We start from the raw sequence: 56827 nt of genomic DNA, 5'->3' as shown, positions 1-56827 counted from the left end.
CCGCGGACATCTGTCGCTTTCGCTGTTCTGACGGTCCGCGGCCTGCGAGATCTGTCGCCTCGGTGGGGTGGGGGCGACGCGTGACGGACTGGAGGCGCGGTGCCAGCTGGTGCCGCGCCTCCAGGCCCGCTACTGGTCGCGCTGGGCGCGACGCAGGGTCAGGACCTCGGGTCCGGCCTCGGTGACCGCCACGGTGTGCTCGACGTGCGCAGCGCGCGAGCCGTCGACGCTGCGCAGGGTCCAGCCGTCGTCGTCCTGGGAGAGCTCGTCGGTCGTCTGCATGAGCCACGGTTCGATGGCGACGACCAGCCCCGGCCGGAGCTTGAGCCCGCGGCCCGGACGGCCGTCGTTCGGCACGTGCGGGTCCCCGTGCATCGTGCGGCCGACGCCGTGCCCGCCGAACTGCAGGTTGACGTCGTGACCGGCCTGGTGCGCGACGTGTCCGATGGCGTGCGAGACGTCGCCGAGCTTGTTGCCGGGGGCGGCCTGGGCGATGCCGGCCGCCAGCGCCCGCTCGACGGTGGCGATCAGGGCCTGGTCCTCGGCACGCGGCGTCCCGACCTGGACGCTGACGGCGGAGTCCGCGACCCAACCGTCGACGCTCGCGGCGAAGTCCAGGCTCACCAGGTCGCCGTCCTGCAGCGCGTAGTCGTGCGGCAGGCCGTGCAGGGCGGCGTCGTTGACCGACGTGCAGAGGTTCTTGCCGAACGGCGACATCCCGAACGACGGGTGGTAGTCGACGTAGCAGCTCTCGGCCCCGCGCTCGGCGATCATCCGGGCCGCGACGCGGTCGAGGTCGAGCAGGTTCACGCCGACGTCGACCGTCTCGAGCAGTTCGTCGAGCACGTCGGCGACGAACCGGCCGGCGACACGCAGGCCGTCCAGCTCGGCGGGGGTGCGGAGTTCGATCATGGGTCCATCCTCGTCGTTTTGCCTCGCGCGCTCTCTGTGGCAGTATTGAACGCTGTGCCCTGGCTGGACTCTGCCACGGGGGAGTCGCCGACACCGGGCACGCACCACCACTTTCCGAACCTTCTATCCGCGGCGACCCGTGTGCGTCCGCAGAGAGTGAAACCCACCATGAGCCAGCTCCTCGACAACGTCGACGCAGCATCGCTGCGGACCGACGTCCCGGACTTCCGTCCCGGCGACACCATCAAGGTGCACGTCAACATCATCGAAGGCACGCGCTCGCGTATCCAGGTCTTCCAGGGTGTCGTCATCGGCCGTCAGGGCCACGGCATCGGCGAGACCTTCAAGGTCCGCAAGGTGAGCTTCCAGGTCGGCGTCGAGCGCTGGTTCCCGGTGCACTCGCCGATCATCGACCACATCGAGATCGTCACCAAGGGTGACGTCCGTCGTGCGAAGCTCTACTACCTGCGCGAGCTCCGCGGCAAGGCGGCTCGCCGCAAGATCAAGGAGAAGCGCGACGCCTGATCGCCTTCACAGTGAACGTCCGCGAGCCGGACGACGCTGCGAGCCCCTCGTCCATGTACGGTTGTGCATCGACGGGGGGCTCTTCCCATTGCGGTAGAGCGAGCGGTTCGAACGAGAGCGGAAATGACGGACACGACAGACGATTCGGGGCGCAGGCCACGTGCCGAGAAGCAACGGAACGGTGTCCTCACATTCCTCCGCGACCTCGTCATCATCTTCATCGCGGCACTCCTCGTGTCGTTCCTGGTGAAGACGTTCCTGATCCGGTCGTTCTACATCCCGTCGGCGTCGATGGAGAACACGCTGCAGATCAACGACCGCGTGATCGTCAACGAGCTCGTTCCCGGAACCGTGGCGCTGAAGCGGGGGGACGTCGTCGTCTTCAAGGACCCGGGCGGATGGCTCACCGGTTCCGACGTGCCGAACGTCACGCCGGACACGCAGCCCGCCAAGGCCATCGACTGGGCCCTGACGCAGGTCGGGCTCGGCACGGGGGACAGCGACGACCACCTCATCAAGCGCGTCATCGGGCTGCCGGGTGACAAGGTGTCGTGCTGCAACGACCTCGGGCAGATGTCCGTCAACGGCGTCCCCATCAAGGAGCCGTACCTGAAGCTGCCCGCCGGTGCCCCGGCCTCGGCGACCGATTTCTCGGTGACCGTGCCGAAGGGCACCATCTGGGTGATGGGCGACAACCGGAACGATTCGAAGGACTCCCGGTACAACGGTGACACCCCGTCGAAGGGCTTCGTCCCGATGTCCGACGTCACCGGCCGCGCGTTCGTCATCTCCTGGCCGGCGAGCCGGTGGACCTGGCTCGACGACCACCCCGAGGTGTTCGCCGGCGTGGAGGAGCGCGACGAGTGACCGCCGTCCGTCCGTCGCTCCGGGTCGAGAAACGGCTGCTGGCCGAGGGCCGCGTGACCGTGATCGGCATGGACGAGGTCGGCCGTGGCGCCATCGCCGGTCCTGTCGGGGTCGGAGTGGCCGCGGTGACGGTCGACATCGGACGTGTGCCCCAGGGGCTCGCCGACTCGAAGCTGCTCTCCGAAGCGCGCCGGACCGACCTGGTGCCCGTCGTGCAGCGTTGGGCGCGGACAGCGGTCGGCATGGCCTCGGCGGAGTTCGTCGACCAGCAGGGCATCGTCCCCGCCCTCGGTGCTGCCGGGGCGCAGGCGCTCGGTTCCCTGGTCGCAGACGGGGTGTCCCTCGACGGCGCAGTGGTCGTGCTCGACGGCTCGTTCGACTGGTTGAGCAGGGCCATCCCCGCATCCCTCCGGCCGGCGACGGAACCGCTCGAGGTCGTCGTGCGGGTCAAGGCCGACCGCGACTGCGCCTCGGTGGCCGCGGCGTCCGTGGTGGCCAAGGTCGCGCGTGACGCCGTCATGATCACGGCGCACGACGACGCTCCGCACTACGGCTGGGTGTCGAACAAGGGGTACGGGTCGACGGCGCACTACGACGCGATCCGGACGGTCGGGGCGCACACCCTGCACCGGAAGTCGTGGCTGCACCAGGCCTCGAGCGTCGCGCTGGACGGGTTCGACGCACTCGACGCCCCCGCGGCCCTGACCGGTCCTCCGCTCGGGCGTCCGTCGCCGTAGACTGTGGGCGCAATGGATGAGGACGAATTCGACGACTACGACCGCGAGGTCGAGCTGGCCCTGTACCGCGAGTACCGAGACGTGGTCTCGCAGTTCCGTTACGTGGTCGAGACGGAGCGCCGTTTCTACTTGGCGAACGAGGTCGAACTCGTGCGCCGTGACACGGAGCACGACTTCTACTTCGAACTGACCATGAACGACGTCTGGGTCTGGGACGTCTACCGTTCCGACCGGTTCGTCAAGGGTGTCCGCGTGCTCACGTTCAAGGACGTGAATGTCGAGGAGCTCACGACGCGGGAACTCGAACTGCCGAAGGAACTCGCACTCGACGAGTGATCGTCGCTTTTCATTCTGCTGCTTTCTCGGTGAATCGCCGGTGATCCGAAGCGCCGTGGAATTGTTCGCGCTATTGTGATGGGGATTTAACCGCCCCACGAACAGGAGCACCCCATGGCACAGAAGGTCACCGTCCAGCTCGTCGACGACCTCGACGATTCCCCCATCACCACCGGTGAAGGCCGGACGGTCGAATTCGCGTTCGACGGCTCGTCGTACGAGATCGACCTGTCGAACGACAACGTCGACAAGTTCCGCGAGGCGATCTCCGATTACATCGCCGCGGCGCGCAAGGTCTCCGGTCGTCGGACCGGTGGCGGTTCCGCCCCGAAGTCCGCACCCAAGCGCGGCAACTCGGAAGAGCTCGGCAAGATCCGCGAGTGGGCCAAGGAGAACGGGTACGAAGTCTCGTCCCGTGGTCGTATCTCGACGCAGGTGCAGGAAGCGTACGCAGCAGCGCACTGACGCTCGCCGCAGCAGGACCCGGGTGATCTCGATCGCCCGGGTCCTTCTTCTTTCCTCCACAGGGGCTATCTGCTCGCACTGATTCCACAGATTCTGCATCGTCACTGATGTGGTTGTTCGTTCCCGAGATCGTTGTCGTGGAGGCAACGACATGGAACAACAGGTGCAACGCCCACCGGGGCGGTCGCTCCGGAACGGACGACTCGGGCGATTCGGTGAAGAACGTGCGGTGGTCTGGCTCGAGGCTCGGGGATTCCGCGTCCTCGAACGGAACTGGCGATGTGCGCGCGGGGAGATCGACATCGTCGCGTGGGATTCCTGCACGCTCGCGTTCATCGAGGTGAAGACCCGGTCCGGTGCGGCGACCGGGCACCCGTTCGAGGCGATCACCGCAGCGAAGCTCACCCGGATGCGTCGGCTCGTCCCCGAGTGGTTCGACGCGCATCCCGAGGTCTCGGCACGTGCGGTCCGCGTGGACGTCGTCGCGGTCCACGTCGACGGACCCCGCATCGTCGTCGAACACCTGGCAGGCGTGCTGTGACCGGCATCGGCCGCGCGGCCGCGGTCGCGCTGCTGGGGGTCACCGGCCGCTGCATCGAAGTCGAAGCCCACCTCACCAGTCAGCTCCCGGCGTTCAGCATCATCGGGCTGCCCGACACCTCGTTGGGCGAGGCGCGGGAACGCGTGCGATCCGCGGCCGCGAACGCGGGGTGCCCCTTGCCCGCCCGTCGGATCACCGTGAACCTGACCCCCGCTGCGATCCCGAAGCGCGGTTCCGGGTTCGACCTGGCCATCGCGATGGCGGTGCTCGCCGGCGCGGGACTCGCGCCGGACGTCTCGGAGCGTGTCGTGTACATCGGCGAGCTCGGCCTCGACGGTCGGGTGCGTCCGGTCCCCGGGGTGATCCCGATGCTCATCGCCGCGCGCGACGCCGGTGTCGACCGCGTGGTGCTGCCCGTCGGCAACCTGACCGAGGCCCGTGTCGTCAGCGGTGTGCGGGTCCGGGGTGTGGACTCGCTGCGGGCGGCGGCCATCGACGCCGGGGCGCTCCTGCCAGAGGTCGAGGTCGACCCGGTGCTGCCGGTCCCGATCCCGTCGGTGCCGCGTCCCGTGGCCGAGCTGTCCGACGTCGTGGGGAACCCGGTCGGGGTCCGTGCCGTGATCGCGGCGGCGGCCGGGGGACACCACGCGCTGCTGCTCGGGCCGCCGGGTGCCGGCAAGACGATGCTCGCCGAGCGGCTGCCCGGGCTGCTGCCGGACCTGGACGACGAGACCGCGCTCGAGGTCGCCGCGGTCCGGTCCGTCGCCGGACTCGGCCCCGCGTCCTGGAGCACGAAGCCACCGTGGGAAGCCCCGCACCACTCCGCCTCGGCTGTCTCGCTCATCGGCGGTGGGTCGGGGGTGCTGCGTCCGGGGGCCGTGTCGCGCGCCACCGGGGGCATCCTGTTCCTCGACGAGGCGCCGGAGTTCCCCCGGGCCGTGCTCGACGCGCTCCGGCAACCGCTCGAGTCCGGTCGGATCACCGTCCACCGGGCGGCGGGCGCCGCCGAGTTCCCCGCACGCTGCCAGGTCGTCCTCGCGGCGAACCCCTGCCCGTGCGGGAACGCCGGTGGTGCCCACGGGCAACCCTGTGAGTGCTCGCCGAGCACCGTTCGCCGGTACCTCGGGCGGATGTCCGGGCCGTTGCTCGACCGCATGGACATCCGCGTGCTCGTGCCCCGGGTGACGACGGGGCGGATGCGCGCCGCGGACGGCAGCACGCCGACCACGGCGGTCGCACGTGCAGCGGTCGCGGCAGCGCGGGCCCGCATGGCGGAGCGGCTGCACGGGACGGGATGGTCCCGCAACGCCGAGGTCACCGGGACCTGGCTCCGCGCCGACGGGCGCATCGAACCCGGGTCGACCGCGGACCTCGACCGTGCACTCGACCTCGGCACCCTGACGATGCGCGGCTGGGACCGCGTGATGCGACTGGCGTGGACGCTCGCCGACCTCGATGCCGTCGACCGGCCCACGGGTGAGCACATCCGGGGTGCCCTGGCCCTGCGGAGCGCGCTGTGATGCCGGCGGGCACGGAGCTCCTCGACACCGTGGCGCGCCTGCTGGGACGCAGCGGCGCCGCGGTCGACCCGGTGCAGGCCGCGGCACGGGTCGCGTGGTCGGCCATCGTCGAACCCGGGGACTCCGTCGCCGGCGAGCTCCTCGCCGGGCTCGGGCCGGAGCGCGCACTCGGTGGGGTGTTGCTCGCCGCGGACGGCGACCACGACGCGCTGCTGGGGGACTGCGTCGAGGCCGAGGTCCCCGGAGCCGAGGACCCCGCGGTGCTGCTCGGGGTGCTGCGGACCGCGGTGGAGCGCTGGCGGCCCCGGCTGGCCAGCGTCGAGGTGGGCGACGTCCTCGCGGCCGCCGGTGCGGTCGGCGCCGGTCTGCTCGTCCCGGAGAGCGACGGGTGGCCCTCGTCGCTGGACGACCTCGGGCCGCACGCCCCGGTGGTCCTGTGGACGCGCAGCCCCGGCGTCCGCCTCGGCGACGGGACGCCGGTGCTCGGGGTCGTGGGGTCCCGGGCGAACACGGTGGCCGGTGCCGAGGCGACCGCGGAGATCACCTCGACGGCGGTGGACGCCGGATTCCGCGTCGTCAGCGGTGGCGCCTACGGCATCGACGCCGTGGCGCACCGCGTGGCCGTCGCTGCCGGAACACCCACGATCGCGGTCCTGGCCGGTGGCATCGACCAGCTCTACCCGGTGGGCAACGCGCAGCTGCTCCACAACGTGGCACGGCAGGGCGCCCTGCTCGCCGAGTCGGCACCGGGGACGCGACCGACGCGGTGGCGTTTCCTCGCTCGGAACCGGCTGATCGCCGCGCTGGCCGACGTCACGGTGGTGGTCGAGGCCGGTGCTCGCTCCGGGGCGCTCAACACCGCTCACCACGCCGCGCAGCTCGGGCGGCCGGTGTTCGCCGTGCCCGGAGCCTTCGCGTCCTCGGCGTCGGTCGGATGCCACCGGCTCATCGCGCAGGGGCGGGCGGAGATCGTCGTGCACCCCGGCGATCCGGTCGCGGCGATCCGTGCGGTGTCCGGGACCGGCGGGGGAGCGGTGCCGGACGAGCCGTTGCTGTCCGGCAGGCAGGACCCCGAGGTGGTCCGGGTCCTCGACGCGCTCGGCCGTCGCGCGCTGCCCGAAGCCGAGATCGCCCGCCGAGCCGGGATGTCGACTGCGGACGTCGCCGACGCGCTCGCGCTGGCGCAGCTGCAGGGGCTCGTCGTCCCGAGCGGCGGCGGGTGGGGGCGGGCATGACGGTCTGCAGCCGTACGCTGACGTCGTGGCTTCGCGGACGGACGATCGACTCGAGGCGGCGGTGCACGCCTTCCTCGGACACGCGCGGCACGCGCGGGGCCTCAGCGAGCAGACCCTCCGCGCGTACGCCAACGACCTCGAGCAGCTCGTCACCTTCGCGGGCGGCCGCAGCGTCGACCGCGTCGCCGACGTCGAGCTGGAGCTCCTGCGTGACTGGCTCTGGGACGCCGACCAGCGGGGGCTGGCCCGGTCGACCATCGCCCGACGGTCCTCGTCCGTGCGGGCGTTCACCCGGTGGGCGAGCGAGACCGGGGTGACCCCGACGGATGCCGGGGTCCGGCTCCGTGCGCCGAAGGGTGGAGCGCACCTGCCCCGAGTGGTGTCCGCCGACCAGGTGCGCACCCTGCTCGACGGGCTCGGCGCCCGGGCCGCGACGGACGACCCGACGGCGCTGCGGGACCTGGCCCTCGTCGAGCTCCTGTACGCGGCGGCGATCCGGGTCAGCGAACTCGTCGGGATCGACGTGACCGACCTGGACCGCGGACGCCTGACCGTGCGGGTCCTCGGCAAGGGCGGCAAGGAACGCGTGGTGCCGTTCGGCGTTCCGGCGCGCGATGCGCTCGAGGCATGGCTGGAGCGCGGACGGCCCGCCCTCGCCGCTCGGAGCGTCGGCCCGGCGAGCACGGCGCTGTTCCTCGGCGACCGTGGCGCCCGACTCGGCGTCCGGAGTGCGTACCGCGTGGTGGCGCGGTTGCTCAGTGATCTGCCGGGCGAGGGCCCGAGCGGCCCGCACACCTTCCGCCACACCGCGGCGACGCACCTGCTCGACGGGGGAGCGGACCTGCGCGCGGTGCAGGAACTCCTCGGGCACGCGAGCCTGGGGACGACGCAGATCTACACCCACGTGTCGTCGGCGCGGCTGCGCGAGGTCTACCGGACGGCGCACCCGCGCGCCTGACGCTGCGCCGACGTCCCTGACGCTCGGTCGCCGGTGGGCTCAGCCGGGCCACGCCGACTCGGGCAGCAGCACCGGCCACTCGGCAGGCGGCAGGTACGGCATCGGGTCGACGTAGCGACCGTCGACCCGCGCACCCAGGTGGAGGCACGGTGCCGTCGCCGGACAGTGCCCGACCGAGACGCGCCCGACTGCATCGCCCTGCACGACCTCGTCACCGGCGGCGACCAGGGGCGTCACCGAGTCGAGCGTGCTGACCAGCCCGCTGCCGTGGTCGATCGTCACGACGGTGCGGCCGCCGACCGCGCCGGCGAACGCCACGGTGCCGTCCGCCACCGCCGACGCGGTCGTCCCCAGGGCCGCGGGGACGTCGATGCCGCGGTGGCCGGCGGCGTAGTCGGAGGACGGCGCCTCCCACGCACGCTCGACCACCCGTGACCCGGTCGGCCAGACCCAGCGGGCCTCGGCTCGGTCCGCGTCGGCCGCAGGAGTCACCGACGGCCCGGCCCCCGACGACGGCGCAGCACCGAACGTCGCCGCCCCGAACACCCCCGCACCGAACGCCGCCGTCAGGCACAGCACCGCCGCGCACACCACGGACAGCAGGACGGGACGGGAGCTCCATCGCATGTCCCCAGCCTCGGCCGTGGAACCGGCCCCGTGGCGGACACGGGGCGATCCGTGGAGGGGGAGTCGCGCCTCCAGGCCTGGGGAGGAACGACGCGACGGCCGATGCGACGGGGTCGACGTCGTCCGACAGCGACACCGTCGTTCCGCGTCGGCACGCCGGCCAGTCGATCCGCGTCGGCACGCCGACCAGTCGTCCCGATCTCGCACCCGGTTATGACCACATCCCGAGCGAGGAGTACAGTCGGGGCCGCTCCGGAACACGCAACGCCGCTCGGACGGCGAACCAGCCGACCGCCGGGGCACCGTGCTGCACACCGGCACGGCGGCAGAACCCAGGAGCATCGTGTCCACCACGACCACCGGGCACGGCGAAGACCGTGCGTTCAAGGGGAAGGTCACCCTGTTCGCCATCGCGGCGGCGGTCGGTGGCTTCCTGTTCGGCTTCGACTCGTCCGTCATCAACGGCGCCGTCGACGCGATCAAGGGTGAGTTCAACCTCTCCGACGCGGCCAGCGGCTTCGCGGTCGCCTCGGCCCTGATCGGCTGCGCGTTCGGCGCCTACTTCGCCGGCCGTCTCGCCGACCGCTACGGCCGCACCCGGATCATGTTCTGGGCCGCCGTGCTGTTCTTCGTCTCGTCGATCGGATCGGCGTTCGCGTTCGCCACGTGGGACCTCGTGGTCTGGCGTCTCGTCGGCGGTCTCGGCATCGGTACCGCCTCGGTCATCGCACCGGCGTACATCTCCGAGGTCTCCCCGAAGGCGATCCGCGGGCGGCTGGCCTCGTTCCAGCAGCTCGCGATCACGCTCGGTATCTTCGCCGCGCTCCTGTCCGACCAGCTCTTCGCCGTGACCGCGGGCAGCGCGTCGGCCGAGGTCTGGGGCCTGGCTGCCTGGCGCTGGATGTTCCTGGTCGGGGTGATCCCCTCGGTCGTCTACGGCGTCCTGGCGATCACGCTGCCGGAGTCCCCGCGGTACCTGCTCACCAAGGGGCGGGACGACGACGCGCGCGTGGTGATGGGCAAGATCGTGCCGCGCGACACCGTGAACACGAGCCTGGAGGAGATCCAGGACGGCATCAAGAAGGAAGCCAGCGAGAAGAAGGGCTCCATCCGGGGCAACCGCTTCGGGCTCCAGCCGATCGTCTGGGTGGGCATCATCCTGGCGGTGCTGCAGCAGTTCGTCGGCATCAACGTGATCTTCTACTACTCGACGACGCTCTGGCAGGCGGTCGGCTTCAAGGAGGAGGACTCGTTCCTCATCTCCACGATCACCTCGGTGGTCAACGTCGCCGTGACCTTCATCGCGATCTTCCTGGTCGACAAGGTCGGCCGCAAGCCGCTGCTGGTCGCGGGTTCCGCGGGCATGTTCGTCTCGCTCACCATGGTCGCCATCGCGTTCTCGCAGGCGACGATCGTCGACGGCAGCCCGAGCCTCCCCGGCTCGTGGGGCGTCATCGCGCTGATCTTCGCGAACCTCTTCGTGGTGTCCTTCGGCGCTACTTGGGGTCCGCTGATGTGGGTCCTGCTCGGTGAGATGTTCCCGAACCGCATCCGTGCCACGGCGCTGGGGATCGGTTCCGCCGCCAACTGGATCGCGAACTTCATCGTGACGATCTCGTTCCCGGTGCTCTCGGGCTTCAACCTCACCGTCACCTACGGCATCTACGCGCTGTTCGCGCTGCTGTCGCTCTTCTTCGTCATCGCGAAGATCCCGGAGACGAAGGGCCGCTCGCTCGAGGAGATGGGCATCTCCGCCGACGGCGACACGGTGGACGCCAAGGCCTGATCAGGACGGCCGGAGCCGCGGAGATCCGCCGGATCGACCGGACAGGAGGCCCGGATCACGTCAGCCGCGAGGCGGGCGTGATCCGGGCCTCCCTTCTGTTAGCATCTATCCAGCAGCGTGCTGATGCGCGCTGACTTCGCGTGTCCACCAGGCCCTCATCGGCTCGGTACCCGATCACCGGTCCCGCTCTCACGAGCGGGCGGTCGCGTGCCAGGACACCAGGGATCACGACCGACGGTCGCGATCGACACAACCGCAACAGGTCCGCAGTGACGTGTGAGAGCACGGCTGCGCGCCGAGAACACAGAAGGAGGACGGCACATGGCCGTCGTCACCATCCGCCAGCTGCTCGACAGCGGCGTCCACTTCGGACACCAGACCCGTCGGTGGAACCCGAAGGTGAAGCGCTTCATCCTCGCCGAGCGCTCGGGCATCCACATCATCGACCTGCAGCAGTCGCTGGCCTTCATCGACCGCGCGTACGACTTCGTCAAGGAGACGGTCGCGCACGGTGGCACGATCCTCTTCGTGGGCACCAAGAAGCAGGCCCAGGGCTCCATCGCCGAGCAGGCGACCCGCGTCGGCCAGCCGTACGTCAACCAGCGTTGGCTCGGCGGTCTGCTCACGAACTTCCAGACGGTCTCCAAGCGCCTCGCGCGCATGAAGGAGCTCGAGGAGATCGACTTCGACGACACGACGAAGGGCTTCACCAAGAAGGAGCTCCTCATCAAGAAGCGCGAGCTGGACAAGCTCCACAAGACCCTCGGTGGTATCCGCAACCTCACGCGGACCCCGAGCGCGCTCTGGATCGTCGACACCAAGAAGGAGCACCTCGCCGTCGACGAGGCGCAGAAGCTCGGTATCCCGATCATCGGCATCCTCGACACCAACTGCGACCCCGACGAGATCACGTACCCGATCCCGGGCAACGACGACGCGATCCGCTCCGTCGGTCTCCTGACCCGCATCGTCGCCGACGCCGCGGCCGAGGGCCTGAAGACCCGCCACAACGGTGGCGACGAGGACGAGGCCAGCGAGCCCCTCGCCGAGTGGGAGCAGGAGCTCCTCGGTGGCGAGACGGCAACCCCGTCCGCCGACGCCGCCCCCGAGGGTGCGACCGTCGAGGAGAACAACGCTGACGCGCAGGTCGCCGCGAAGGAGATCGGCGAGCCGATCGCCGACGAGGCGAAGAACGCGGAGCCGACGGCCGAGGCCGAGGCAGCCGCGGAGACCACCCCCGCCGAGTGAGCCGCCGGGGCGTCGGACCCACCGGGTCCGGCGCCCCGACTGCACTCCACTCTCCACACACGTACAGTCCAGAAAGGACTCCAGTCAATGGCAAACTTCACCGCTGCTGACGTGAAGAAGCTCCGCGAGGACCTCGGCGCCGGCATGATGGACGCGAAGAACGCGCTCGTCGAGGCCGACGGCGACTACGACAAGGCCGTCGAGCTGCTCCGCATCAAGGGTGCCAAGGCCGTCGCCAAGCGCGACGACCGAGCCACCTCCGAAGGCGTCGTCGTCGCGACCTCCGAGAACGGCGCCGCCACGGTCGTCGAGCTCGCGAGCGAGACCGACTTCGTCGCCAAGAACGAGAAGTTCACGACCCTCGCCGACAAGGTGCTGGGTGCGGTCGCCGCTACCGGTGCCGCCGACGTCGCCGCCGCCAACGCTGCACCGCTGGACGGCAAGACCGTCCTCGAGGTCGTCAACGAGTCGGCAGCCGCGCTGGGCGAGAAGCTCGAGGTCCGCACGGTCCGCCGTGTCGAGGGCTCGGCCTTCGAGATCTACCTGCACAAGACCAGCCAGGACCTGCCGCCGCAGATCGCCGTCGTCATCGCGTACGAGGGTGACAACGCCGCCGAGGCGCGTTCGATCGCCCAGCACGTCGCGTTCGCGAACCCGACGTACCTGACCCGCGACGAGGTCCCGGCCGAGGCCATCGAGAAGGAGCGTGCGACCGTCGAGGCGATCACGCGCGAAGAGGGCAAGCCCGAGGCTGCCCTCCCGAAGATCGTCGAGGGTCGGGTGAACGCCTACATCAAGCAGGTGTCGCTCCTCGACCAGGACTACGCGAAGGACAACAAGATCTCCGTCGCGAAGGCCGCCGAGAACGCCGGCATCACGATCCAGGGCTTCGCCCGCGTCAAGGTCGGCGCGTAACGAACCCGTGACGGGGTCAGGAACCAACGAGGTTCCTGGCCCCGTTTTTCGCGCGCACCGACACGACACGCGCGCGACACATCCGCGAGTACATTTCCACGAGACCACGACGAAGGGTGCGGACCAGATGACCGACGAGAAGACCGGACGACGCCGCGTTCTGCTGAAGCTGTCGGGAGAGGCGTTCGGCGCCGGCTCCCTCGGGGTGAACCCCGACGTGATCGGCACCATCGCCAAGGAGATCGCCGTCGCCGCGCGCGAGGTCGAGATCGCGATCGTCGTCGGCGGAGGCAACTTCTTCCGTGGCGCCGAGCTCTCGCAGCGCGGCATGGACCGCGGACGCGCCGACTACATGGGCATGCTCGGCACGGTGATGAACGCGCTCGCGCTGCAGGACTTCCTCGAGCAGGCCGGCGCCGCGACGCGCGTGCAGTCCGCCATTGCGATGACCCAGGTCGCCGAGCCGTACATCCCGCGGCGGGCCGAGCGGCACCTCGAGAAGGGCCGGGTCGTCATCTTCGGTGCCGGCGCCGGTCTGCCGTACTTCTCCACCGACACGGTGGCGGCGCAGCGTGCGCTCGAGATCAAGGCGGACGAGGTCCTCGTCGCCAAGAACGGCGTCGACGGCGTGTACACCGCGGACCCGAAGAAGGACGCCTCGGCCGAGAAGCTGCACCACGTGACCTACCAGGACGCACTGCTCAAGGGCCTCAAGGTCGTCGACGCCACCGCGTTCTCGCTCTGCATGGACAACGGCATGCCGATGCACGTCTTCGGCATGGAGGGCGACGGCAACGTCCAGGCCGCCATCCGTGGCGAGCGCATCGGCACCGTCGTCAGCAACTGACCCCCGGCGCTGACTAGACTCGACGCCAGTACCGAAGGAGTAACACCGTGATCAGTGATGTCCTGACCGAAGCCACCGAGAAGATGGCGAAGGCTGTCGAGGTCGCCAAGGACGACTTCTCGACCGTCCGCACCGGCCGCATCAACGCGGCGCTCTTCCAGAAGATCCCGGTCGAGTACTACGGCACCCCGACGCCGCTCGCGCAGCTCGCGTCGCTGCAGACGCCCGAGGCCCGAACGCTCATCGTCACGCCGTACGACAAGTCGGCGCTCAAGGAGATCGAGCGCGCCATCGCGACGTTCCCGAACCTCGGTGCCAGCCCGACGAACGACGGCGACATCGTCCGCGTGACGATCCCCGAGCTCACCAAGGACCGCCGCAAGGAGTTCGTCAAGCTCGTGCGGACGAAGGGCGAGGACCACAAGGTCGTCATCCGCAACATCCGCCGCAAGGCCAAGGACGACCTCGACGCGCTCAAGGGTGAGATCTCCGACGACGAGATCTCGCGTGGCGACAAGGACCTCGAGGGCCTGACGAAGAAGCACGTCGACCAGATCGACGACGCGCTGAAGAAGAAGGAAGCCGAACTCCTCGAGGTCTGATGCGTCGCTCCGACCAGGGCGATGACCGCCCCACAGCAGAGCACGGGCCCGCGACGAGCGGGCCTGTGAAGAAGGGGCTCCGCCAGGACTTCGATGCGCGCGCACGTGCGGCGCGCACCGACTTCGAGGCGCAGCTCCGCCAGCGCAAGGCCGACTTCGGTGCGCGGAACGAAGCACTGACGGCGCGGACCGGGCGCAACCTGCCGGCGGCGATCGGCATCGCGCTCGCGTTCGCGGTCGTCATGCTCGGCACGCTGCTCCTGTTCACGCCGTCCTTCATGGTGGTCGCGGCGTTCCTGCTGGGCGTCGGCGTCTACGAGCTGACGAGCGCGATGCGCTTCGCCGGCCGCGACGTCCCGCGGATCCCGAGCGTCGCCGTCGCGATCGCGGTGGTGCCGGCGGCGTTCCTGTACGGGCAGGCCCCGGCGCTGTTCACGCTGCTCGGCGGCATCGTCCTGATCAGCGTCTGGCGCCTGGTCGAGGTCGCCCTCGCCCGGCAGAAGCCCCCGGCCGCCAACGTCGTCCGTGACCTGACGAACGGGCTGTTCGTCCAGGCGTACATCTCGTTGCTTGGTGCCTGCGTCGTGCTGCTCTCCGCCCAGCGGGACGGCAACCTCTGGGTGATCGGCTTCATCCTCGTGGTCGTCGCGGTCGACACCGGTGCGTACGCGACCGGCCTGAACCTCGGCAAGCACCCGATGGCACCCCGCATCAGCCCCAAGAAGACGTGGGAGGGTTTCGCCGGGTCCGTGGCGGCGAGCATCGTCGTCGGCATCCTGGTGGCCGTGTTCATGCTCGGGCTGCCCTGGTGGACCGGTGTCGTGCTGGGTGTGCTCATCTCCGGGTCGGCCACGCTCGGCGACCTGACCGAGTCGATGATCAAGCGTGACCTCGGCATCAAGGACATCTCGTCGTTCCTGCCCGGGCACGGTGGACTGCTCGACCGCATCGACAGCATCCTGCCGTCGGCCGCGGTCGCCTACGTGCTGTACCTGGTCGTCAACCACTGACCCGCCCCCGGGCCGGGCTGTACGTGGCACTCAGCGCGTCCAGGTTGTGCCACGGGTCGGGACTGGCAGAATGACGCCGTGGCCACCACCTTCCCGACCGCAGCCCGTTCCGCCCTCGGTTACGACGTCGACGAAGTCGAGCGTTTCCTCGAGGACGCCCGGCGCGCGTACTCCGCCGACGACAGTGCCCCCGGCATCGAGGCTGCGAAGATCCGTGCCACGGCGTTCTCGATGCGCAAGGGCGGCTACTCCACCTCGCACGTCGACGCCGCTCTCGAGCGGCTGGAGGACGCCTTCGCGGCGCGCGAGCGTGAGCGGGAGATGAGCGAGGTCGGCAAGAAGGCCTGGTACGCCGAGGCGCGGACGAAGGCGTCGGACGTCGTGGCACGCCTCGAGCGGCCCGACGGCCAGCGGTTCAGCCGGGTGAGCGTCCTCGGCACCGGCTACCACCCGAAGGACGTCGATGCCTTCGCCGCCCGACTCGCGGGGTACTTCCGCGAAGGCAAGCCGCTCAGTCTCACCGAGGTGCGCTCGATCGTGTTCCGCCCGAAGCACGGCGGGTACCGCGAGGCGCAGGTCGACGCGGTGCTCGACGCCGTCGTCGAAGTGATGCTCGCTGTCCGATGACGACGCGCTGTCCCCAGGTGCTTCGCTTTCCGTGATCGTTCCGTTACCCTGGTCCTACTCATGGGCAGGCACACGGCAGATTCAAGCTCCGACCGCGATACCCGCGAGCACCTCAGCCTCCAGGCTTCCGGTGAGCGCCGCGCGGCAATGCAGCGAACCCGCACGACGGAGACGTCGGCGTTCGGGGTGACCCCGCAGGCAGCGGCGACGGGGCCGGTGGCCACGCCGAAGTCGGTCGCGGCGAACCGCGTCTCGGACGAGCGTGTGGCGTCCTTCGCCCACGACGCGCTCGTCGCCGAGCAGCGTTCCCCGAAGCAGCGCACCGCGACGGTCCAGCGCCGTACGACGCCGAAGCTGGCCGAGCCAGCCCGTGTCGCGTCGGTCAACGCCGTGGCCCGCAAGCGCGCGACGGCCCCGATGCTGTCGTTCGTCGGCGTGTTCCTGTTCGTCGGCGGGTCGCTGTTCAACCCGCTGCAGGCCGACGTGGCACAGGCCGCCGTCGACACCCCGGTGCTCGTGAAGGCCCCGGCACCCCAGCAGTACACCGCACACGGCACCTACGGCGAGGCCGCTGCCGACCGCGACGGCTACGGCGTGACGGTGCCGGCCCCGAAGGTCGTGAAGCCCGTCGTCGAAGACGACGACGCCGATGCCACCGACGACGCCGCGGATGCCGCAGCCCCCGATTCCGAGCCGGTCTCGGCCGCCAACACGCTCGCGGCCACCGCCGCGACCCCCGACCCCGGCAGCGCGCAGGCGATCGCCCTGCAGCAGGTCACGGCCCGCGGCTGGGGCACTGACCAGTACAACTGCCTGGTCTCGCTCTGGAACAAGGAGTCCGGCTGGCGGGTGAACGCCTACAACCCGAGCGGTGCGTACGGCATCCCGCAGGCCCTGCCCGGCAGCAAGATGGCCACGGCCGGCGCCGACTGGCAGACGAACCCGGCGACGCAGATCACCTGGGGTCTCAACTACATCGCCGGCGTGTACGGCACCCCCTGTGGTGCGTGGGGTCACAGCCAGGCCAACAACTGGTACTGATCGGCTGCTCGGGTGCCGCGCAGCAATCGGCCGCGGCGTCCCCGTGGTCGCGACGTCGAGCCTGACGAGGAGTCCACCCTCGATCGGCTGATGAGTTCGTGGAAGCGCACCGAGGTCCGCCACGGTCGCGAGTACCAGGTGCAGCCGATCTCCGCCGCGTCGGCGCAGAAGGAGTACATCTGCCCGGGCTGCGGTGGCACCGTGTCGCCCGGCACCGCCCACGTGGTGGTCTGGCGCGCGGACGGCGTCCTGGGTGACGCCGCCGACCTGGCGTCCCGTCGGCACTGGCACAACCACTGCTGGAGCATCGCATGACCGAGCGCGACGTGACGCACGACACCGAGATCCGCTCCGCGACCGAGCTGCCCGCCCGACGCACCGAGGTCGAGCTGGTCACGGACGACCACCTGACGCTCGTCGGGGAACTGGCCGAGCCCGCCGACGCGCCTGCCCGCGGCACCATCGTCACGCTCCACCCCCTGCCGACCGCACACGGCTTCATGGACTCCCACGTGCTCAAGAAGGCCGCTGCCCGGTTGCCGGCCCTGGCCGACATCGCGGTGCTGCGGTTCAACTTCCGATCCGTCACGTCGCCGCGCGGCACGTCCGAGGGGGGCTTCGGCGACGGCGTCTCCGAGGGCTTCGACCTGCGTGCCGCTGTCGCCGAGGTCGTCGACCGCGGGCTGCCGACGCCGTGGCTGGTGGGGTGGTCGTTCGGCACCGAGGTCATCCTCAAGCACGCACTCGAACACGTCGAGGCCGGCACCGTCGCCGGGGTCGTCCTGCTGTCACCGCCGCTGCACCGCACGTCGGACGCCGAGCTCGCCCGCTGGGCCGCCGTCGACGTCCCGGTCGTGGCGCTCGTGCCGGAGCACGACGACTTCCTGCAGCCCGAAGCTGCGGCCGCGCGGTTCGCGCTCGCTCCCAACGTCCGGGTGGTGCCCGTCGCGGGCGCGAAGCACCTGTGGGTGGGGGAGCGGTACGTGCGGATCGTGCTCGACGCGATCGCCGACCTCGTCGTCCCGGGCAGCGCACCGCTGCCGACCCACTGGCCGGTCTGAGCAACGCCCACGGCACGCCGTGCGCCCCGCCACCTGCTGCAGGTGGGATGGCCTGGAGGCGCGTGTCGGGCCTCCGGGCCGGTGACCGTCAGCGCTCGGTCGCCTCCACGTCGTCGCGCTCGTCCGCAGCGGACGCTGCGGTTGGCGCCGTGCCGAGCAGGCCGGTCGCGTTCGTGAGGACCCCGCGGAGGTTCTCGAGGTAGCCCGCGACGGCCTCGCGCTCGGTGCGGATCGCCGCCAGGCGGTCCTCGGCCTCGGCGATGACACCGGCGGTGCGCTCCTCGGCGTCGGCGACCATCCGGTGCACCCGGTCTTGAGCGTCGGCGACGATGGTGCGTGCGTGCTCCTGCGCCTCGGCCGTGCTGGTGCGCTCGAGGTCGTCGGCTTCCTGCTGCAGACGCTCGGCTCGCTCACGGGCCTCGGTGGCGCGGCGCGTGGCCTCGGCGAGCTGCAGGTTCGCCTCGTCCAGGTACTTCTGCGTCTCGGTCACGGTCTCGTGGTGCTTCTGCAGGTAGTCCTGCTCGGCGTCGTCGCGGCGGGCCGCGAGTTCCGACTCGAGGGTCGTGCGGGCTTCGTCGCGTGCCCGGGCGATCTCGGCACGGACCTCGTCGCGTTCCTTCACGAGGGCGGCGCGGGCGGTGTCGATCTCCTGCTGCAGGGCGGTGCGCTCGGCTTCGAGCACCCCGAGCTCGGCGGTCCGGCGGTCGGCGATCTCGGCGTCGACCTCGGCGTGCTCGCGTTCGCGGCGGGCGGCGATGGCGTTCTCGTGCTCGCGGACGGCACGCTCGGCTGCTGCGTCGGCTTCGGCCCGCTCCTGCGCGATCCGGGCGTCGTGCTGCTCGAGTTCGCGGGCGATCCGGTCGGCGGTCTCCTGCACCAGGCGCGCGTTCTCGACGCGGGTCTGTTCCTCGTCGACGCGCAGCTGGGCGCGGGCTGCTTCGATCTCCTGCTCGAGGTCGGTGCGGGCCACGGCGAGTTCGCGCTCCCACTCGGCGCGGGCGGCCGCGAGTTCCTCGTCCAGTTCGCGGCGGCGGTCACCGATCTCGCTGTCGAGCTCGGCCCGCCGACGCGCGACCTCGGACTCGAGTTCGGCGCGACCGGTCTCGAGGGCCAGCGCGTGTGCCTGCTGCTCCTCGTCCCGTTCGCGGTGCCAGGCGGCGCGGCCCTCGGTGACCTCGCGCTCGAGGGCCTCGCGCCGGCTCGTCTCCTCGCGGTCGAGGTCCTCGGTACGGCGGGTGTGGTCGGCTTCGAAGACCGAACGGCGGTGCTCGGTCTCACGGTCGAGCTCGGCTGCGGCGGTGCGGGCGTCGGCGGACTCGCGCTGGGCGATCTCACGCAGCTCCGCGACCTCGTGCTCGACCTGGGCGCGCAGTGCGTTCGTCTCGCGGATGGCGACGGAGCGGACCTCGGCGGCCTCGGTCACCGCGGCACCGCGGATGGCGGCTGCCTCGTTGCGGGCGTCCTGCGTGAGCAGACCGGCCTCGGCGCGGGAGCGCTCGACGGTGTCGGCGGCTTCGGCGCGGGCACGGGTCAGCTCGTTGGTGGCGCGGGTGCGGGCGTCCTCGAGGGCGTCGCGCGCTTCTTCCTGCGCTTCGCGGACGGTGCGCTCAGCTTCGGCGCGGCTCGAGGCTCGGAGCCGCTGGGCGTCGATGTCGGCCTGGCTGATGAGCCGGGTCGACTGTTCCTCGGCAACACGCAGCGTGGACTCGAGGCGGGTGCCCAGACCGCTGTACGTGGGGGTGCCGGCTTCGTCCAGCTCGCCCTGCAGCTCGGACACGCGGGCCTGCAGGAGACGGATCTCCTTCGCGGCGTCGGCGCGGTCGTTGTTCGACTTGATGAGCTCGCGGCGCAGGTCGTTCAGTGAACGCTCCACCTCGTCGCGGCGGTACCCGCGCAGCTCGGTTCCGAACTCGGCCTCGTCGTTCGCCACGTGTCGCTCCTGGGTGCTCGGCGGAGGGCCCGGATCGGCCCGCGGTCGATTGTAGTGGCGGCCGGAGCGGGTCGTCTGAGTCCGGCGACAGCGCGGATTGATGCACTGTCCAGCGATGCTCGCTATCCTGAGTCGCTGATTCGCGCGCCGACATCCCCACCCCGGCGCGGTAGGGAGAGTGTTCGTGCGATTCGTCCTGGCGATCGTCAGTTTCGTCATCGGCCTGCTGCTCGTGGTGCTGGCGGTGGGGCAGCGGACCGTGTTCGCGCCGCCGTCCTCGCTCGTGGCCGAGAGCTCGACGACCAGTTCCGCCCCGGTGACGGTGATCCCGGGGACGACGCTCAACGCCAACCCCGGTTACCAGCGCATCAACGTGTCCGGCTCCGGCAAGGTGTTCGCGGCGTACGGCAAGACCGCCGACGTCGACGCCTGGATCGGTGACGCCGAGCACACCACGCTCCGCTTCGACGCCGAGAAGGGCTCGCTGGTCGGGTCGACCTCGGGCAGCGAGACGAGCGTGCCGTCGCCGAAGGGCAGCGACCTCTGGTACCAGGAGTACGACGGTGCCGGACAGTTCACCGTCCGCCTGCCCCAGGACGTCTCGGTCCTGGTCGTGAGCGACGGCAAGGCCGCCGCACCGAGCGACGTGTCCGTCACCTGGCCGCAGGACACCGCAACGCCGGCGGTCGGTCCGCTGCTCGTGGCCGGCGGCGTGTTCGTCCTCGGAGGCCTCGTGCTGCTCGTCCTCGCCTTCCTGCACCAGCGCCGTGGCCGCGGTCCCCGCCGTCGCAGCGGTGGCAGCCGTCCGCCGCGGGTACGTGCCTCGCGCCGTGCCGCCGCCGCCGGGGCGCAGGTGCCTCGCCCCGGTCGTCGTGGGACCCGCGCGTTCGTCGGCGTCCCGGTGCTGCTCGTCGGTGCCCTGACCCTGGCCGGCTGCTCGTCGGACTACTGGCCGCAGGGCGGCGACCCGTCGCTGGCCACGCCGACCCCGACGGCCACTGCCACGGGGGCGGCGGAGCCCACCGAGCCGACCGCCGCGACCAAGCAGCAGATCACCCGCATCGTGCAGCGCGCCGCGGCCGTCGCGAAGCAGGCCGACGGGGCGCGCGACCGCGACCTGGTCCGCACCCGGTTCTCCGGCGCGGCGCTCGACCTCCGGCTGGCCAACTACTCGATCCGCGGCAAGGACTCGGACGTCAAGGCGCCGCCGGCGATCTCCGCAGCGCAGGTGTGCGTCGCGCTGCCGCAGCAGACCGACACCTGGCCGCGGACGGTCTTCACGATCGTCGCCGAGGACTGTGACGCCAAGTCGGCGCCGCAGGCCCTGACCCTGGTGCAGGACAGCGCCCGTGATCCCTACAAGGTCGCGTACGACGTGTCGCTCGAGGCCGACGCGAAGATCCCGAGCCTCGCCCCGACGACCATCGGTGCGGCGCTGCTCGCGCCGGAGTCGAAGCTCCTGACCATCCAGCCGGACCAGGTCGCGACCGCCTACGGCGACATCCTGTCGAAGGACACCGCCAGCGAGTACGCCGACCTGTTCACCACCGAGGGTGACGCACTCCGCACGACCATCGGCAAGGCGTACAAGGACAAGAAGGCCAAGGCGCTGCCGGATACGGCGAAGATCGAGTACTCGTCCGAGGTCCCCGCCGACTCCGCCGTCGCCATCGCGACGGACGACGCCGGCGCCCTGGTTTCCGCCGACCTGGACGAGATCGAGAAGGTGACCCCGACCGCGTCGGGCGCCGAGGTGAACACCGAAGGTGCCGTGAAGGCACTGTCCGGCGTCGACACGAGCAAGAAGGGCATCAGCGCCACCTACAGCGTCCAGCTGCTCTTCTACGTGCCGCCGGTCGCCTCGGATGGCAAAGTGGTCCTGCTCGGGTTCACGCAGGGCCTGACCGCAGCAAGTGAGGTGCAATGAGCAACATCCCCCCGACCCCGTCCGGGCTCCGCGGAGCCGTGGACCTGTCGTCCCTCGTCGACCGCGCACAGCGGCCGCCCCAGCCGTCCGGCGCTCCGGCCCCGGCGGGTCAAGCAGGCGGTGCCGCGCCCGGTTCCGACGTCGGCACTGCGAGCGGCGCCGGCCCGACGGTCCCGTCGCTCGTCATCGACGTCACCGACGCGACGTTCCAGGACGTCCTGGAGCTGTCGAACGTCGTCCCGGTCATCGTGGACATCTGGGCCGAGTGGTGCGGGCCGTGCAAGCAGCTCTCACCGATCCTCGAGCAGCTCACGGCCGAGTACGACGGCCGCGTGGTGCTCGCCAAGGTGGACGCCGACACGAACCCGCAGCTCGTGCAGGCGTTCCAGGCGCAGTCGATCCCGACCGTCGCAGCCGTGATCGGCGGACGCCCGCTCGGGCTCTTCGTCGGCGCACTGCCCGAGGCGCAGGTCCGCGACGTCTACGAGCAGGTGCTCCAGGCCGCCGAGCAGAACGGGGTGTCCGGTCGCGTGTCCGTCGACGGCGCAGCGGCCGACGTCGACGCGGAGCAGGGCGAGCCGGAGCCGGAGCCGCTCCCGCCGCACCACCAGGCCGCGTACGACGCGATCGAGCAGGGCGACTACGCCACCGCGATCGAGGAGTACAAGACCGCCATCCTGCAGGACCCGCACGACCAGATGGCCGTCGCCGGGCTCGCGCAGGTGTCGCTGCTCGACCGGTTGGACGGTCGGACGGCCGACGAGATCCGCGCCGCTGCTGCCGCAGGCCCGCACGACGTCCAGGCGCAGCTCGCCGTCGCCGACCTCGACATCTCGGGCGGACACGTCGACGACGCCTTCGGGCGCCTGCTCGACCTCGTCCCGACCGTGTTCGGCGATGACCGTGAAGCCCTGCGCGTGCGGCTCGTCGAGTACTTCGAGCTCATCGGTTCCGAGGACCCGCGCGTGGTCGCGGCTCGCCGCCGCCTGGCGAACGCGCTGTACTAGCCCCTGCCGGGTCCGTGCGGCGCAGCAGACGCCGTCGTCACGCCGAGACGCCGCCGGATCCGGCGGCGTCTCGGCGTTTCCGCGGCGTCGCGAGGACACGACGGCGTCGCGAGGACACGACGGCGTCTCGAGCAGGACCGCCCGGACCCGCAACGCGACAGACGGGAGGCCCGGTGCCAGCTGGCACCGGGCCTCCCGTCGGTCGGTCGGTCGCGTCCTGGACGTGGGCCGGGTTACGGGGCCAGCTTCAGCCAGACGGCGCCGAGCGGCGGGACCACGACGTGCGCTGAGGCCGGGCGGCCCGCCCACGGGGTGTCCTCGGCGGTGACGACGCCGAGGTTGCCGACTCCGGAGCCGCCGTACTCGGCCGCGTCGGTGTTGAGCACCTCGTGCCACTCGCCCGCGGTCGGCAGCCCGAAGCGACGCTCCACCGGGACGCCGGAGAAGTTGACGAACACCGCGACGCGGTCGTCGCCGTCCTTCCGCAGGAACCCGAGGGTCGAGTGCGGTGCGTCGCCGCCCTCGAGCCACTCGAAGCCGTCGGCCGTCGAGTCGTGGGTCCAGAGCGCCGGGGAGTCCTTGTAGACGCGGTTGAGTTCGGCGACGAGGTCCTGCACGCCGCGGTGGCCGGGCTGGTCGAGGAGCCACCAGTCGAGGCCCTTCGCCTCGGACCACTCCGCGGGCTGCGCGAACTCCTGGCCCATGAAGAGCAGCTGCTTGCCGGGGTGCGCCCACATGAACGCCAGGTAGGCGCGCACGTTCGCGAGCTTCTGCCACTCGTCGCCGGGCATCTTGCCGTACAGGGAGCCCTTGCCGTGCACGACCTCGTCGTGGCTGATCGGCAGGGTGAACTGCTCGCTGAACGCGTAGACGAACGAGAACGTGATCTCGTCGTGGTGGTAGCTGCGGTAGGCGGGGTCGCGCTGCACGTACTCGAGCGAGTCGTGCATCCAGCCCATGTTCCACTTCTGCCCGAAGCCGAGCCCACCGGCGCTCGTCGGCTGGGTCACCCCCGGCCACGAGGTGCTCTCCTCCGCGATCATCACGATGCCGGGGTACCGCTTGTACGCCGTCGCGTTCGTCTCCTGCAGGAAGGCGATCGCGTCGAGGTTCTCGCGCCCACCGTGGATGTTCGGCAGCCAGTCGGTGCGGGAGTAGTCGAGGTACAGCATCGACGCCACCGCGTCGACGCGCAGACCGTCGATGTGGAACTCCTCGAGCCAGTACAGCGCGTTCGCGACCAGGAAGTTGCGGACCTGCGGCTGCCCGAAGTCGAAGACGTAGGTGCCCCAGTCGAGCTGCTCACCGCGGCGGGGGTCGGGGTGCTCGAACAGGGCGTAGCCGTCGAAGCGGCCGAGCGCCCACTCGTCCTTCGGGAAGTGCCCGGGGACCCAGTCCATGATCACGCCGATGCCCGCGGAGTGCAGGCGGTCGATCAGGTAGCGCAGGTCGTCCGGTGAACCGAAGCGTGCGGTCGGGGCGTAGTACCCGGTGACCTGGTAGCCCCACGAGCCACCGAACGGGTGCTCGGAGAGCGGCAGGAACTCCACGTGCGTGAAGCCGGTGTACTCCATGTGCCCGATGAGCTGGTCGGCGACCTCGCGGTACGACAGGCCGGGGCGCCACGAGCCGAGGTGCACCTCGTAGACGCTCATGGGGGCGTCGTGCGTGGTGGTCTGCGCACGGCGCTCCATCCACGCGGCGTCGCCCTCGGACCACGTGTACGTGGACTCGGTGATGACGGAGGCCGTCGCCGGCGCGATCTCGGCTTCGCGGGCGAACGGGTCGGCCCGCTCCACCCAGCCGGAGTCGGTGAGGATCTGGAACTTGTAGCGCTGGCCGACGACGGCACCGGGCCAGAAGAGTTCCCAGACACCGAGGTCGCTCAGACGGCGCATCGCGGTGGTGCGGCCTTCCCAGCCCTCGAAGTCCCCGATGACACGCACCGCGGTGGCGCGCGGTGCCCAGACGGCGAACGCGACCCCGTCGACCCCGTCGACCGTGCGGGCGTGTGCACCGAGGTGCTGCCAGAGCTGCTCGTCGCGGCCTTCGCCGAACAAGTGCAGGTCGAGCTCGCCGAGCGTCGGGGCGAACCGGTACGCGTCGTCGGTGGTCCAGGTGGCGTCGTCCTCGTCCGTCGACGCGTCGTAGTCGTACTCCGACTCGACGCGGTACCGACCGAGGGTGTCGGCCGTGGCGCCGGCCCAGAGCCCGTCGCCCTCGTGCGTGAGCTCGATGTCGTCGCCGTCGGGGCGGACGAGTCGCACCGCGCGGGCCAGGTGGCGGACGACGCGGACGCTCGTGCCGCCGTCGACGGGGTGCGGGCCGAGCACGTCGTGCGGCTGGGACCACCGGCCCTCGGCCACCTGCAGGCGCAGCCAGTCCTCGATCGGTGCCGGGCGCGGGTCCGTGGCGGCACCGGCAGTGCCGACGGCCGGGGCCGGGGCATCGGCCGGAGCCGGGGAGGCGGCAGCGGCGCCGGGGGCGACCGGGGCGTCGACGGACGCCGGACGGACGACCGGTGCCGAGCCTCCGGTCGGGGCCTGCGGGTCGTCCGACGACGAGGCTGCCGCCACGGACGGCTGCCGCGGGTGCGTCGGGTCGGCGGGGTGTCCGGCGAGCGTCGCGGACTCCGCCACGCCGCGGTCGGGCGCCTCGCGCTCGGCCGGAGGGGCACCGGGCAGGTCCTCGGCGGGAGCGGACACCTTCGGCTCGTAGCGCGGCACGGCCGGCGGCGGAGGCGGTACCGGCGGCACGGCCGGTCCGCGCTTCGTGGGGTCGGTCGGTTCGGGGGTCATCGGTGGGGTCCTTCCACGACGAGCAGGTGCACGGGCTCCTGGAACGCGTCCAGGCGGACGTAGTTCGACGCGCCCCAGGTCCAGCGCTGACCGGTCACGACGTCACGGACGTCGAACAGGCCCTCGGTCGGCAGACCGAGTGCGGCGAGGTCCAGGTGCACGGTGGTCTCACGGGCGGAGTGCGGGTCGACGTTGGCGACGACGATCACCGTGTCGGGCCGACCCGACCGGATGAAGTCACCCGAGAGGTGCTTCGAGTAGACGACGATCGCCGGGTCGTCAGCGGCGTGCACGTGCAGGTTCCGCAGCTGTCGCAGCGCGGGGTGCGCCGCCCGGAACCGGTTGAGCATCGTGACGTACGGGGCGAGGGACGCGCCCTCGGCCTCGGCCAGTGCGAAGTCGCGCGGCTTGTACTCGTACTTCTCGTTGTCGATGTTCTCTTCGGAGCCCGGTCGTGCGACGTCCTCGAACAGCTCGTACCCGGCGTACATGCCCCACGTCGGCGCACCGGTGGCGGCGAGCGCCGCACGCACCTTGTAGCCGGCTCGGCCGCCGAACTGCAGGTACTCGGTGAGGATGTCGGGGGTGTTCACGAAGAGGTTCGGGCGCAGGTAGTCGCTCGTCTCGTGCGAGAGCTCGGTGAAGTAGTCCTCGATCTCGTCCTTGGTGTTGCGCCAGGTGAAGTACGAGTACGACTGCTGGAACCCGGCTTCGGCGAGCGCGCGCATCATCGCCGGGCGGGTGAACGCCTCGGCCAGGAACACGGTGTCGGGGTGCTCGTCGCGGATCTCACGGATGACCCGTTCCCAGAACCACAGCGGCTTGGTGTGCGGGTTGTCGACGCGGAAGATGCGGATGCCGAAGGCGATCCAGTGGCGCAGGACGCGCTCGACCTCGGTGACCAGGCCCTCGGGGTCGGTGTCGAACTGGATCGGGTAGATGTCCTGGTAGCGCTTCGGCGGGTTCTCGGCGGTCGCGATGGAGCCGTCGGCGCGCTGCGTGAACCACTCCGGGTGCTGGGTGACCCAGGGGTGGTCGGGGGAGCACTGGAGCGCGAAGTCGAGCGCGACTTCCATGCCGGTGTTCTTCGCCGTCTCGACGAAGTCGCGGAAGTCGTCCTCGGTGCCGAGGTCGGGGTGGATCGCGTCGTGCCCGCCTTCGGGGGAGCCGATCGCCCAGGGGCTGCCGGGGTCGTTCGGCCCGGGCGTGAGCGTGTTGTTCGGCCCCTTGCGGGCGGTGGTGCCGATGGGGTGGATCGGCGGCAGGTAGATGACGTCGAAGCCCATCCGGGCGACGGCGGGCAGGCGGCGGGCCGCGGTGCGGAAGTCACCGCTCTTCCAGGAGCCGTCGGGGTTCTTCTTCGCGCCTTCGGAGCGGGGGAAGAACTCGTACCAGGCGCCGACGCCGGCGCGGGTGCGTTCGACGTCGAGCAGCTGGGTGGCGGAGTGCGTGCGGAGCGAGGTGAGGGGGGCTTCCTCGACCTCGGCGACGATGCGCGGGTCGTCGACGGCGGCCAGGCGTTCCGCCGGGTCGAGGTCGGTGTCGCGGACCCGTGCGGCGGCGCGTGTGGCGGCGGGGGAGCCGGTCTCGTCGGCCAGCCGGTCGAGCAGCACGGCGCCGTCGAGCAGCGTCGCCTCGGTGTCGACGCCGGCTGCGATCTTCAGGCGTGCGCCGTGCAGCCAGCTCGCCCAGTCGTCGGAGTACGACTCGACGTGCCAGGTCCAGACGCCGACGTGGTCGACCTGCACCGTGGCGTCGTAGCGGTCGGTGCCGGGGGCACCGAGGGTCATGGGGACGGTGCGTGTTCCACCGTCTGGGCGTTCGAGGACGAGGTCGGCGCCGATGATGCCGTGTCCTTCTCGGAAGACGGTCGCACCGAACGTGATCACCTCGCCGTCGAATGCCTTGCCGGGGAAGCCGTTCGGCGTCCTCGGGGCGAGCTCGGTGATCGGGATGCGCCCGATCTTCGGGCGTCGGGGTCGGTCTGCGGTGGCCACGGAAGCGACGCTACCCGGCGGGCGGCTCCGCGTTCCCCGGATTCCACCCACTGTGGAGGGGCCGGGCGCGCCGTGGACCCTGTGGAGGACCGGACGCAAGGCCCGTGGCGGGGCCGCCACGAGCCTCCCGTCCGCCTGACGGTCGCTGTGCCCGGCCGCACCCGCCTGCTCGCGCTACGCCACCTCGAACAGGTGGATGCCGGGGCCGTAGGCGGTGAAGACCTGCCCGGCGGGACGGAGGCGCTCGTGGTCTCGGTGCTTCTCGCTCGACCAGGCCAGGCGGTACCCGAGGACGTCCTCGCGCACCGGCAGGGTCAGGTCGCGGGTACGGCCGCTGCCGTGCACGACCACCAGGACGCGGTCGAAGGGCTCGTGCTCCGGTGTCGACTCGACGAAGTACTGCAGGGCGCGGTGCACCGGCTGGTCCCAGCCCTCGATCGTCATCGCGTGCCCGTCCGGTCCGTACCAGGACATCCGCGAGGCCCCCGGCGTCTCCTGGCCCTCGACGCCGAAGCGGGTGGGCCGGAGTGACGGGTGCGCCTGCCGGAACCGGGCCAGCGCGGCGACGGCCTCGGTCATCGTCTCGGCGTCCTCGTCGTCGGACCAGTCGACCGGGGTCAGGTCGTCGGACACCACGTAGGCGTTGTTGTTGCCGTGCTGGGTGCGGCTCCGCTCGTCGCCGGCGGTGAGCATCGGCACCCCGGCGGACAGCATGAGCGTCGCCACCATGTTGCGCATCGACCGGCCACGCGCGGCGCGGACCCCCCGGTCGGCGGTGTCGCCCTCGATGCCGTGGTTGAACGAGCGGTTGTCGTTCGAGCCGTCGCGGTTGTCCTCGCCGTTGGCCTCGTTGTGCTTGCCGTCGTACGACACCAGGTCGAGCAGGGTGAAGCCGTCGTGCGCGGTGACGAAGTTGACGCTCGCCAGCGGGCCGCGGTCGGCGCCGAAGACACTCCTCGACCCCGACAACGCTTCAGCCAGCTGGCCGATGCCGGTCTGCGGCAGGCCGGTGCGGCGCTCCTCGGCGATGTCGGTGAGCCAGAACTGCCTGACCGTGTTCCGGAAGCCGTCGTTCCACTCGCTCGTGCGGTCCCCGGCCGCACCGAACGCCCCGGTCTTCCAGCCGTCGGGGCCGACGTCCCACGGCTCGGCGACCACCAGGGTGTCCTGCAGGTCGGGGTGGTTCCGGATGCGTTCGAGCAGTGGGTGCGACGGGTCGAACCGGTGCTCGCCGTCGCGGGCCAGGGCGGCCATCAGGTCGAAGCGGAAGCCGTCGACCTGCACCTCGCGCGCCCAGTACACCAGGCTGTCGACGATGAGGTCCGCGGTCGCCTCGACCGAGGTGTCGAGCGTGTTCCCGCACCCGGTGGTGTCGTAGTAGCCGTCCCGGTACGGCGAGGCGGAGTGCGCCCAGCGGTACCGGTTCGCACCGTCGATGCCGCGCAGGCTCGTCGTCGGGCCACCCAGGCCCTCTTCCGCGGTGTGGTTGTAGACGACGTCGAGGACGACCTGGATGCCGGCCTCGTGCAGCAGCCGGACCATGCCCTTGAACTCGCGCAGGACGGCGTCGGCACCCTGCTGCCGGGCCGGTGCCGAGGCGTGCGCGGCGTGCGGGGCGAAGAACCCGAGCGTGTTGTAGCCCCAGGCGTTCTGCCGGCCGGCGTCGCGGAGCCACCGCTCGGTGTCGAAGGCCTGCACGGGCAGCAGCTCGAGCGTGGTGACGCCGATGCGGTGCAGGTGCGCGATCGTGCTCTCGTGTGCGACCCCGGCGTACGTGCCGCGCAGGTGTTCCGGCAGGTGCGGGTTCGCTGCCGTCAGGGTGCGGACGTTCGCCTCGTAGACGACGGCGCGGTCGAGCGGGACCTGCGGCTTCACGACGCCGCCCCAGTCGAAGGCGTCGTCGACGACGACGCTGGTCCAGCGCGGGCCGGCTGCTTCGTCGTTCCCCGTCGGCAGGATGCCCCGCGCGTACGGGTCGAGCAGCGGACGCGTCGGGTCGAACTCGTGCCGCGGGCCGACCGGGCCGTCGACGAGCAGGTGGTACCGGTCGCCGGGCACGACCCCGGGGACCTCGCCGGTCCACACGTCCGTGTCCGGCACGCGCTCGAGCGGGTGTCGGGTCGGCCGGCCCTCGGAGCCGTCGGAGCGGTCGGTCCCGTCCGCGCCGTCGGCGCTTCCCGCGCTCGTCACGACCAGGACGACGCCCGTCGCCGTCGCGGACCGCAGGGTGAACCGGGGGACGGTCCCGCCCAGGGAGAACCCCGGCGTCAGGTCGATCGCTGTCTCGTGCACGCGACAAGGGTACGAGGACCGGCGCGTATCCTGGACACTGCTCGATCCAGGGGGTGCATTTGTCGGTCTACCTCGACCACGCCGCGACGACGCCGATCCTGCCGGAGGCGCTCGCCGCCTTCACCGATGCCCTGGGCACCGTCGGCAACCCGTCGTCCATCCACAGCGCCGGTCAGCGCGCGAAGATGCTGCTCGAGGACGGCCGCGCCGCCGTCGCGCGCTCGCTCGACGCCGACCCGGTCGAGGTCGTGTTCACCTCCGGCGGTACCGAGAGCATCAACCTCGCCGTGAAGGGCCTGTTCTGGGCTCGCCAGCGTGACCGTCAGCGGCCCCGCATCGTCGTCCCGGGCGGCGAGCACCACGCCACCGTCGACACCCTGACCTGGTTGGAGACGCACGAGGGGGCCGTCGTCGACGTGGTCCCGTTGGACGCGCAGGGTCGCGTCGACCTCGCCGGACTGGAGGCGCGGCTCGCCGACGCCTCGGACGTCGCCCTGGTCACGTTCCTGTGGGCGAACAACGAGGTGGGCACCATCCAGCCCGTGTCACGGATCGTCGAACTCGGGCACGCCGCCGGCGTGCCCGTGCACAGCGACGCGGTCGCCGCCTACGGCCAGGTGCCCGTGTCGTTCGCGGCGTCCGGCCTCGACGCCCTCAGCGTCTCCGCCCACAAGATCGGCGGGCCCGTCGGCATCGGTGCGCTCGTGCTCGGACGGAAGGCGACCGTCGAACCCCTCATCCACGGTGGTGGGCAGCAGCGGCAGGTGCGGAGCGGCACGCAGGACGCCCCTGCGGCTGCGGCCTTCGGCGTGGCGGCCGGCGCGGTGGTCGCCGAGCCGATGCCGCACCCGGCGCTCGCCGCCCTGCGGGACCGCCTGGTCGCCGGGGTGCGTGCGGCCGTCCCGTCAGCCGTGCTGATGGGGGACCCCGTCGACCGGCTGCCGGGCAACGCGCACTTCACGTTCCCCGGGTGCGAGGGCGATTCGCTCCTGTTCCTGCTCGACGCCGCCGGGGTCGCGGTGTCGACCGGATCGGCGTGCCAGGCCGGGGTGCCCGAGGCGTCGCACGTGCTGCTCGCGATGGGGCTGTCGGAGCAGGACGCCCGCGGTGCGCTCCGGATCACACTCGGGCACACGACGACCGACGCCGACGTCGACGCGTTCCTGGCTGCGCTGCCGGATGCGGTCGCGCGGGCCGGTGCCGCGGGGATGGCGTCGCGGGAGCCGCTGCTCGGGCGGTAGGGCCTCTTCCGTCGGGCTGGATGCCACGGGGCACGGTTGCGGTGCTGGACATCGTTCTGATCCTGACGTCGAGAGCCTCGCGACTCTACGGGTCACGGCGGGTGCGGGTCGCGCGCGGCTGCGGGAGCGGCTGCCGTCGGATCCACACACCGACCCAGACGTGCGAGAGCCCGGTCGCTGCGAGACCGACCATCGCCCACCCGACGACGCCGTGCCCGGTCCCGACCCAGAAGACCCCGAGGACGAGGACGAGCGTCGTCACGACTGCACCGAAGGCGAGCATGAGCAGACTGGACACGGGACTGGCGTTCTGGGCGAGCCGAGCGTCACGCACCCAGGCCGGGTTCCGCACGCGCCACAGGACGATCGCGACGGTGCCCAGCAAGACCGCGATGCTCACTGCGAGCAGACCTGTTCCAGCCACGGCCCGATGGTGATCCGACGGGACCGTCCTCGACGCGATCTCCACGAGGGCCTCGCGACCGACCCGCATCCTTGTGATACTTGGACATGCTCGAGTTGGTGCGACCGCAGACGGCGTTGTACGAGGCGTGGGCTGAAGCGCATGCCGAGTGGGGGCCGGGTCTGCACGAGGACGGGTTCGGGATCACGGCGCACGACGACGTCAGCGACGAGGACGGGTTCCGCACCTGGGTCGGCCGAGTGCATGCCAGGCCCGGCGCGCTCTGGTGGATCGTCGAGGACGGCCGTGTCCTGGGCGGGATCGCACTCCGGGCTCCGGGAGACACCGCCGGCGTGCACCGGTTCGGCCACGTCGGGTACGGGATCCGCCCGTCAGCACGGGGCCGCGGCGTGGCGACGTGGGCGCTGGGCCAGGTGCTCGCCCACGCCTCGCGAGTCGGGATCGACCCCGTGATCGTGCTCTGCCGCGATGACAACGCCGGGTCCATCCGGGTCCTGGAGCACTACGACGCGGTGCTGTCGTCGATCGAACGGCGTGAGGGAGTGCGGCTCCGGCGGTACGCCGTCTCCCGGTCGCACCGGCGTCCCGGGTAGCCGATCGAGCGCACGGCCGCCCCCGGGAACCCTTGTCGACGCGTCACACCAGCCGGGCGAGGAGCGCGTCCGTCTCGGCTGCGGTCGGCGCTGTCGCCGGACCGTTCCTGGTGACCGCGAGGGCCGCCGCGGCGTTCGCCCGGCGGACGGCGTCGACGAGCGACGCACCACGGGACAGCGCAGCGACGAGCACTCCGCCGTGGGCGTCTCCCGCACCGTTGGAGTCCACCGCGACGACCCGGAAGCCGGGGACCAGCACGGGGGAGGCACCGGGCTCGACGACCCAGCAGCCGGCTGCGCCGTCGCGCACCAGGGCGGTCCCTCGGGCGGCCGCGGCGATCGTGGTGACCGCCTCGGGGAGTCCCGCGGACGTGGGAGCCATGAGTCGCGCCTCCCGTCCGTTGGCGCTGACCACGTCCGCACGCGCCATGACGGGGCCGAGCACCGCCGGGGGCAGCGTGTCGACCAGCGGCGACGGGTCCAGGACGACGCGGACTGAGTCGGGGACACCCCCGAGCCAGTCGGCGATCGCTCGCCCGTTGACGGCGTGCGCGAGGCCGTAGCCGGACACGAACACGGTGTCGTCGGCGACGAGGGCGATCCGGTCGAGGTCGGCGCGGCCGAGCTGTCCCTCTGCGCCGACGCTCGTGACGAAGGTCCGCTCCGTCGAGGCGTCCACGAGTGCGACGCAGTACCCGCTGTCGACGTCGTCGAGACCGGGCTGCAGGACGTCCACGCCGGACGTGGCGAGCGCGCGACGCACCACGTCGCCGAACGGCCCGCTGCCGTACTGCCCCCCGAACGCGACGTCGAGTCCGTCCCGGACAGCGGCGACCATCGTGTTCAGGCCGCCGCCCGCGGTGATCTCCGACGCGGAGGCGATGACGTCGCCGCCCGGATCCGGGATCGCGTCGACGCGCATGACGATGTCGACGATGACGTTGCCGACCGAGACGAGGCGGGGCATCAGGCGCGCGCCCCGGCGTCCGTGGTGGTGGCCGGCTCGTGCTCGGTGAGCCGGCCGCGTGCTCCGCCGGTCAGCAGGTAGACCGCGGCAGCGACGATGAACGTGATCACCCAGCCGAGTCCGTTCGCGCCGATCCAGGTCGCGGAGAACGCACCGACGAAGACGGGGTCCGCGTCACCGACCTGCACCTCGGTGAACAGGAAACCGATCACGATCGCGACGATCCAGGCGGCGAGGGCACCCCAGGCGACACCACCGCGGTACCAGTACCGGCCGCCAGCGCGCAGGTCGAGGAGCGCCGCCGGGTCGTACCAGCGCCGCCGGACCATGTCGGCGGTGAAGACGCCGAGCCACGCGGTGATCGGGACGGCGAGGACGGAGATGAACGTGATGAACGGGGCGTAGAAACCGTCGGCGACGAGCATGAAGTACATCGCGCCGAGTGTGGTGACGACCACATCGACCGCGACCGCCCACACGCGCGGGACCTTGATGCCGAGGGTCAGCGTGGTGAGGCTCGCCGAGTACACGGACAGGTGGTTCGACAGCAGCAGGCCACCGAACGCCGCGATGAGGTACGGGATCGCCATCCAGCTCGGCAGCAGGTCGCGGATCGCAGCGACCGGGTCACCGGCCTGCGCCAGCGTCGGGTCTCCGGCGGAGACGAGCGCGCCGAGGCCGACCAGGACGACGAGCGGGATGCCCGCACCGGCGGCACTCGACGCGATGAGCGCGCCGGCCTTCGACGAGGCGCGGGTGTAGCGGGCGATGTCCGCTCCGGCCGTGGCCCAACCGATGCCGGTACCGGCTGCGATCGTGCCGATGCCGATGACCATCGCGGCGACGGGGCCCGCGGGCTGGGACCCGACGACGTCCCAGTCGACGCGCAGCACGAGGAAGACCGCGACGAACACGTTGAGCGCACCGAACACCCACGTCGCCCACTTCTGGACGGCGACGATGAACGCGTGCCCGAGGCCGGAGACCAGCACCGTGGCGACGACGAACACCAGGATCGCGACGATCGTCAACACCGGGTTCGCCTTCGCGTCACCGCCCGTCCCGAACAGGATCGTGAACAGCGACAGGAGCACGAACGCCGCCGTCGTGGTGTTCACCGTCTCCCAGCCGAGCCGCGACAGCAGCGACACGAACGTCGGCCCGATGTTCCCGCGGACGCCGAACACCGCTCGGCTGAGGGTCAGACCCGGAGCACCGCCGCGGCGGCCGGCGACGGAGATCACGCCGACGACCGCGAAGGACCCTGCGGCGCCGATCACCGCGACGAGCAACGCCTGCCAGATGGTCAGGCCCTGGAACGCGACCAGGGTCGCACCGAGCGGAAGACCGAGGATGGAGATGTTCGCGGCGAACCAGACCCAGAACAGCGCGCCGGGCGTACCGGTCCGTTCGTCGTGGGGCACGGGCTCGATGCCCCGCTGCTCGATCGTCGTCAGCGTGCCGCTGCTGAGCGTGGTGGGCGTGTGGGACATGGTTCGGTTCCTCTTACGTCGTCGGAAGGGTGGTGCGCGAGACCGTGCGTCGGCCTGTCCAGGCGACGCCACAGCGTGGGGGGGAGGGGGGGAGGCGGGTCAGCTGCCCGCGCGGAGGGTGAGGAGTCCGTCGACGACCCGGTCGAGCCGGAGGTCGTTGACCGTGGTCACGGTGGCGACGGCATCGGCGGGCCAGGCATCCGGCCCGTGGACGGCGCCGAGCACCGCACCGGCCATCGCGGCGATCGTGTCGGTGTCGCCGCCGAGTGCAGCCGCTGCGCAGAGGGTCTGCCACGGGTCGAGGTCGAGGGCGACGAGGGCGAGTGCGGCGACGACGGACTCCTGGCTGGCCACGCTCGTGCCGATGAGCCGCGTGATCGTGTCGATCTGCGCGGACGCGGGCACGGTCGGCAGGTGCTCACGCGCCCACGTCGTCCTCGCAGCGATGTCCGCACCGGCGACCCAGTGGCCGCGCTCCGCGCCGATCGTGGCGGCGGCGACCGCGGCGTCGAGCGCTCCGGACCGGGTCGCCCCGTCGATGCCGGCGCTCACGGCCCCCGCGATCGCGCTCGCTCCGGCGATGCCGAGTCCGGTGTCGTGGGTGACGCGGCTGGCGTCCTGGACGGCGTCGACCAAGCGGACCAGGTCGTTCGAGGGCACGGCGACGCCGACCGGTGTGATCCGCATCGCGGCCCCGTTCGTCGTGCCGGTCGAGCCCGCCTCGGACGCGGGGACGCCGTCGAGGATCCGCTGCACCGCGGTCTTCGTGCTCGGGCCGAGCAGGTCGAGCGAGCCCTTCGCCTCCATCCCGCGCTCCCAGGCGATGAGCGCCTCGGCGAAGCGGACCGGGTCCAGTCGTCCGTTGCCCCCGAGCAGCAGCTCGGCGAGCATCAGGGCCTGTTCGGTGTCGTCGGTGATCGTGCCAGCCGGCATGCCGGTGGCGATGCGCTGGTGCGGTCCGGCGTCGGCGAACCCGGCGATGGCCCCGTGGTCGGCGAGGATCTGCGCGCGGGACATCGACTGGGTCGGCATGCCGAGGGCGTCGCCGATCGCCAGGCCCGTCAGGGCAGCGAGGGCGTGGTCTCGGAGGCGGTGCTGGTTCACGGTGTCCTGTCGTGGGGTCGTGACGTGGTCCCGAAGCGCATGTGCAGTCGGAAGCGGTCGGGGTCGAGGAGGCTGTCCACACGCTCGACGAACGCGCCTTCGGCCGTGCGTGCGATGCGTCGGCTGCGCAGGAACGGCGTGCCCGCGGTGCGGTCGAGCAAGGCCGCGTCGTCGATGTCGAGCGGCACGACGTCGATCCACTGCTCGGCGCTCGCCGGCACCAGACCGGTCTCGGCGATCGTGGCCGTCAGGGAGCCGTCGACGAGTCCGTCGGTGGTCGCGGACGCCAGGCGCCCCAGGTGCGGCACGACGCTGCGCTCCAGGGACACCGGACTGCCACCGACGACGACACGGAGCCGGTCGACCGCGACGAACGTCGCGCTGGCGGCATCGACCTCGGTCTGGAGCGCTGTGTCCTCGAACCGCTCGATGCGCAGGGTGCGGGTCGACACCTCGGTCCCGGAAGCGGCGATGGACCGTGCCCAGCCGCCGCGGGGGTCGAGGGAGGCGCCGTCGAACGTGACGACCGAGCCGATCCCACCCCGGGTGGCGATGTACTCGTCGTCTGCGAGGTCGGCGAGGGCAGCTCGGACGGTGCCACGACTGACGGCGAAGCGCACGGCCAGGTCGTGCTCGCCGGGCAGGCGCTCGCCGGCTCGGTACCGCCCCGTCGCGATCTCGTCGCGGAGCGCGTCGGCGACGAGACGTCGCTTCGAGGTGATCGGCATGCCATGAGCGTACATGTACAAGACCTGTCCAGTCGTGTCTCCGCGCTCAGTGGATGACCGGCCGGTCCGGTCCGGGTACCTCGACGCTCAGAGGTCGCAGACCGCGGTGGGCAGGTTCTGCTCCGCGCTGACCCACACCGATTCGACGTTCGCCCCGCCCTCGCCGAGTTGGAACGAGACGAGGCCGCCGGGCAGCTGGACGTCCCACCGCGACCAGGATCCGTCCGGTGTCGAGATCCGTTCCGTGAGTGACGGGTACGCGGCCCGGAGTGCATCGGAGCTCGACCCCACACCGATCCCCGCGGCGGTCGTCGGCCCAGCCGTCGTCGTCCGGGCAGAGTCACCCTCGGTGCCGATCAGGACCCCGGTCACGCGGTCGTCCTCCTCGGTGATCCGCAGCGTCGGGCTGCCGTCGCGCGCCCACGTTCCCGGAGCCGTGCACGTGCTCGGCGTCGCGGGCACCAGACGGTACGCCTGCGCGAGGTCGTCGCTCTCCGCCTCCGTGGCGCCGCCGAGCGCGATCGGACCGACCTCGTTGCCCGAGATGGTCAACGAGGACGGGTCGTCGAGCGCGAAGGGGCCCTTGCTCGGTGTCGGGGCAGTGGATCGTGTCGGTGGGGCTGTGGGCTCCGGGGTCTCCTGGACCGGAGCGGACTCCGGGGTGCTGGTCGTGGCCGGTTCGGTGGGCCCCGGCGTGGAGACGGGGGCGGGGTCGGCGGGGAACGGCTGCGGGATCACGCCGAGTGCGACGCCACCACCGGTGATCCCGAGGCCGAGCAGGGCGACGACACCGATGACGATCGCGGCGCGGCGACCACGTCGGCGCGGCGCAGGGCGCTGTTCGGTCGCGCGGGTGAGCACGGTGCGCTTCATCGCGACGAGCATGCGCTGCAGGTCGTCGCCGGAGGGAGGCTCAGTGTTCATCGTGCATCACCGCCTTCTGCAGTCGGGCACGGGATCGGGCTGCACCGCGGGGAGCAGCGTCGACGGTGAGGCCGAGGGCCTCGGCGGCGTCCGCGTAGGAGCGTCCGTCGACGAGGCAGGCTTCGCAGAGGCGGCGGTCGACGGGTGCCAGCGCATCGATCTCGTCGCGGACCCAACGCAGTCCGACGCGGGCACCGTCCGCGTCGGGACCTGCGGTGTCGCCGTCACCCGTGCCGGGGCGGCGCGCGTGGTCGCGGCACACGACGAGCAGCCAGGGCAGCAGGGCGTCGGTCGCCAGACGGAGCGTTCCGCCGCGCTGCCAGAGCGTGAGGAAGGTGTCCTGCACGATCCGTTCGGCGTCCTCGCTGCTGGAGGCCAGGGCCCATGCGAAGCGGGTCAGGGTGGGCGCGTACCGATCGAACGCGTCAGCCAACGCCGCACGTTCGCCGTTCGCGAGTCGACGCCTCAGTGCTGCGTCGGCGTTGGCACCGTCATCCACGGTTGCCCCCTCTCACCTCAGGAGTGTCGCCAGCGACGCGATCCTGACACAGCGGCGTCCGCCGGCGTGTCGCGCCGCGGGCGGACGCGGGTGGCAGGCCCCCGGTCGACGTCACCGTGACCGGTGTGACGGACCTGCGCCGGGCCTCCCGGTCGGCCGTTTCCCAGCGCGCCGGACAGGCGGGCGCGCTGGGACACCGCACGGTCGGCGCGTCCGTCGTCAGCGGTCGTCGGCCGTCGGTCTCGGACTGCTCGTCGTGCGCCGCACCACCAGTGACACCGGCACTCGGTGCACGCGCGGCTCCGGCGTTCGGCCGTGCACGCGTTCCCCGAGCCAGCGTGCGGCCTGGGCCCCGATCGCGAAGGTCCCGTTGTCGACCGTGGTCAGCGAGATGTGCCGGATGCTGCCGAGGTACGTGTCGTCGTAGCCGACGAGCGACACGTCGTCCGGGACGGCCAGGCCCAGGTCGTCGGCCGCGGACAACGCGCCGATGGCGACGAGGTCGTTGTAGGCGACGAGCGCGGTCGGACGGTCAGCCGTGGCCAGGACTCGTCGGGCCGCCGCGTACCCGCTCTCCTCGCTCATGCCGGCCGGCACCACGACGGCGTCGGCACCGTGGCGGGTCATCGTCGTGCGGAAACCCTGCTCGCGGAGCTCCCCGACGCGCCCCGGGCCGACGAGGTGACCGATCCGCGTGTGCCCGAGTGCGAGGAGGTGCTCGGTCGCGATCGACGCGCCGGCGTGGTCGTCGTTCACGACCACGTCGGTGTGCAGGTCGTCAGGCTCGTAGGTCCCGGCGAGGACCACCGGGATCTCCTGGGCGGCCCGTCGGAGCGCGGCGTCGTCCTCGGTGGTGCCGACCACGACGATCCCGTCGACCTGTTGTCGCAGGAGCATGTCCACGGGGGAGCCGCCCACACGCCGGGTGGTCGCCGAGTCGACCAGGATGGGTGCCAGCCCGACGGTGTCGAGTGTGGCGGTCAGGCCGGCGAGCAGGTCGACGAACCAGGGGTTCCGCAGGTCGTTCAGCAGCACGCCGACGGTGCCCGTCCGCTGCTCACCGAGGCTCCTGGCTGCGCGGTTCGGTCGGTAGCCGAGTTCGGCGACTGCTCGTTCGACGGCCGCGCGACGAGCGTCACTGACCCCTGGGTCGCCGCGGAGCGCGAGCGAGACCAGCGACTTCGAGACCCCGGCGTGCTCGGCGACGTCCCGGATGGTCGGGGCGTGGTGCGGTCTCGACATGGATGCAGGCTAGTCCTATTCTGGACCGGTCCAGTTCATTCCAGTGCTGTCCAACGAAGCGAGCGCAGATGCCCCCGAAGATCTCCATGAACGTCACGACGACGTTCCACGGCAACGTCGTCCAGGACATCCGACTGGCGAGGGAAGCCGGGTACGGCGGGATCGAGCTGCAGAGCCCGAAGCTCTACCGGTACCTCGACGCCGGCTACGACATCCGGACGCTGCCGCCGCTGCTCGAGGGGCTCGAAGTGACGGGGCTCGGTGCGGTGCTCGACATCGAGCGTCAGGGTGCCGGTCGCGACGACTTCGTGGCGGAGGTCGAGCGCATGTGCGGTGTGGCGACCGCCGTCGGGGCGCCCATCGTGCAGCTGTGCACCGGGCCGGTCGATTCCGCGGTCGTCCGTGACCACCGCGCGGGCCGCCTGGCCGACGACGACACCCGGTACCGGGCGACGCTGGGGCTCGACGAGGACGCAGCGGTCCGCATCACCGGAGCGAACGTCCGTCTGGCGGCGGACATCGCCGCGGACCACGGACTCGAGGTCTACCTGGAGCCCCTCGCGTGGGCGCACCTCAACCGATGCCGGCACGCGCTGGACATCATCGAGGAGGCCGGGCGCGACAACGTCGGCATCGCACTCGACACCTGGCACTTCTGGACGACCGGGGACACGCTGGCCGAGGTCCGAGCGCTGCCCGCGTCGGTCATCAAGGCCGTCCACCTGTCGGACGGGTTCGACCTGGACCGCGACCGGACGGTTCCCGACCAAGCCGTCCACCGCAACGTCGTGATCGGCGGTGGCGCGATCCCGCTGCAGCAGTGGGTCGAGGCGATCAAGGCCACCGGCTACGACGGATGGTGGGTCACCGAGATGTTCTCCGACCGGGCGAACGAACAGGATCCCGCCGTCGTCGCACGCACGATGCACGACCAGACCGCGATCCTGGTGGGCTGATCATGACGCAACGCTTCGCACTCGTCGGTGCCGGCTTCATCGGCGCCGTGCACGCCGCGTCCCTCGGAGCGCACCCCGACGTCGACTTCGTGGGGATCCACGACGTCGATCGTGACCGCGCTGCGTCGCTGGCGGCACGCCACGGCACGCGGGTGCTCACCCAGGACGAGGCGTTCGACGCGGCGCAGGTCGACGCGGTCTTCGTCGCTTCCTCCACCGACACCCACGCGCGGCACCTGCGCGCTGCCGCCGACGCCGGGATCGCCGTGCTCTGCGAGAAACCCATCGCTGCCGGGTTCGCCGACGCGGTCGCCGTGGTCGAGGACGTGCGTGCCAGCGGCGTGCCGGCGATGCTCGACTTCAACCGGCGGTGGGACCGCGACCACGCCGAGCTGCAGCGCATCGTCGCCGCGGGGGAGATCGGGGCGGTCGAGCTCGTCCAGCTCAGTTCCCGCGGTCCGTCCCTGCCGCCGCTCGACTACCTGCGGGTCTCGGGCGGACAGCTTCGTGACCAGACCGTGCACTTCTTCGACCTCGTGCGGTGGATCACCGGCGAGGACCCGGTGACGGTCGCGGTGGCGGGTTCCGCGCTCGTCGACCCGGCCATCCGCGAGTTCGGCGACGTGGACACATCGGTCACGACTCTCACGATGCCCTCCGGCGCGCTCGTGCAGATCGACAGCGTGCGGCGCACCGGCTACGGGTACGACGAGCGCATCGAGGTCATGGGATCGTCCGGACTCGTCGAGTCGCGGCGGAACCACCGCGGGAACGTCGCTCGTTACACCGATGGGCAGATCGTCGCGGACGGACTCCACGACGGCTGGTTCGAGCGTGTGCAGCCCACCTACGCCGCGACGCTCGCCGCCTTCGTCGCGTCGCTCGAGTCCGGATCCGAGCCGCCGGTCTCCCTGGAGGACGGGCTCAGGGCCCAGGCCATCGCCGAGGCGGCCACTCGTGCCCTGTCGTCGGGACGGACGGAGCACATCGACTACTGACCCCCGGTCGGCCGAGTCGGACTGGCGCCGGTAGGATCGATGACCATGGTCGAACTGGACTTCACCGAGCAGCTCTCCGCCCTTCGCGAGACCTTCGGCAACATCCGCTCGGTGGTCGACGTCGACCGCCTGCAGCGTGAGATCGCCGACCTCAGCGAGCAGGCCGGGGCCCAGGACCTCTGGGACGACGTCGACCACGCGCAGCAGGTGACGAGCTCGCTCTCGCACCGGCAGTCGGAGCTGAAGAAGATCACCGACACCGAGCAGCGCATCGACGACCTCGAGGTGCTGGTCGAGATGGCGAACGAGGGCGACGACCAGGAGTCGGCCGACGAAGCCCTCGCCGAGCTCAAGGCGATCCAGAAGATGATCGGCGACTTCGAGGTGCAGACGCTCCTCGACGGCGAGTACGACGACCGTCCGGCCGTCATCACGATCCGTGCCGGCGCCGGTGGTGTCGACGCGGCGGACTTCGCCGAGATGCTCCTCCGCATGTACCTCCGGTACGCCGAGCAGCACAACTTCAAGACCACCGTGATGGACACCTCCTACGCCGAAGAAGCGGGCATCAAGTCCGCGACGTTCGAGATCGACGCCCCGCACGCGTTCGGCACGCTGTCGGTCGAGGCCGGCACCCACCGCCTGGTCCGGATGTCGCCGTTCGGCGCCGCCGGCAAGCGCCAGACGTCCTTCGCCGCGGTCGAGGTCATCCCGCTCATGCCGGAGACCGCCGTCATCGACATCCCCGAGAACGACATCCGTGTCGACGTGTTCCGCTCGTCGGGCCCCGGTGGACAGTCCGTCAACACGACCGACTCGGCGGTGCGGCTGACGCACATCCCGACCGGCACCGTGGTCTCGATGCAGAACGAGAAGTCACAGATCCAGAACCGCGCAGCCGCCATGCGCGTGCTGCAGTCGCGCCTGCTCCTGCTGAAGAAGGAAGAGGAGAACGCGAAGAAGAAGGAGCTCGCCGGCAACATCACGGCGAGCTGGGGCGATCAGATCCGCTCGTACGTCCTGGCGCCGTACCAGATGGTCAAGGACCTCCGGACGGAGCACGAGGTGAACAACCCCTCAGCCGTGTTCGACGGCGATCTGGACGGCTTCATCAACGCCGGCATCCGTTGGCGCAAGCAATCCGTCGCCGACTAGGGGTCCGTGAGCCGCGCGCCTCGCTTGCTTTCCAAGCGGGGCGACCTACCCTGATCCGGTCATGATCAAATTCGACCAGGTCACCAAGGTCTACTCGGGCAACCCGAGTCCGGCGCTCGACAACCTCACCCTCGAGATCCTCAAGGGTGAGTTCGTGTTCCTCGTGGGCGCGTCCGGTTCCGGCAAGTCCAGCTTCCTGCGCCTCGTGCTCAAGGAGGAGAAGCCCACCAGCGGGCAGATCCACGTGCTCGGGCAGCGCCTCGGGTCCCTGGCGTCGCGGAAGGTCCCGTACTTCCGACGCAACCTCGGCGTGGTGTTCCAGGACTTCCGTCTGCTGCCGAACAAGAACGTGTTCGACAACGTGGCGTTCTCGCTACAGGTCATCGGCAAGAGCAAGGGCTTCATCAGTGAAGCCGTGACCGACGTGCTGAAGCTCGTCGGACTCGCCGGCAAGGCCACCCGCATGCCGCACGAACTCTCCGGTGGTGAGCAGCAGCGTGTGGCCATCGCCCGCGCCGTCGTGAACAAGCCGGCGATCCTGCTGGCCGACGAGCCCACCGGAAACCTGGACCCCACCACGTCCGCCGGCATCATGGCGCTCCTCGAACGCATCAACCAGGGAGGCACCACCGTGCTGATGGCGACGCACGACGCCAGCATCGTGAACCAGATGCAGCGGCGGGTCATCGAGCTCTCGAACGGCACCGTCCTGCGTGACGAGCAGTCCGGCGGCTACCAGACCCAGGCCGTCCCGATCCAGCGAGGCACCGTGTCCAACACCACCGGCATCCAGACGATCCCGGGGCTCATCCGATGAGGCTCGGACTCGTCATGTCCGAGGTCGGCTCGGGCCTGCGGCGCAACGCGTCGATGGTCGTCTCCGTCGTCCTCGTGACCTTCATCTCACTGACCTTCGTCGGTACCGCGATCCTGCTGCAGATGCAGATCAACCAGATGAAGGGGTACTGGTACGACCGGGCGCAGGTCGCCGTCTACCTGTGCACCGACACCGACACCACGGGCAACTGCACCGGCGCGAAGGCCACCGCGGACCAGCGCGAACAGGTCCAGGCGCAACTCGAGTCGTCGACGCTCAAGCCCTACATCGAGAAGACCTACTACGAGAACCAGGACCAGGCCTTCACCCGGTTCAAGGAGCAGTTCAAGGACTCGGCCGCGACGGAGTTCGTCAAGCCGGAGTACCTGAACGAGACCTTCTGGGTCAACCTGAAGAACCCGTCGCAGGCCGATGTCCTGGTCGAGAGCCTGTCGAAGGTCGCCGGCGTGCAGAGCGTCGTCGACCAACGCGGGTACCTGCAACCGATCTTCAACCTGCTCAACGCATCGTCGTACACGGCGATCGGCATCGCGGGGCTCATGCTCGTGGCGGCCGTGCTGCTCATCGCGACGACGATCCGGTTGTCGGCGTTCAGTCGACGGCGAGAGCTCGGCATCATGCGACTCGTGGGTGCGTCGAACCGGTTCATCCAGACACCGTTCGTGCTCGAGGGGGTGATCGCCGCAGCCATCGGAGCCGTCCTGGCCGGCGGCGCGATCACCGCCGTGGTGTGGTTCTTCGTCCGGAACTTCCTGGCGGAGCGCTTCACCGGCACGGCGTTCATCGGCATGGGGGACGCGGCCATCGTGGTCCCCGCGGTGATCGTGATCGGGGTGCTCCTCGCAGCGGCATCGGCATCGATCGCCATCCGTCGGTACCTGAAGGTCTGACGCAGCACAGCATCCGCGAGCGGGCGGCGCGCCGGGAAGGTGCGCCGCCCGCTTCGTGTTGAGTAGTCTGTAGGGCTGCGCGGAACCGTCCGGCGCAGTGCACCGGTCACCATCGAGAGGAGTCGTCATGGCGAAGGAACGCGGTGAGAAGATCGTCGCGACGAACCGTCGCGCCCGACACGACTACCTCATCGAGGACACGTACGAAGCAGGCATGGTCCTGTCCGGCACCGAGGTGAAGTCCCTGCGCATGGGGCGTGCGTCACTCGTCGACGGGTACGCCTTCATCGACGGTGGCGAAGCCTGGATCGACGCCGTGCACATCCCGGAGTACACCGAGGGCACGTGGAACAACCACTCGCCCCGACGGAAGCGCAAGCTGCTCCTGCACAAGCAGCAGATCGTGAAGATCTCGCACAAGACGGCGCAGGGTGGCTACACCCTGGTGCCGTTGCAGATCTACTTCCACGACGGTCGGGCCAAGATCGAGATCGCCGTCGCGAAGGGCAAACGCGAGTTCGACAAGCGCCAGGCCCTGCGCGAGAAGACCGACAAGCGTGAGGCCGAGCGGGCCATGCGCACGCGGAACCGCGTCGGCGAGTAGCGCCGACGCACGTCCTCGGCTAGACTGGGGGACTGCTCCGATCGGGGCATTGGCAACTCAACAGCGTGACAGCGGTTCGCACGTCCGGCCCGCATGGGGATGATCGGTTTCGACATTGCCTGTGTGCCGACGGGAAGCGGGCCGAGGACCCACGGTTATCTCGTTAACGATCCGTGGAAACCAACAAGTGCCAATTCCAAGCGCACTGACTTCGCTCTCGCTGCGTAAGCAGCCCAGCACATGAAGTCCGTCGGCCAGGTGACCGTCCCCTAACCTGATCCCGACGTCATCCAGAGGACTTGCTGCACGGTTGCGCCTCAGGGCCGTGCGGGACTTGCACTGAGACTGGGCCCGTCGTCCTAGAAGCCGGTAGCAAAGGACGGGGCCGAGCAGAACGAACTATCCGGATACGCCCGTAGAAGACGTCGAATTGCAGCGATGGACGGGGGTTCGATTCCCCCCATCTCCACCATTCGCCGAACGACGAACCGCTGTCACGCTGAGCCACCTGAACGCCCCGGCACCGTCCCCTGGACAGTGCCGGGGCGTTTCCTGTTCCGCCACGTCCGAGGACTACGCTGCGGAGCAGGCGCGCAGAACACGCTCGCGTCGAACCCGAACGAGAGGTCAGCACGTGGTGCAGGAGATCGCGATCCGTGTCCGTCTGCGGGAGCAGGAACGAGTGGTGCTCAGCGAGTACGAGCGGATCGTGGGCTCCGTCGCCACGGTCGCCGCTCTCGCCGCATGGCTGCCGAACCCCGACACCCGTCTGGTCGTTCGCGGCCGCGGCGCGGAGCCGGTTCGCCTCGAGACCGTCACGTACGGGTCGGTGGTCGAGATGCTCGTCGTGCTCGACCAGCGCTCCGCCGGGGTGGAACGTGCCGCCGCCGCCATCGCCGCGCTCATCGAGTCGGTCCGGCACGAGCACGTCGCCGACGACGTCTCCGGGGTCGCCGGGGAACTCGACCGGCTCGACCGCGCTGCCCCGCGCGGCCGCTCCGTCGTGGAACGCGCCCTGCGGACGTTCCTCGAGGGGGCACGGTCCGACGTCCTCGCGCGCCGGTCCACGACCCGCGTGCGGACCGCGCAGGCGCTGCTCCGACTCGCCGAGGCGGACGCGGTGCTCACGGTCGAACGGGTCGCCGATGCCCTGGCGCCGGTGCTCGAGGAGCACGCGGTCGACGTCGAGCTGGACACCGGCTCCGCCGTGGTCGTCGCGCCGATCGACGGGGTGGAGTCGCCGGAGACCGAGGCTGCGCCCGGCGACGCCGACGCCTCGCAGGCGGAGCGGGAGGCCGTGTCGGCCGTCCTGCCGCTGCCGACGGGTGCGAGCAAGGCGAAGTCGAAGCAGGACGACGGCAAGAAGAAGAAGTCCAAGCAGGACGGCGACAAGAAGAAGCAGTCGAAGCAGGACGACGGCAAGAAGAAGCAGTCGAAGAAGGACGACGGCAAGAAGAAGCAGTCGAAGAAGGACGACGGCAAGAAGCAGTCGAAGAAGGACGACGACAAGAAGCAGTCGAAGAAGGACGACGACAAGAAGCAGTCCAAGAAGGACGACGGCAAGAAGTCCAAGAAGAAGTAGCTCGCCGCCGCTCCCGCTAGAAGTCGAACAGGTTCGCCCGGATCCCTCCGGTGCCGTAGTCCCGTCGCAGCAGCCCGCGGCGCCGGAGCACGGGCACCAGGTCGCCGAACATCCGGTGGATCTGCGCCGGGTGCAGGTCACCCGAGAAGATGATCCCGTCGTTGTCGGCGTCGCTGCCGAGCTCCTCGACGAAGTCCGCGAACTCGTCGGCGGTCCCCACGAACCCCGAGCGTGACGCGATCCGCCCCTGCCGTGCCTTGCGAGTGAGCAACTCCCGCAGCGGTGCGTCCGGAGTGTCCCCGAGCAGCCCGCGGATCGTGCCGGCCGAGACGTGCTCACCGAAGGTCCCGTCGGGTACCGGGGCGTCCAGGTCGAGCGCGAGCAGGTCGGTCTCGGAGTCGCTCGACGACGCGATGGCCGCCGCACGCAGCGCGTCGTCGGTGGGGTGCTCGGACGCCGCGACGATGCGGTCTGCCTCCTCCGGCGAGGACACGATCACCGGCTTGAGCACGAACAGGATCCGCAGGTCCGACGCGGAGCGCCCCGCCGCTTCCGCTGCAGCGATCACCCGTGCTCGGTAGTCCGTCACCGCGGCGGCCGACAACGGCGCGAGCGCGAGCTGCACGTCCGAGTGGGTCCCGGCGAACGCGAGCCCACGACCGGAGCCGCCGGGGGAGACGACGACCGGGTCCGAGGCGAGCGGCAACGCGTTGAGCGGCCCGTCGGCGGTGAAGTGGGTGCCCTCGTGGTGGAACGCGTCGAGGGCGTCCCCGTCCGCGAAGTGCCAGGAGTCCGGCGCCCCGACGTACCCGTCGCCCCACGAGTGCCAGAGCCGGCGGAGCAGCGTGATCCACTCCTCGGCGCGGTCGTACGCCTGGTCGTGGGGCAGCGGCGGCAGGCCGGCGTGCCGTGCACTGCCGACGTCGGTGACGACGTTGATCCCCAGGCGGTCCGAGGACAGGTGTGCCAGGGTCGCGAACTGCCGTGCCGCCAGGTACGGCGGGGTGATCCCCGCGTTGACGGTCGGCGCGATGCCGATGTGCGAGGTGGCGGCGAACAGGTACGGCGCGAGCAGCAGCGGGTCGTGCTTCGGGCCGCCGTACGCCTGCCGGATGCGCAGGTCGAGGGTCGCGGGGTTCCCGAGCGAGACGGCGTCCTCGGCGATGACCAGGTCCATGCCGGCCTGCTCGAGTGTCCGGACGGACTGCTGGTACAGCTCGGGCTTCGTCCAGTCGTGGCCCCAGTCCCAGTCGGACCGCCCCCACGCCTGCGGGCCGAAGCCCCGCGAGAAGAAGTACCCGAAGTGCTGCAGCTCGGCCATTCAGCGCTCCTGCCGGTCGAGGGCCGGCCCACCGACCGACGAGCGGTGCGCGTCGGACGCTCCACGTGCCTCCAGGCCGGTGGTCGCTGCGGACCGCACGGCGGCGAACCCGCGTTCCAGGTCGCGGAGCAGGTCCGCGATGTCCTCGATGCCCACCGACAGCCGGATCAGGCCGTCGTCGATGCCCTGCTCGGCGCGTTCTTCCGGCGTGCGGCCGGCGTGCGTGGTGGTCGCCGGGTGCAGGATCAGCGAGCGGACGTCGCCCAGGTGGGTCATCCGGCTGAACAGCTGCACGGCGTCGATGAACGCCCGCGCGGCGGCTCCGCCACCGGCGAGCGTGAAGGCGAAGACGGATCCGGCCCCACGGGGCAGGTAGCGCTGGGCGAGGTCGTGGAACGGACTGGAGGCCAGGCCCGCATGGTCGACGCTCGTCACCTCCGGCTGCTGGTCCAGCCAGGACGCGACGGCCAGCGCGTTCGCGCAGTGGCGTTCCACCCGCAGCGACAGCGTCTCGATGCCCTGGCGGAGCAGGAACGCGTTGAACGGGGACGGCGCCGGACCGATGCGTGCGGCGACGACGTCGCGGGCGAACACGGCGAACGCCCGGTTGCCGTACCGCTCGACGTAGCTCTCGCCGCCGAGGGACCGTTCGGGGCTGGTCAGGTGCGTCCAGCGCTCGGGGGCGGCGGACCAGTCGAAGCGGCCGCCGTCGACGACCACCCCGCCGAGTCCGGCACCGTGCCCGGACAGGAACTTCGACGCCGAGTGCACGACGATGTCCGCACCGTGCTCGACCGGGCGCACCAGGTACGGCGTGGCGAGGGTGTTGTCGACGATCAGCGGGACCCCGGCGTGGTGCGCGGTCTCGGCGACGCCGGCGATGTCGAGGACGTCGTTCTTCGGGTTGGGGATCGTCTCGGCGAAGAACGCCTTGGTGTTCGGCCGGACCGCGGCTGCCCAGGCGTCGAGGTCGCGGGCGTCGGTGACGAAGTCGACCTCGATGCCGAGCCGGCCGAGGTTCTGCAGCAGCAGTCCGCGGGTGCCCTCGTAGATGCTCCGGGCGCTGACGACGTGGTCGCCGGTCTGCAGCAGACCGAGGAACGCCACGGTCGCCGCCGCCTGGCCGCTGCCGACCAGGATCGCCTGGACCCCGCGTTCGAGCAGCGCCACGCGACGCTCGACGTCGGCGTTCGTGGGGTTGCCGAGTCGCGTGTAGGTGTAGCCGTCGTCGGTGTCGGCGAAGCGGTCACGGGCCTGGTCGAAGTCGTCGAACAGGAACCCGGAGGACATGTGGATCGCGGGCACCCGGGCGCCGTGCCCGGCGTCGGGCACGAAGCCGCCGTGCACCTGTTCGGTCGCGAAGCCGTGGTCGTCGGTCGCCATGGGACACCTCCGGGGGTCGTGTGGCGGTAGCCTCGCAGCCCCTCGGAGCGGACAGGCGATTGCGGCCCCCGGTTACGTGGCCGCCACCCCTCAGACGAGCGCGCGGACCCCGGCGACGACGGTGTCCCAGACCTGGAGCAGGGGCTCACGCGCCAGCCACACCGCGACGGCGTTGACGAGGACGAACAGCACGAACCACAGCGACGCCGGCACCCGCATCTCGGCTGCGGCGATGTGGAAGTCGGTCTGCACCCGGGCGCCGGTGAGCAGCCAGCGACCGACCTGCACCACCGACCGCAGGCCGTCGACGACGAAGAAGGCCCCGACGGCGGCGACCACCAGCACGGTCACCTCGGACGGGCGGACGGCCACCCACAGGGCGAGGGCGTCGAAGCCGAGCACGACGAGCAGGCCGAACCAGTTCCGGACGAAGGCGAGCGCCACGAGGCCGATGACCGCGAGCACCACCACGGGCAGCCAGCGGGAGCCGTGCAGCACCCCGGTGACCAGGAGCACACCCGCCCACAGGGGTGCGCTGTAGCCGGCGTACAGGTTGAGGATGCGGACGAGCCACCGGATGCCGCCGGGCACCCGTCCGAGTTGGACCCAGGCCTCGCCGGAGCCGTCCGGGTGCAGTTCGATGCGCTGGATCCGTCCGCCGAACGGCACGACGACGATCGCGTGTCCGACCTCGTGCGCGATGGTGGCGGCGATGCGTGCCACACGGCCGACGAACGGCACGAACGGCAGGACGGCGCCGACGAGGAGCGCGACGAAGACGAGGGGCGGGGCTGCGGTGGTCAAGCCACCAGCATCGCAGCCCCGCCCAGGAAGATCCTGCGGGACCGGCGTCAGGGGAGCACAGCGGTCGTCAGCACCACCGTGACCAGGACCACGGTGCTGGCGATCGCCAGGGCGGTGAGGACGGCGAGGAACACCGTCAGGCGGTTCACGCGTCGGCGCCCGGCTACTCGACCGTCACCGACTTCGCCAGGTTCCGGGGTTTGTCGACGTCGCACCCGAGCTGCAGGGCGAGTTCACGGGCGAGCATCTGCAGCGGCACGACGGCCTCGAGCGGACCCCACGGCGCCGTCATCGCGCCCCAGGCCAGGCCACCGGTGCCACGGCGGCCGAGCGCGGGGATGTCCGCCGACTCGCCGCCGATGGTGATGACGAAACCACCGCGGGCCCGGACCTCGGCGATCGCCGACCGGATCTTCGGTTCGCCGTGGTCGATGACGACCACCGGTGTGCCCTCGTCCACCAGGGCGAGCGGTCCGTGCTTGAGTTCACCGGCGGGGTAGGCCTCGGCCCAGCGGTAGCTGAGCTCCTTGAGCTTCAGGGCGCCCTCGGCGGCGTACGGCAGCCCGGTGCCACGGCCGAGGAACAGGAATCCGGTCGCCTCCTTGACGCTCGACGCCAGCAGCGGCATCCGCTCGGCGGACACCCGCGCGGCGTGCTCGATCCGGGCGGGCAGGTCGAGCAGCTCGTCGACGAGCACCTGGGCGTGCGACGGCTCGATGCGGCCGGAGGCGACCATCGCGGCGATCATCGCCGCGACGCCGACGACGACCTGCGCCGTGAACGTCTTCGTGGCGGCGACCCCGATCTCCGGACCGGCGTGGCAGTCGAGCACGGCGTCCGCTCGTCGGGCCAGCGAGGAGTGCATGTTGTTCGTCAGCGCGAGCACCGGGTGGCGGTCCTCGAACCGGTCCAGGGCGCGGAGCACGTCGGCCGTCTCACCGGACTGGCTGATCGCGACGACCAGGGTGCCAGGACCGAGCACGGCCTGGTCGGCCTCGCTCGCGACGACGATGTCGGTCGGCACCCCGCCGATCCCGCGCAGTGCCGTCGCGATCACCTGACCGGCGTTCAACGACGTGCCGCAGGCGACGATCGCCAGCCGGTGGAAGCCGGCCAGACCGAGGCCCACCCACATGCTGCCGTCGGCGGTGCGCCGGGCCACCCGGTCCAGGATCGTCGCGACGACGTCGGCCTGCTCGCCGATCTCCTTGGCCATGTGGTCGGTGTGGTCACCGAGGTCGAGCGCGGCCGCGGCGAACGGGGACGCCGTGGGGAACGGCACGGGCACCGTGATGCCGTCGGACGACCAGGTCCAGGCTTCGCCGAGCTCGACGACGTCGCCGTCGCGGAGCGCCACGAACGTCTCGCACCACTCGGCGATCGCACCGATGTCGCTCGCCACGAAGTCACCGCGGCCGGAGCGGGCGACGACCAGCGGGGAACGGTCCGCCGCCACGACCATCCGGCCGTCCCGGGCGTCCAGCACCACGATCGCCCACGACCCCTCGAGCTGCGCCGTCGCGATCTGCACCGCGAGCATCAGGTCCGGGTCGACCGTCAGGGCCCGCTCGACCAGGTGGGCGATGACCTCGGAGTCGACGTCGGACCGGAACCGGTGCCCCTGCGCCTCGAGCGTCTGCCGCAGCCGCTCCGCGTTCTCGATGATGCCGTTGTGCACGATCGAGATCCGGCCGGTGCAGTCGGCGTGCGGGTGTGCGTTCGCCTCACGCACCGCACCGTGCGTGGCCCAGCGGGTGTGACCGATGCCGATGCCGGTGAGCGCGTCGCCGGAACGGGCCGCGACGAGCGTGCGCAGGTCGCCGACGCGGGAGACCGAGCGGATCGTCTCGGCGCCGCCGACGGCCGTCCGGACGGCGATGCCGGCGGAGTCGTACCCGCGGTACTCGAGTCGTTCGAGTCCGTCGAGCAGGTAGGGGGTCGCGTCGTCAGACACGCGGGCCGCGATGATGCCGCACATCGGTTGTCCCTTCGGGGGAGCGAGGGTGGGTGGAACGGGGCGGTGGGGCTGCACCGACCGCCGTCGGGTCTGCCGCGCGTCCGGGTCCCCTGGGCGAGGGAACCGGCGCCCGTCCTCGGATCAGGCGAGGACGGACGTCGGTGTCGTTGGGCCGAGGGGCTCGGGTACCGGACGGGGGTACCGCGGGCTGGCCCCGGGGGAGGGGCACGGCGGTCGGTGCAGGAGAAGCCTCACCCGCCGCCGACCCCACGGCAACACCGGTCGGCCGCTCTTGCGGTTCCCCGCGCGCGGGGGCACACCGCCCTGCGGGCGCGTGCGGACTCCCGCAACCGCGCGCGCTTCGCGTGGAGCGACGCGCCAGCGGCGCGCGGCGCCAGCGCCGACCGAGCCTGCGAGGTCGGTTGCGTGAAGACGTGGAGCGCAGACGGACAGGAGGCCCGGTACCAGCTGGTACCGGGCCTCCCCTTCATCCTGTGGTGGCGTCTCCTACGTGAGGAGCGCGACCAGGTGCGATCGCGACCGCGCGCCGACCTTGCGGTAGATCTGCGTGAGCCGCAGTTCCACCGTGCGCTGCGACATGAACAGCGACGACGCGATCTCACGGTTGCGGTACCCCTCGGTGACCTTCTGCACCACCGCGCGCTCCTCGGCGGTCAGCGACGTGAGCACCGCCGACGCGTCCGGCGCGCTGCGCGGCGTCCCGGGGAACGCCGGCGACAGCACCGGCGCGGACCGGACCGACGACGAGCCCGTGCCGAACGGCGGCATCGCCGCAGCCGGCGCCGGGGTCACGAGCGGACGACGCAGGCCCGCCGCCTCGTAGGCCGCTGCGGCCGCCGCACCCAGGCGCGGACGCTCCGCAGGGTTGCCGACCGCAGCCAGCGCCGCGAACGTGCGAGCCCGCTCGTACTGCGAGTCGTGCGGCTGGAACAGCTCCAGCGCGCGGCGACGAGCCGACTCGCGGGTGGTGTCGTCGGCGACGAGCGCCAGGCTCCGCGCCAGCACCAGGGCACCCCACCGACCCGGGCGGGCGTGGTGGTCCGCAGCGAGACGGGCCGTGATCGTCCGGGCATCCTCGATCCGACCGAGGCGCACGTACGCCTCGACCAGGTCACCGAGGTGCCGGAGCACCGCCGGGTTCCGGAGCGACCGGCCGATCGCGTCGGCGGCCTCGAGCGCGGTCGCTGCCTCGTCGAGCCGACCGTCGAGCAGCAGGACCTTGCCGCGGAGCGCGTGCAGCTTCGCCGTCGCACCCCAGAGCCGACTCGTCGAACGGTGCTCGAGGCACCGGTCCACCACGTCGAGCGCCTCGGCCGACCGGCCCTCGGCGAAGTGCCGCCACGCGACGGCGATCGCCCGGGACGGCTCACGCAGCCGCTCGGCGACGGACGAGCCGGACTCCCAGACGTCGATCGCGCGGAGCGCCTGCCGGAAGTTGCCGGAGCGCACCTCGTTCTCGGACGTCAGGTACCGGGCCGCCTCGTTCCACACCGCCGCGGACTCCTGCCCACGGGCGAGCACGAGTGCGAACACCCGTCGCGCGCTCCGGTAGCGCTCGCCGATGCTCAGCGCGTGGGCGAGGAGCAGCAGGGCCGGGTCGGACATCGCCACGAGCGCCGACGTCGCGAGCCCGTCGTGCAGCTCGGTGTCGGGCGGCAGCACGCCGTCCACCGCGGCGATGAGCTCGCGCGCGGTCGTCGTGATCTCGAGGGTGTGCGCGGACGCCGACGCCTCGAGCGGTTCGATCCGGTGCAGCAGGTCCTTCGCCTGGTCGAGCTCCCACGCCTCGGCGCGGAAGCACGCCACCATGGCCATCAGTCCGGCGACGGCGTCCACCTCGGTGGGGTCGGTCGCGTCGACGGGGACGAGCAACTCGTCCGCGTGCACGGCGTCACCGCTGAGGTACTCGGCCGAGTACTGCAGACGCAGCCGGCGGACCTCGTTCGGCGTCGTCCGGAACGGACGGAGCGCCGCCAGGTACCGCGCGGCGAAACCGAGCAGACGCTTGCCGAGCATGGCCTCCGCGACCCCGAGGAGCGCGACGTGCTCGTCCTCGGTCCCGCCACCGATGTGCAGGGCACGCTCGGTCAGCGCGATCGCGGCGTGCACGGCGCCGTCCACGACGTACGACCGTGCGGCCTGCAGCAGCGCGACCACGTCGGGGACGTCGTCGACGAAGCTCCGGTGCCACGCGGCCGACCGCGGGTCGGTCTCGGCGCTCGCCGTGGCCAGCTCGGCGTGTGCCGCGCGGCGGTCACGGGCGGGCATCCGCCAGTAGAGCGCGGAACGGACCAGCGGATGCCGCACGGTGACGCTCTGCCCGCGGACGGTCGCGAGACCGGCCCCGACCAGGTCGTCCAGCTCGTCCCGGTCCCACGCCGTGGTCTTCGCGACGGGCACCAGGGCGAGCTTCGCGAGGACGTCCAGATCGCGTCCTGCGGCCGGCTCGAGTGCGAGCGCAGCGATGGCCTCGGTGGTCGGAGTGGGGCGGAGCGGGAGCACGATCGGCTCGGCACCGGTGAGCTGCTCCCGGGTGAGCACCGCGAGCTGTTCGCGGAGTGCGCCGGGGTTGCCGCCGGTCTCCTCGGCGAGGACGGCGAGGACGCCGTCGTTCGCCTCGGCCGGTGCCATGGACCGGGCGAGGAGCAGGGCCTCGTCCGACGGCAGCGGTTCGATGCGCAGGGTCGGCAGGGCCGCGAGCGGACCGTCCGACGGCACCGAGCGGACCGTCGCCACGACGCGCAGGGCGGTGCCCGCGAGTCGTCCGGCGAGGAACGCGATGAGCTCCTGGCTCTCCGTGTCCATCCGGTCGAGGTCGTCGATGAGGACGAGCGTCGGCGGCAGGGTCAGAGCGTGCACGGCGTCGAGGAAGTCGTGCGCCGCCGCCAGTCCGGCCGTCACAGCGGCCGCGGTCCCACCGGCCTGCAGCAGGTGGGCGATGTGCGCGGTCGCTCGTGGGTCGTCCAGCGCGGTGAACAGGGAGGTCACCCCGGCCAGTGGCCAGCGGGATTCACTCCCGTTGACACCGACCCGGACGATGGGCAGGGAAACGCGGTTCGAGACCGCGTCGAGGACGCTGCTGCGTCCGGAACCAGGGTCGCCGACCACGACCATCGCGGACTCCCGTGGGAGCACTGCGAGGGTCGCGATCCGGTCGACCTCGAGACGTCGACCGGTGAGTGCCATGACTCACCGGCCTCCGGGTCCGGAGGCGGATGCTGCGAGGAGGGCGTCGGCGAACACGGGGGTCGCTGCGACGGGGCGCACTGCGGCGGACCGGGCTGCTGCACGGCGGGTGACCGTGGCGGAGCGCGGACGAGAGGCGGCGACTGAGCGCGCGCCGGAACTGTCGTGGATTGGATGCGGTCGTCGAGTGAGGGTGCACTCGGTTCCGCTCGGGAACGATGATGTCATCGTCTGTATCACCCCTCGGGTTAGGGTCTTCGGACGAACACGACGGGTCTGTTCCACCGTTCGGATCTAGGGAATCCGAGGGCGTCACGTGACCTGCCGTCTGGAGCACGATAACTCAGGTCTCGTCCCGCTGAGCGGACTCGCGCGGACGGATGTCCACATCCGTGCCCCCAGTACGGGGGGCCACGAGGGGGCCCCTCGTCCGCTCGCTGCGGGGTGTCCGAACGGGCCGATCGGGGCCGTCGGAGCCAACCGGGGTACAGGGCTGTCCGGACCGTGTTCGTCGCCGCAGGTGTACCACGGACGGGATGTCCAACGCCGAACCGACCGACGCCCGCCTCGATGACCGCACCCGGTGGCGCGCCTTCGCCGTCTGCGTGGCGGTCGCGGCCCTGACGATCCTCGACCTGTCGAAGGTGAACGTCGGGCTGCCCTCGATCGAGCAGTCCCTCGGGGCCACCAGTTCGTCGCTCCAGCTCATCGTGGCGGGGTACGCGCTGGCCTTCGGTCTCGCCCTCGTGCCCGCCGGCCGGCTCGGCGACCTGAAGAGCCGACGGGTCATGTTCATCGTGGGGCTCAGCGCGTTCACCGGATCGAGTCTGCTGTGCGCCGTGGCGCCGAACATCGAGGTCCTGATCGTCACCCGGATCCTGCAGGGCTTCGCCGCCGGCATCCAGATGCCCCAGGTCATCGGACTCGTGCAGCAGCTGTTCCGGGGGCCGGAGCGGGGCCGTGCGTTCGGGCTGTTCGGCGCGATGATCGGCATCTCCACCGCACTCGGCCCGACCATCGGTGGTGGCCTCATCGCGATCGGCGGCGAGGAGTCCGGCTGGCGGCTGCTGTTCTGGATGAACGTGCCCCTCGGCATCGCCGCGCTCGTCTTCGCCATCCGCCTGCTGCCGAAGGGGGCTCAGGGGACGGCGCAGGACCGCGAACTGGACGTCGTCGGCATCCTGCTGCTCGGTGCGGCCATCGTCACCCTGATGCTGCCCTTCGTGCTGACCAGCGGCGGTGGTGGTTCCGCGACGCGCTGGTTCTGGCTGGTCGGCTTCGCGGTGTTCCTCGTGCTGTTCGTGCTCTGGGAACAGCGGTTCAAGCGGCAGGGCAAGTCGCCCGTGGTGCACTTCGAGCTCTTCCGACTGTCGTCGTACCGCAACGGACTGTCGATCGTCGCCGTCTACTTCGCGGCGCTGCCGGCGTCCTTCCTCATCGTGACGCTCTACCTGCAGGAGGGCCTCGGCCTCTCGCCGCTGTTCGCCGGCATGGTGAGCATCCCCTTCGCGGCGACGAGTGCCGTGGGCTCGTACATCGGCGGACGGATCGTCGACCGGGTCGGGCGGGCGCTGGTCGTCGCCGGGCTCGGGATGGTCGTCGTCGGCTTCCTGCTGCTCATGCTCGCCGCGGTCGCCACTCCGCCGGAGGTCACCCCGTGGGCGATGGCCGGAGCGTTCCTGGTGGGTGGTCTCGGTGGCGGGTTCGTGGTGTCACCGAACCAGACGCTGACCCTGGCCGAGATCCCCGTCGAGCAGTCCGGTGTCGCGGGCTCGATGCAGCAGCTCGGGCAGCGGGTCGGGACGGCGATCGGTACCGCGGTCGCGACGAGCATCTTCTACGGCATCGTCCGGAGCCAGACGGCGGGGTCGGGGTCCGGCGGCTCCGGTCCGGGCAGCCGGCTCGACGCGTACCACGACGCGTTCCGCAGCGGCACGACGTTCACGGTGTCGCTGATGGCGCTGGCGTTGGTGCTGGCGGGTGCGGACCTGGTGGCGCGTCGCCGGGCGGCGCGGCGGTCCGAGGGGGAGTCCGAGCGCTCCGACGCGGCTGCGGAGCCCGCCGACCGCGGCTGATCCGCTCGACGGCGGCCGATCCGCTCGAGGG

At 71.2% G+C, this 56827-nt stretch carries 50 protein-coding genes and 1 other RNA gene; 32 read left to right on the top strand and 19 right to left on the bottom strand.

The genetic code is table 11. The annotated features are described in order from the left end of the window. Positions 1–129 precede the first annotated feature (129 nt). On the bottom strand, positions 130–912 hold the full coding sequence (gene map, locus H489_RS33630; RefSeq protein ID WP_017888255.1) for a type I methionyl aminopeptidase: 783 nt from the start codon (positions 910–912) through the stop codon (positions 130–132). A 168-nt stretch (positions 913–1080) separates the two neighbouring features. Between map and rplS the strand changes: the two genes are divergently transcribed. The 9 genes from rplS to H489_RS33585 all read left to right on the top strand — a co-directional run bounded on the left by rplS (position 1081) and on the right by H489_RS33585 (position 8096). After that, positions 1081–1437, top strand: a complete 357-nt coding sequence (rplS, locus tag H489_RS33625) for a 50S ribosomal protein L19 (RefSeq protein WP_017888254.1) — start codon at positions 1081–1083, stop codon at positions 1435–1437. Between the two features lie 123 nt (positions 1438–1560). Continuing rightward, positions 1561–2304 (top strand): signal peptidase I, encoded by a 744-nt coding sequence (gene lepB / locus H489_RS33620; RefSeq protein ID WP_017888253.1) that lies wholly within the window; start codon positions 1561–1563, stop codon positions 2302–2304. After that, the gene (locus H489_RS33615; RefSeq protein WP_017888252.1) at positions 2301–3041 is read left to right on the top strand and encodes a ribonuclease HII; all 741 of its coding nucleotides are present in this window, start codon (positions 2301–2303) and stop codon (positions 3039–3041) included. The genes lepB and H489_RS33615 overlap by 4 nt, the downstream gene beginning before the upstream one ends. 12 nt (positions 3042–3053) lie before the next feature. Further along, positions 3054–3377: a DUF2469 family protein gene (locus H489_RS33610; protein WP_017888251.1), complete on the top strand. Its 324-nt coding sequence runs from the start codon at positions 3054–3056 to the stop codon at positions 3375–3377. 114 nt (positions 3378–3491) lie between these two features. Beyond that, the gene (locus tag H489_RS33605; RefSeq protein WP_017888250.1) at positions 3492–3842 is read left to right on the top strand and encodes a histone-like nucleoid-structuring protein Lsr2; all 351 of its coding nucleotides are present in this window, start codon (positions 3492–3494) and stop codon (positions 3840–3842) included. Between the two features lie 151 nt (positions 3843–3993). Continuing rightward, positions 3994–4383, top strand: coding sequence for a YraN family protein (locus tag H489_RS33600; RefSeq protein ID WP_042539661.1), 390 nt, complete (start codon positions 3994–3996; stop codon positions 4381–4383). Further along, positions 4380–5903, top strand: a complete 1524-nt coding sequence (locus H489_RS33595) for a YifB family Mg chelatase-like AAA ATPase (RefSeq protein WP_017888248.1) — start codon at positions 4380–4382, stop codon at positions 5901–5903. The genes H489_RS33600 and H489_RS33595 overlap by 4 nt, the downstream gene beginning before the upstream one ends. Continuing rightward, positions 5903–7138, top strand: coding sequence for a DNA-processing protein DprA (gene dprA, locus H489_RS33590; protein ID WP_031260304.1), 1236 nt, complete (start codon positions 5903–5905; stop codon positions 7136–7138). The genes H489_RS33595 and dprA overlap by 1 nt, the downstream gene beginning before the upstream one ends. A 25-nt stretch (positions 7139–7163) precedes the next feature. Beyond that, positions 7164–8096, top strand: a complete 933-nt coding sequence (locus H489_RS33585; protein WP_017888246.1) for a tyrosine recombinase XerC — start codon at positions 7164–7166, stop codon at positions 8094–8096. A gap of 39 nt (positions 8097–8135) precedes the next feature. Here the strand turns inward: H489_RS33585 and H489_RS33580 are convergent, their stop codons facing one another. After that, positions 8136–8723 carry a M23 family metallopeptidase gene (locus H489_RS33580; RefSeq protein ID WP_017888245.1) on the bottom strand — a complete coding sequence of 196 codons (588 nt, stop codon included), beginning with the start codon at positions 8721–8723 and terminating at the stop codon, positions 8136–8138. 343 nt (positions 8724–9066) lie between these two features. Between H489_RS33580 and H489_RS33575 the strand changes: the two genes are divergently transcribed. From H489_RS33575 to H489_RS33530, 10 genes are all read left to right on the top strand, one after another. Next, positions 9067–10509: a sugar porter family MFS transporter gene (locus H489_RS33575; protein ID WP_042539727.1), complete on the top strand. Its 1443-nt coding sequence runs from the start codon at positions 9067–9069 to the stop codon at positions 10507–10509. Between the two features lie 321 nt (positions 10510–10830). After that, positions 10831–11757 (top strand): 30S ribosomal protein S2, encoded by a 927-nt coding sequence (gene rpsB, locus H489_RS33570; protein ID WP_017888243.1) that lies wholly within the window; start codon positions 10831–10833, stop codon positions 11755–11757. An 87-nt stretch (positions 11758–11844) separates the two neighbouring features. Beyond that, positions 11845–12672, top strand: a complete 828-nt coding sequence (gene tsf, locus H489_RS33565) for a translation elongation factor Ts (RefSeq protein WP_017888242.1) — start codon at positions 11845–11847, stop codon at positions 12670–12672. 127 nt (positions 12673–12799) lie between these two features. After that, positions 12800–13519 (top strand): UMP kinase, encoded by a 720-nt coding sequence (gene pyrH, locus H489_RS33560; protein WP_017888241.1) that lies wholly within the window; start codon positions 12800–12802, stop codon positions 13517–13519. A 47-nt stretch (positions 13520–13566) separates the two neighbouring features. Next, complete coding sequence (gene frr / locus H489_RS33555; RefSeq protein WP_017888240.1) at positions 13567–14121, top strand: ribosome recycling factor; 555 nt, start codon at positions 13567–13569, stop codon at positions 14119–14121. A 65-nt stretch (positions 14122–14186) separates the two neighbouring features. Beyond that, positions 14187–15131, top strand: coding sequence for a phosphatidate cytidylyltransferase (locus tag H489_RS33550; protein ID WP_017888239.1), 945 nt, complete (start codon positions 14187–14189; stop codon positions 15129–15131). A 78-nt stretch (positions 15132–15209) separates the two neighbouring features. Continuing rightward, a complete protein-coding gene (locus H489_RS33545; RefSeq protein ID WP_017888238.1) occupies positions 15210–15758 on the top strand; it encodes a DivIVA domain-containing protein in 549 nt (182 codons plus the stop codon). 186 nt (positions 15759–15944) lie between these two features. Next, positions 15945–16799, top strand: a complete 855-nt coding sequence (locus H489_RS38670; protein ID WP_235045694.1) for a lytic transglycosylase domain-containing protein — start codon at positions 15945–15947, stop codon at positions 16797–16799. Between the two features lie 12 nt (positions 16800–16811). Continuing rightward, complete coding sequence (locus tag H489_RS33535; RefSeq protein ID WP_031260297.1) at positions 16812–17114, top strand: hypothetical protein; 303 nt, start codon at positions 16812–16814, stop codon at positions 17112–17114. Beyond that, on the top strand, positions 17111–17860 hold the full coding sequence (locus H489_RS33530; RefSeq protein WP_017888235.1) for an alpha/beta hydrolase: 750 nt from the start codon (positions 17111–17113) through the stop codon (positions 17858–17860). The genes H489_RS33535 and H489_RS33530 overlap by 4 nt, the downstream gene beginning before the upstream one ends. Positions 17861–17948: 88 nt before the next feature. Here the strand turns inward: H489_RS33530 and H489_RS33525 are convergent, their stop codons facing one another. Next, positions 17949–19790 (bottom strand): hypothetical protein, encoded by a 1842-nt coding sequence (locus H489_RS33525; protein WP_017888234.1) that lies wholly within the window; start codon positions 19788–19790, stop codon positions 17949–17951. 184 nt (positions 19791–19974) lie between these two features. Here H489_RS33525 and H489_RS33520 point away from each other — a divergent pair, with 184 nt between their 5' ends. Further along, a complete protein-coding gene (locus tag H489_RS33520) occupies positions 19975–21717 on the top strand; it encodes a hypothetical protein (RefSeq protein WP_031260296.1) in 1743 nt (580 codons plus the stop codon). Beyond that, a complete protein-coding gene (locus H489_RS33515; RefSeq protein WP_017888232.1) occupies positions 21714–22724 on the top strand; it encodes a tetratricopeptide repeat protein in 1011 nt (336 codons plus the stop codon). The genes H489_RS33520 and H489_RS33515 overlap by 4 nt, the downstream gene beginning before the upstream one ends. Positions 22725–22957: 233 nt before the next feature. Here the strand turns inward: H489_RS33515 and glgB are convergent, their stop codons facing one another. From glgB to H489_RS33500, 3 genes are all read right to left on the bottom strand, one after another. Further along, positions 22958–25522: a 1,4-alpha-glucan branching protein GlgB gene (glgB, locus tag H489_RS33510; protein WP_017888231.1), complete on the bottom strand. Its 2565-nt coding sequence runs from the start codon at positions 25520–25522 to the stop codon at positions 22958–22960. Further along, a complete protein-coding gene (locus H489_RS33505; protein ID WP_017888230.1) occupies positions 25519–27519 on the bottom strand; it encodes an alpha-1,4-glucan--maltose-1-phosphate maltosyltransferase in 2001 nt (666 codons plus the stop codon). Before H489_RS33505 ends, glgB begins: the two co-directional genes overlap by 4 nt. Positions 27520–27693: 174 nt before the next feature. Further along, positions 27694–29811 carry a glycogen debranching protein gene (locus tag H489_RS33500; protein WP_017888229.1) on the bottom strand — a complete coding sequence of 706 codons (2118 nt, stop codon included), beginning with the start codon at positions 29809–29811 and terminating at the stop codon, positions 27694–27696. A gap of 59 nt (positions 29812–29870) precedes the next feature. Between H489_RS33500 and H489_RS33495 the strand changes: the two genes are divergently transcribed. Continuing rightward, complete coding sequence (locus tag H489_RS33495; RefSeq protein ID WP_017888228.1) at positions 29871–31052, top strand: cysteine desulfurase family protein; 1182 nt, start codon at positions 29871–29873, stop codon at positions 31050–31052. 85 nt (positions 31053–31137) lie between these two features. On the opposite strand, the gene H489_RS33490 is transcribed toward H489_RS33495, so the two are convergent. Beyond that, on the bottom strand, positions 31138–31476 hold the full coding sequence (locus tag H489_RS33490; RefSeq protein WP_139179675.1) for a hypothetical protein: 339 nt from the start codon (positions 31474–31476) through the stop codon (positions 31138–31140). Between the two features lie 86 nt (positions 31477–31562). On the opposite strand from H489_RS33490, the gene H489_RS33485 reads away from it, so the two are divergent. Further along, the gene (locus tag H489_RS33485; RefSeq protein ID WP_017888226.1) at positions 31563–32069 is read left to right on the top strand and encodes a GNAT family N-acetyltransferase; all 507 of its coding nucleotides are present in this window, start codon (positions 31563–31565) and stop codon (positions 32067–32069) included. A gap of 43 nt (positions 32070–32112) precedes the next feature. Here the strand turns inward: H489_RS33485 and H489_RS33480 are convergent, their stop codons facing one another. From H489_RS33480 to H489_RS33450, 7 genes are all read right to left on the bottom strand, one after another. Next, positions 32113–33036, bottom strand: coding sequence for a PfkB family carbohydrate kinase (locus H489_RS33480; protein WP_017888225.1), 924 nt, complete (start codon positions 33034–33036; stop codon positions 32113–32115). Further along, on the bottom strand, positions 33036–34529 hold the full coding sequence (locus tag H489_RS33475) for a purine-cytosine permease family protein (RefSeq protein WP_017888224.1): 1494 nt from the start codon (positions 34527–34529) through the stop codon (positions 33036–33038). The genes H489_RS33480 and H489_RS33475 overlap by 1 nt, the downstream gene beginning before the upstream one ends. A gap of 99 nt (positions 34530–34628) precedes the next feature. Continuing rightward, positions 34629–35633 carry an ADP-ribosylglycohydrolase family protein gene (locus H489_RS33470; protein WP_017888223.1) on the bottom strand — a complete coding sequence of 335 codons (1005 nt, stop codon included), beginning with the start codon at positions 35631–35633 and terminating at the stop codon, positions 34629–34631. Next, a complete protein-coding gene (locus tag H489_RS33465; protein ID WP_017888222.1) occupies positions 35630–36361 on the bottom strand; it encodes a GntR family transcriptional regulator in 732 nt (243 codons plus the stop codon). The genes H489_RS33470 and H489_RS33465 overlap by 4 nt, the downstream gene beginning before the upstream one ends. Before the next feature lie 87 nt (positions 36362–36448). Then, a complete protein-coding gene (locus H489_RS33460) occupies positions 36449–37285 on the bottom strand; it encodes a hypothetical protein (RefSeq protein WP_152427326.1) in 837 nt (278 codons plus the stop codon). After that, positions 37275–37718 (bottom strand): RNA polymerase sigma factor, encoded by a 444-nt coding sequence (locus tag H489_RS33455; protein WP_228500798.1) that lies wholly within the window; start codon positions 37716–37718, stop codon positions 37275–37277. The genes H489_RS33460 and H489_RS33455 overlap by 11 nt, the downstream gene beginning before the upstream one ends. Before the next feature lie 285 nt (positions 37719–38003). Continuing rightward, entirely contained in the window at positions 38004–39026 is a 1023-nt protein-coding gene (locus H489_RS33450) for a LacI family DNA-binding transcriptional regulator (protein ID WP_017888219.1), read from the bottom strand. 68 nt (positions 39027–39094) lie between these two features. Between H489_RS33450 and H489_RS33445 the strand changes: the two genes are divergently transcribed. The 8 genes from H489_RS33445 (at position 39095) to H489_RS37050 (ending at position 46049) form a co-directional block, all read left to right on the top strand. Further along, entirely contained in the window at positions 39095–39982 is an 888-nt protein-coding gene (locus tag H489_RS33445; protein WP_017888218.1) for a sugar phosphate isomerase/epimerase family protein, read from the top strand. 2 nt (positions 39983–39984) lie between these two features. Further along, a complete protein-coding gene (locus H489_RS33440; protein WP_017888217.1) occupies positions 39985–40980 on the top strand; it encodes a Gfo/Idh/MocA family oxidoreductase in 996 nt (331 codons plus the stop codon). 45 nt (positions 40981–41025) lie between these two features. Beyond that, positions 41026–42135, top strand: coding sequence for a peptide chain release factor 2 (gene prfB, locus H489_RS33435; protein ID WP_017888216.1), 1110 nt, complete (start codon positions 41026–41028; stop codon positions 42133–42135). Positions 42136–42196: 61 nt separating this feature from the next. After that, on the top strand, positions 42197–42952 hold the full coding sequence (ftsE, locus tag H489_RS33430; RefSeq protein ID WP_017888215.1) for a cell division ATP-binding protein FtsE: 756 nt from the start codon (positions 42197–42199) through the stop codon (positions 42950–42952). Then, the gene (ftsX, locus tag H489_RS33425; RefSeq protein WP_017888214.1) at positions 42949–43863 is read left to right on the top strand and encodes a permease-like cell division protein FtsX; all 915 of its coding nucleotides are present in this window, start codon (positions 42949–42951) and stop codon (positions 43861–43863) included. Before ftsE ends, ftsX begins: the two co-directional genes overlap by 4 nt. 127 nt (positions 43864–43990) lie before the next feature. Next, positions 43991–44467 carry an SsrA-binding protein SmpB gene (smpB, locus tag H489_RS33420; RefSeq protein ID WP_017888213.1) on the top strand — a complete coding sequence of 159 codons (477 nt, stop codon included), beginning with the start codon at positions 43991–43993 and terminating at the stop codon, positions 44465–44467. 95 nt (positions 44468–44562) lie between these two features. Beyond that, positions 44563–44939, top strand: a transfer-messenger RNA (tmRNA) gene (gene ssrA / locus H489_RS37430). A 162-nt stretch (positions 44940–45101) separates the two neighbouring features. Further along, positions 45102–46049, top strand: coding sequence for a hypothetical protein (locus H489_RS37050; RefSeq protein WP_017888212.1), 948 nt, complete (start codon positions 45102–45104; stop codon positions 46047–46049). A gap of 16 nt (positions 46050–46065) precedes the next feature. Here H489_RS37050 and H489_RS33415 read toward each other — a convergent pair whose 3' ends face one another. The 5 genes from H489_RS33415 to H489_RS33400 form a co-directional block, all read right to left on the bottom strand. Next, complete coding sequence (locus tag H489_RS33415; protein ID WP_017888211.1) at positions 46066–47370, bottom strand: LLM class flavin-dependent oxidoreductase; 1305 nt, start codon at positions 47368–47370, stop codon at positions 46066–46068. Continuing rightward, positions 47371–48753, bottom strand: a complete 1383-nt coding sequence (locus H489_RS33410) for an O-acetylhomoserine aminocarboxypropyltransferase/cysteine synthase family protein (protein ID WP_017888210.1) — start codon at positions 48751–48753, stop codon at positions 47371–47373. A gap of 90 nt (positions 48754–48843) precedes the next feature. Continuing rightward, a complete protein-coding gene (locus H489_RS37045) occupies positions 48844–49557 on the bottom strand; it encodes a M50 family metallopeptidase (protein ID WP_017888209.1) in 714 nt (237 codons plus the stop codon). A 163-nt stretch (positions 49558–49720) separates the two neighbouring features. Beyond that, positions 49721–51535: a glutamine--fructose-6-phosphate transaminase (isomerizing) gene (gene glmS / locus H489_RS33405; RefSeq protein WP_017888207.1), complete on the bottom strand. Its 1815-nt coding sequence runs from the start codon at positions 51533–51535 to the stop codon at positions 49721–49723. 486 nt (positions 51536–52021) lie between these two features. After that, a complete protein-coding gene (locus tag H489_RS33400; RefSeq protein WP_017888206.1) occupies positions 52022–54721 on the bottom strand; it encodes a helix-turn-helix transcriptional regulator in 2700 nt (899 codons plus the stop codon). A 536-nt stretch (positions 54722–55257) separates the two neighbouring features. Here H489_RS33400 and H489_RS33395 point away from each other — a divergent pair. Next, complete coding sequence (locus tag H489_RS33395) at positions 55258–56796, top strand: MFS transporter (protein WP_017888205.1); 1539 nt, start codon at positions 55258–55260, stop codon at positions 56794–56796. Positions 56797–56827 lie beyond the last annotated feature (31 nt).

The organism is Curtobacterium flaccumfaciens UCD-AKU, from assembly GCF_000349565.1.
Lineage (GTDB): Bacteria > Actinomycetota > Actinomycetes > Actinomycetales > Microbacteriaceae > Curtobacterium > Curtobacterium poinsettiae.
This window is presented reverse-complemented; position numbering and strand designations above follow the sequence as displayed.

Bases quoted from the DNA above. Each gene is read 5' to 3' on its own strand.
- map (WP_017888255.1), bottom strand. From the start codon at position 912: ATGATCGAACTCCGCACCCCCGCCGAGCTGGACGGCCTGCGTGTCGCC.
- rplS (WP_017888254.1), top strand. From the start codon at position 1,081: ATGAGCCAGCTCCTCGACAACGTCGACGCAGCATCGCTGCGGACCGAC.
- lepB (WP_017888253.1), top strand. From the start codon at position 1,561: ATGACGGACACGACAGACGATTCGGGGCGCAGGCCACGTGCCGAGAAG.
- H489_RS33610 (WP_017888251.1), top strand. From the start codon at position 3,054: ATGGATGAGGACGAATTCGACGACTACGACCGCGAGGTCGAGCTGGCC.
- H489_RS33605 (WP_017888250.1), top strand. From the start codon at position 3,492: ATGGCACAGAAGGTCACCGTCCAGCTCGTCGACGACCTCGACGATTCC.
- H489_RS33600 (WP_042539661.1), top strand. From the start codon at position 3,994: ATGGAACAACAGGTGCAACGCCCACCGGGGCGGTCGCTCCGGAACGGA.
- dprA (WP_031260304.1), top strand. From the start codon at position 5,903: ATGCCGGCGGGCACGGAGCTCCTCGACACCGTGGCGCGCCTGCTGGGA.
- H489_RS33580 (WP_017888245.1), bottom strand. From the start codon at position 8,723: ATGCGATGGAGCTCCCGTCCCGTCCTGCTGTCCGTGGTGTGCGCGGCG.
- rpsB (WP_017888243.1), top strand. From the start codon at position 10,831: ATGGCCGTCGTCACCATCCGCCAGCTGCTCGACAGCGGCGTCCACTTC.
- tsf (WP_017888242.1), top strand. From the start codon at position 11,845: ATGGCAAACTTCACCGCTGCTGACGTGAAGAAGCTCCGCGAGGACCTC.
- pyrH (WP_017888241.1), top strand. From the start codon at position 12,800: ATGACCGACGAGAAGACCGGACGACGCCGCGTTCTGCTGAAGCTGTCG.
- H489_RS33530 (WP_017888235.1), top strand. From the start codon at position 17,111: ATGACCGAGCGCGACGTGACGCACGACACCGAGATCCGCTCCGCGACC.
- H489_RS33515 (WP_017888232.1), top strand. From the start codon at position 21,714: ATGAGCAACATCCCCCCGACCCCGTCCGGGCTCCGCGGAGCCGTGGAC.
- glgB (WP_017888231.1), bottom strand. From the start codon at position 25,522: ATGACCCCCGAACCGACCGACCCCACGAAGCGCGGACCGGCCGTGCCG.
- H489_RS33485 (WP_017888226.1), top strand. From the start codon at position 31,563: ATGCTCGAGTTGGTGCGACCGCAGACGGCGTTGTACGAGGCGTGGGCT.
- H489_RS33480 (WP_017888225.1), bottom strand. From the start codon at position 33,036: ATGCCCCGCCTCGTCTCGGTCGGCAACGTCATCGTCGACATCGTCATG.
- H489_RS33475 (WP_017888224.1), bottom strand. From the start codon at position 34,529: ATGTCCCACACGCCCACCACGCTCAGCAGCGGCACGCTGACGACGATC.
- H489_RS33465 (WP_017888222.1), bottom strand. From the start codon at position 36,361: ATGCCGATCACCTCGAAGCGACGTCTCGTCGCCGACGCGCTCCGCGAC.
- H489_RS33460 (WP_152427326.1), bottom strand. From the start codon at position 37,285: ATGAACACTGAGCCTCCCTCCGGCGACGACCTGCAGCGCATGCTCGTC.
- H489_RS33450 (WP_017888219.1), bottom strand. From the start codon at position 39,026: ATGTCGAGACCGCACCACGCCCCGACCATCCGGGACGTCGCCGAGCAC.
- H489_RS33445 (WP_017888218.1), top strand. From the start codon at position 39,095: ATGCCCCCGAAGATCTCCATGAACGTCACGACGACGTTCCACGGCAAC.
- H489_RS33440 (WP_017888217.1), top strand. From the start codon at position 39,985: ATGACGCAACGCTTCGCACTCGTCGGTGCCGGCTTCATCGGCGCCGTG.
- prfB (WP_017888216.1), top strand. From the start codon at position 41,026: ATGGTCGAACTGGACTTCACCGAGCAGCTCTCCGCCCTTCGCGAGACC.
- ftsE (WP_017888215.1), top strand. From the start codon at position 42,197: ATGATCAAATTCGACCAGGTCACCAAGGTCTACTCGGGCAACCCGAGT.
- ftsX (WP_017888214.1), top strand. From the start codon at position 42,949: ATGAGGCTCGGACTCGTCATGTCCGAGGTCGGCTCGGGCCTGCGGCGC.
- smpB (WP_017888213.1), top strand. From the start codon at position 43,991: ATGGCGAAGGAACGCGGTGAGAAGATCGTCGCGACGAACCGTCGCGCC.
- H489_RS33415 (WP_017888211.1), bottom strand. From the start codon at position 47,370: ATGGCCGAGCTGCAGCACTTCGGGTACTTCTTCTCGCGGGGCTTCGGC.
- H489_RS33410 (WP_017888210.1), bottom strand. From the start codon at position 48,753: ATGGCGACCGACGACCACGGCTTCGCGACCGAACAGGTGCACGGCGGC.
- glmS (WP_017888207.1), bottom strand. From the start codon at position 51,535: ATGTGCGGCATCATCGCGGCCCGCGTGTCTGACGACGCGACCCCCTAC.
- H489_RS33400 (WP_017888206.1), bottom strand. From the start codon at position 54,721: ATGGCACTCACCGGTCGACGTCTCGAGGTCGACCGGATCGCGACCCTC.
- H489_RS33395 (WP_017888205.1), top strand. From the start codon at position 55,258: ATGTCCAACGCCGAACCGACCGACGCCCGCCTCGATGACCGCACCCGG.